The following is a 41,461-nucleotide window of genomic DNA, read 5'->3' on the forward strand; positions in this document are numbered from 1 at the left end:
TTCAGAAAGGCGCAGGCATCTTTGACGTAGTGGATGTAGTAGGTATCGCAGAGACCACATTCGCTGCACAGCTCCTTGGCTGGGCGACGACTGGTAGTCTTGAGGGCGCGAGCTTTGCGATGGGCAGAACGGTCAGTAGCAGGGGACATGACAGCTTGAGGCCAGAATTAGGCACAAATCCGGATGCCCCCTCAGGATAACGCGCAATCCATCCACTTCAGGCCGACCTAGTCAGGAGGGCGTTTGCCCCTACCAGCCCGACGTTGCCAGCGTCGCCACTCATTGGTGCTGCGTAATGCTAGCCAAAGTAATAGCAGGGCGATCAAACCGCCCTGACGAGGAGCATCCAGCGCAAAAAACACTAATGACACACACAGAACATCCTGGATAAACACAGCCCAGAGCGGCAGCCCGCGCATGCGGAAAAACCACCCGGCCACAACAACCTGCAGCACCAAAGCCAAGACGCCACCTAATAGCCCCACTAACCACAGGGGTTGCGCTGTTGCTTGCGCCACGGCCAAACCCATGATTGCGCCGACTACTGGACTCAGAACCAGTTGCACAATTTGGAGAACGCGCTGCCCCAATAAGTTTTTGGAGCCAATTAACTCGAACAGCGACCAACTGACCAAAACTCCCAACACTACTGGGGGAGGAATGTGGGATAGCAACGGCACTTGCGACCAAAGTTGATTGCCCTGCAGCAGACCAATCAATAGCAGTGGCAGGGCAACGCGCAATCCTCCTGCCGCCGCTGCAGATAGACTCGCCAGCAGTTCGACCATGAGTTGCTCTGACCGGCTGTTTTAGGGATACCTAAACCCTTTACTAAAGTTTATGCCCAGATCCTGAATAGAAGACATGATGGTTCTGACTTAACGGTTCTGAACCAGATGTGTAGGTTAAATTTGTGGCCTGAATTTCTTAAAGTCTCTTAGGACTCACTCTTTTACTGCTTAAGAATCGTGGGGAGTTGCTCCAAAATTCGCTGAGCAATAGTAGCCGGCGACTCACCTGCTAAGACCGTAATGTGCAGGTCTGCTTGTCGATAACGGTCTTGGCGTTGGTCTAAAAGTCGCTGAAGCACTGCGGCTGGATCGGGAGATTCTAATAACAGGGGCCGCGGGGTGGGGTCGTGGCGTAACCGCGATAACAGCTCTTCAATAGCAACATCTAGCCAAACGACAATGCCGTGATGCAGATAAGACCAGTTGCTAGCGTCTTGGACAATGCCACCCCCTGTTGCAACGACTAAGCGGGTATAAGTGGCTAGCTCACTGAGCACCTGCTGCTCAAGCTGCCTGAAACTAGCCTCACCTGATTCCGCAAAGATCTGCTGGACACTACGTCCACTGATCTGCTCGACCAAAGCATCTGTGTCCAAGAAGCGGTAAGACATCCGCTGAGCAAGCTCCCGTCCTACGGTGGACTTGCCTGCTCCCATCATGCCAACCAAAAACAGATTCACGCCCTGCAACATGCAGCCCAGTGTAGCGCTAGAGCCTACTGTCTTCCGCTAACCCTACAGGAATTAAGAATTCCTGATTTTTCCTCCAAAATTTCTATCGCTCAATTTAGGGGTAATGGCTGCTCAGCCTGTGGAAAACCCCCCAAAATCTGTGGATAACTTGTGGAGAATCTGTGGAAGAAGTCATCGTTCTGGGGAAAACAAGTAGTGAGTATAAATACTCTGTGGAAAAGTAGGGGTACTTTTCCACAGGTTTTCCACAGGCCTTAGAGGCTTAAAAGCCAAGCCACGGATTGAGTCCACAGGTTTTTCCACATTTTCCACAGCCCCTATTACTACTACAGTTAAAAACTTAAAAAGATTGATTTGATAGAGATCCGGAGTTGGCAGATGAACTCGATTGCCAGCTTCTAGCCCACTGAGTCAGCCAGTGGTAGGATGGGCGTCCAGAGCCAGAGCACCGCGCAGTCTTTCTAAAACCCAACCCCAGACCATGAAACTGATCTGCTCTCAAGCGGCTCTCAGCCAGAATCTCTCTCTTGTCAGCCGTGCGGTTGCTTCTCGCCCTAGCCACCCAGTCCTGGCTCATGTCCTGCTGAACGCGGACGAAGAGCGCCAAGAGGTGAGCGTAACGGCGTTTGATCTCAATCTGGGGATTCGGGTGAGCTTTGAGGCACAGGTCTTAGAGGCGGGCAGTGTGACGCTACCTGCTCGTTTGTTGAGCGATATTGTGATTAAGCTGCCTGATGTGCAGGTGGTCCTGGAGTTTGAGGAGCAAGCCTTTGCGGACGGGGACACCAATGTGTCGGTGTCCTGTGGGGCTGGTAGTTATCAGATGCGAGGGCTGAGTGCGAGTGAGTTTCCTTCGCTGCCGCTAGTGAACGAGGATAAAGAAGCGGTGGTACCGGTAGAACTGTTGCTATCGGGGCTATCGGGTTCACTATTTGCCGCCTCTAGCGACGAGACTAAGCAGGTGCTGACAGGAGTGCACGTGAGCGCTCGCGACAACTCAGTAGAATTCGCAGCAACTGATGGGCACCGTCTGGCAGTGGTGCAGACAGAACAGGTGAGTGAGGAGGGCGAAGCCCCAGCGGCTGAGCTGACCGATTTGGAAGTGACGGTCCCAGCACGGGCTCTACGGGAGTTGGAGCGGATTCTCAACGCTCAAGGCAAGGGGCTGGTCACGCTCCACTTTGATACCCGCACCTGTGTGTTTAGCCTGGGCGACCAAGAGTCTGGCCCACGGATTACATCACGATTGCTGGATGGACAATATCCCAACTACCGCCAACTGATTCCCCGCAGCTTCGAGCGCCAGATGACCGTGGAGCGCAAGGCGTTGCTGGGGGCTCTAGAGCGTATCTCAGTGCTGGCAGACCAGCGCAACAACATTGTGAAGCTCAGCATCGATGGGGCAACCCAGGAAGTAGCGCTGAGCGTTGACGCACCGGACGTGGGCTCCGGTCGAGAAGTGGTGCCGGTACAGATGTCAGGCGATGACTTAGAGATCGCCTTTAACGTCAAATATCTGGCTGAAGGGCTCAAAGCCCTGAGCAGCAACGAAATCCAAATGCAGTTGAACAGTCCAACCAGCCCTGCCGTGCTTACGCCTGTAGGTGCCCTAAAGATGACCTACCTAATCATGCCGGTCCAAATTCGCTCGGCTTAGTCCTCTGCTTAGTGATCGTCAGTTTCTTGTCTGTTGCTTAAGCCTGTGGCTTGAGAATTACCTAACTTGAGGTTGTCAGGGTGAGTTGGATACCCACCCTGAGCTAAGAGTTTCCAGACTAGTCGTTCTTGACTGATTGCTATCGCTTAGTCGATTTGCTTACTCGGTTCGCTCAGTCAATTAGTTGTTTAATCAACAACCTTAAGTCGTCCAGCACGCAGACGTTCGAAAATTCGGTTGACTTTTTGTTGCTCAGTCTCGCTCAGCATCAGTTTGTTAAGCAAGTTAGACATAAGCTTGTGCTGATCAGCGCGGCTGATTTTGCCAGAAGCCAAAATTTGTTCGATCAAACGTTCCAGGGCTGAAGTTGAATAAGTTGGATCGCTGAGGGAGTTCATAGTAAGGATGACCTGGTTCAATCGTTAAAAAGTTCTGGGAAAAATGAAGAAGATATTTCTTAAAAACAAATAGTCAAACTACTGGTGCTAAGCCTCAGCAGTTGACAGACTAGAGTCTGAAGATTGGCCGACCTTGGCTCTGGACTCGGCGTAATCATTGATGCCCGCTAGCCAACCTGCCCAAGAAAATAACGAGAAGACATGATCAGGTAGATCTACGCCGTGCTTACCGTAGTTCCAGCCGATGAGATAGGGGTCATTAGGTGCCATGATGATAGGTGCCTCTACTCTTAGGGGTCAAGAGGTGGGAATCCTTGCCGGGGTACCACCTCTGCAAACTTAAGTAAGTTTACATATCTTTACGGAATCATGGGGGTGTGGTTCTTTACCACTCCCAAAGGGTGAGTTTTGAGATACATTTGCTCTCATTTTTCGCCACTCAGCCTGAGAGCTAAGTATATGTACGGGTCTAGCCTCAAGACAACTCAACTCAGGGCAGAGTCCTCGACTCAGTGAAGGTCAGTGAGTTGGGTCAGTCCACTGACCGCCAGTGGTTCCGGCAAGCGGTCTTTGAGTGGCTACAGTGCTAGGAGGTTGGCGCAAAAAAAAGTGAATGCGCAGGCGCTCGGCGAACCGATCAACCTACGCAAACAGTTCTGATTTCGCGGTGTTTCGCGTTGACTGAATAAGCTTTGGGTAAACTCTAGGGACAGCTTTAGGTGCTGGCCTTTTTAACAGGCTGCAGACTTTGCGGCTTCCAGGTTTCGCAGGCTTTAGGCCGCTTTAGGTTCCCTTTAGAGCGCGAGTGATTACTTGTTTCTCGCTAACAGGTACTTCACGGACAGCTACTTTACAAGACGAAGGCTGAAATTAATTAAACTTAGTTAAAGGCAAGCGGCAAAGAAGTTATTTCTCTGACTTCTGACGCTTTGGTTGCTGATACTTCGCTCACTATTCACTTTATTCACTAAGGCGAAGGCGAATCTCTAATCTTTAAGCAACTGCGGCTGGATACCAGCTAAGGACAATGCTACCATTAGCGGCCCAACCATAATGCCCAGGACGCTGGTGGTCCTTGTAGAAACCAGTAATCTCCTTAGCGCTGATCAGGATACCTGCCGCTTGAGGTGTCAGCTTTAGCCGTCCTGCCTCAGCTCGGTGGATCCCGATTGCGCCCCGCTCGGTTTGAATCGCATAGCCCTGAGCACTATAAGCCAGAGTACCGAAGACTATCCGGTGGGCAACATCGGGACGAAACTGAAAAATGCTGGAGTAAGACACTAGACACCTTTGTGTTTGCTTATCGCTAGCCTATCAAGGCAACCGCGAGGTGAATTCCGTAAGATTGCGGCTTTCCCCAGCCCAATTCCCAAAAGGACCGGGGGAAACCACAGGTTTATGCAGTCTTGATAATCCCTTGACGGCTTCTGCATCCCCCAGCCCGAATACTGACCACCAATCGTTGAAGCTAGCGGTTGAAGCGAACTGGCTCCGCCTCATTCCTAGCAACCTCTCGTCTTCTCCTGGGTCTGGTGGCCTCCTCACGCTGCTGTAGGGCAGCGATACGCTGAACTCCTGCTTGATTATTCTGACGGGTATAAAGGGCTAGGGCGCGTTCTAGGGCTTTCTTGGCTTCCTCTTTACGACCCATCGCATCGAGCGTGATCGCCAGTTCGTAATGGGCCTCAGGGACCGAGAAGTTGGTGCTGATTGCCTGCTGGTAGTTGTACATCGCCTCATCGAGCTTGCCCTCCTGACGCAGCAAATTGCCTAAACGAACATAGGCAACAGTCAGATTTGGCCCGGCAGTAATAGCGTTGCGGTAGGCTTCAATGGCCTCGGGTCTGCGGTCTTGCTGCACGAAGATATCCCCTAGGCTCTTGTAAGACAGGGCATCGTGAGGATTGAGCCGAAGGGCCTGACGGTAAGCTACCGCCGCATCACTGGGGCTCTCTAGTGCCAAGAGCGCATTACCTAGACCCCGATAGTAAGCTGACTGGCGAGAATTGAGGCTAACTGCACGACGGTAGGCTGCCGCAGCGTCCGTGTAGTTGCCTTGCAACATCAGGTCATTGCCCCGGACATATTGCTGATCGGCGGCAACAGAATAGCGGGAAAGGGCTTCGTCCACAGCCTTGGCTTCCGGTTGGGGCATTGATACGAAGCAGAGGCTAGTCAGCGCCATAGAGGATGCTAGCCAGAGGAGCCAACGGCGGGGCTGATGGAGCGGGGTAGAAGGGGCTGAGTCTTTCATGAGGTACTCTAGTTCGTTACTCCAGGTTCTGACGCACACTTTCTAGTCAATTGGTCCATTTCCGGGAATCGCTTCTTTTCTAACCTTGCCATTGACTGGATGGCTACAGTGCCAAAATTGCAGACTGAGTGGCTTGGCAATTGCCGAATCAGCAGAAATCGTTACACTAAAAAACAGCCTGAACGCCTGCATTGGTTGAATTTGGGCCGCTCCTCGCTGCATGATTCCCCATCAGATTACTCTCACCAATTTTTTGAGCTACCGGCAAACCTTTCTAAGTTTTGAAGGTTTGCAGACGGCTTGTATCTGTGGTCCAAATGGGTCTGGAAAATCGTCACTGCTAGAGGCAATCACCTGGGTTCTGTGGGGAGAGAGCCGAGCCAACAGTGAAGATGATGTTATTCATACGGGTGCAACCGAAGCACGGGTTGATTTTCAATTTTTCAGCCAGGGACAACGTTGTCGGGTCATTCGTAGCAGGGTGCGGGGCTCAACCAGCATCTTAGACTTTCAAATTTCTGAAACAGAGCCAGATAGCCCAGCCGATTTTCGTCCCCTCACTGAGCGAAATCTCCGGGCAACGCAGCAGGCAATTTGCAATCACCTGCGCATGGATTACGAGACCTTTATTAACTCAGCCTATTTACGTCAAGGACGGGCTGATGAATTCACCCTCAAGCGCCCTGCTGAACGCAAACAGATTTTGGCTGAAATTCTGGGGCTGGGTCCCTACGATGAGCTTGCAGAACGGGCACGGGAGCGGGCGCGTCAGTTTCGGGCTCAGGCCAGTGTTTTAGAAGATACGCTGCGGTTGCAGGCCCAACAGGTTCAGCAGCGGGAGCGCGTTGACGCCGAACTCAAAACCTTGCAAACTCAATGTCTGGCCGCTCAGCACCAGCAACAGATTGACCGACAGCACCTGACTCAACTTCAACAGCAGCAGCACCAACGGCAGAGCTGGGAGCAACGCTTGGGCTGGGTGATTTCCCAGCAGCAGAGTCGGCACCAGGACAGCTTGCGTTTACAAAGCAACTTGGCCCAACAGCAGCAGCAGCTTCAGCGATTGACCGTCCTGCTTGCAGACGAAGTAGCGATTATGCAGGGCTACAGCCACTGCCAATCGCTGCAAGTGCAGGAAGCCAACTACAACACCAAACTCCAGCAGCAACAGCAACTCGGAGACAGTCTGGATCACTATAGTCGCCAGCTAGAGCGCTGCCGTTCCGAACTGCTGGGCGAATTGCAGGCTGAGACAACTCGGCTAGAGGCGTTAGTCCTCCAGCAGCAAGAAACGCAGGCCCTGCTACATAAAGCACCTGAGATTGAGACAGCTGTGCGGCAGTTGCAAACGGCTCGGGATCAGTTGAGCCATCTAGACCAGCTACAAACTAAAGCCGCGCCTCTACTGCAGCGTCGGGCTCAGTTACAGGTGCAACTCAATACCACAGCTGCCCGTCTCAGTGCTCGTTTAGATGAACTGGATACCCGGATCGAACAGCTGCGCTGGGCTGGGCAGCATCAGGAGAAGTTACAGACCGCTGTAGGGCAGGTGCAGGCTCGCGTTCACCACTTGGAGAAGCGCCGGATTTATCAGCAACGGGTTCAAGAGAAGGGCTTGGAACGCCGAAGTTTTTTAGAACGCCTACAGGGCGATCAGCGGGCCATTGAGCTTCAGTTGGCTCAGCTAGATGGCAAGCTCAGCCTACTGAAGGTGCCGGACGCTAGCTGCCCAGTCTGTGAGCGTCCGCTGGATGAGCCCCATTGGAACCTGGTTGGTCAGAAGCATCAGCAACAACAGCAAGAGCTTCTGGGGCAGCTTTGGGTGATTCGGGAGCAGCTAGCAGTATCCGAGCGTGAGATCCAAGTTCTACGCCGGGAGTACCGGGAACTGGAACAGGAACTGACTGCCTTGCCTTTATGCATGGAAGAGAAAGGCCGCCTACAGGAGCAACTGGAAGCCTCTCAGGTCTGCACCGAACGCTTGGCTCAATTGGAGACCGAGCGGCAACAGTTGGCCCAAAAGTTACAGCAAGGCGCACACAGTGCAGAGATTTGCCAAGAGTTGACGCTGCTTGACCAGACTCTTGACGGTCTGAATTACGATGAGCGCACCCACGCCCTGATCCGAGGACAGGTCGATCGCTGGCGTTGGGCTGAGGGCAAACAAACCGAACTAAAAGCGCAACGGCGCAAGCTCACTGATTTAGAAAGCCGCTTACCCAACCTGCAAGCCCGAGTTGCAGTTCTCCAAGCTCGCTTAGATCAAGAACAAGTTGACTCAACCCTCCAAGCCCAGATCGCTCAGCTCAAGCAGCAAATGGCTGAGCTGGGCTATGACCGAGAGCAGCACCAGCAAATTCGCGAACGTATGCGCCTAGCTCAGGATTGGCTGTTGCGCTACCAGGAGCTGATGCAAGCTCGTCAGCAATTACCCTTGCTCCAGCAGCAACTGGCACAAAACGAGCAAGCCTTGGCGGAGTTAGAGCAGGAGTTGCAAGCCTTGGCTACTCAACAGCAAGACCTGAGCCGCCAGCTAGAACAGACGCCTGATGCAACTGAGAAAATTCAAACACTAGAGCAAGCTATAGAGCAGCGTCGATTTTGCTTGGAGCGAGATCTCAGTCGTCTTGGTCAGGTGCAACAGCAACAACAGCATCTAGTTACTCAGGCAGAGCTACTGGAGCAGCAACGCCAAACTTTGACCACTGCTCAAAAACAGCAGCAGATTTATCAAGAACTGAGTAATGCATTTGGACGCAACGGGATTCAAGCCCTCATGATTGAAAATGTCCTGCCTCAATTAGAGGCAGAGGCTAACAGTATTTTGGCTCGATTGAGTGCTAGCCAGTTTCACATTCGCTTTGTCACCCAACGCTCTAGTAAACGCAAGTCAGACAACAGTAAGCTGATTGAAACGCTTGACATTGTAATCGCCGATGCCCAAGGTACGCGACCCTATGAAACCTACTCCGGGGGCGAAGCCTTTCGCATCAACTTTGCCATTCGTTTAGCCTTGTCTAAATTGCTGGCTCAACGGGCGGGAACCGCTTTGCAAACGCTAATTATCGATGAGGGATTTGGGACTCAGGATGCTGAGGGCTGCGAGCGCTTGGTCGCGGCCATTAATACGATTTCTCCTGACTTTGCCTGCATTTTGGTTATTACCCATATGCCCTTACTCAAAGAGGCTTTTGAGACTCGAATTGAGGTTAGCAAAATGCCTGAGGGTTCTCACTTGAGCTTGGTTGTTTGAAGGCCCCCTTTTAAAGAACTCCTCAGGACTCGAGCTTGCAATTGTTCTAAGAGCACTAGAGTCCTCTGGTGCTCCTGCGATAGTGAAGCTCCAGCGATTTCCCTTAGCTGCCCCAAGGCCACGGAATCCAACCCCAACCAATAAAGGCTTTGGCACTCATATACAGAGCTAGGAGCAACAGCAGGCTACGAAACAGTAGATTGACTACCGTATCAGGCAACTTAGGGAGGAGACGTGCTCCAAACTGTGCCCCGCAGAGCCCACCAATGCCCAAAGCTAAGCCATCTAGCCACAGAACATTACCGGCTAAAGCGTGTCGCCCCACTGCCCAAATTGAGATTAGGGTTACGGCTCCTAAACTGGTCCGCACCGCGTCTTTGATGCCTTCCTCTAAAAACAGCATTTGTAGGGGCACCATCACCACCCCGCCACCCACACCAAATAGACCTGACAATAACCCTGCTAGTAAACCAATGCCTTGGGTGCGATAAATACGCGGTTCAGAACTGGTTGCTTGATCTGTGGTTTGCGGGTGGCGACGCTGAAGTCTTTGCTTCAAGTTCATTAGAAAGATGGCCAACAGTTGCAAGAGGGCAAAGCTGAGTAGCAGTACACCAGGCGGTAACAAGGTGGTGATCCAAACCCCCAACTCTGTAGTCAACATTGCTGGAGGGGCTAGCAGTGCGACTCGCTCCAGGTTGAGTTGCTGCATGCGCCAATTCTGATAGGTGCCGGAAGCTGAGCTAAGCACCACTGCCACCAAACTAGAGGCTATGGCTTGTACAGGTGTGGCTCCCCATAAGGTCAGCACCGGGACCATCAACAAGCCGCCGCCAATACCAAGCAAGGCTGACAAGACGCCTACAACGGTTCCAACCAGTAATAGCCCCAGCAAAGCAGGGCTCAAAATTGCAGTTGCACCCAAAACAGTAGACTCCTGGCAAGCAATGCTTAAAGTTTCGCATCTTTATCTGCCAAGCCCATAACCTACAGATTAGGCTGTGATCAGCGATACGTAGCGCGATTCAGAGGAGCATTTTAGTGAAATTAAAAGCAGTGAAATTAAAAGCATTTTTGCTAACCACCGTACTCGCGCCGCTCACCATTTCTGGCTGGCTGGTTGTCAGTTGTTCCTCCTCTGCTCAACAGCAGCCGTTGGCGTCAGCCGCAATCCCAAACCCGGTTGCTCAAGCTCCGGCTGCTGAACCCGTGAGCCCAGACGAACCTTCGAATACGACCCTCAACGAACGCTTTTCTCTCGCTAACTCTTTGGAACGGCTCCAGCAGATTGAATCGGCACTCAAAAGTTTTCAGGCTTTGACCCAGAAGGTAGAGGGCAAGTTGCCCAAAAGGGAGCTAGCTCAGGTCGGCAATACAGATTCGGAAACTCAAAATCTAGGCTTTCATAATTGGTCTGGTGCTGTTGAAGGCACCTTGAGGAAACAAAATTACCAGCTCAAACAGCTAGAGTTTCAGCTGGCTCAAAAGCAATTCGCTTATGGAGAAATTCAACGAGCGGAGCTAGATCAAAAAGAGCGAAGCTTCAAACAAGCCGAACAGGATTTTCAGACCTTTTTAAGCTCTTTTCAAATCGCAGATTAGTTTCTAGTTGGTTAGCTCTAGTGGGTTAATTCTAGTTGAGTCTCCGTTCACTTGCCTAACAGGGCGCTGAGAGACAGAGAACCCCAGCCCAGCATAAAAGCCAGCCCACCCAAAGGCGCAACGGCCCCTAAAATCTTGGGGCTACCAAAGCTCAAGCGTACAGACTACCGCAGAAAATGAGAATGCCTGTAACGAAGGCATAGCCTGCCACTTGCACGCTCAAGCCTGGCCAACGACTCCAAGCCCAAGCAGTCACCAAGAGCGCTAAGGCGTGATACATCTGGTATCGGGCTGCAGTTTCAAATGTCGTCAGGGCTTTGGCATCCAAACGCTCCCCCAGCCAGTGGGCTCCGAAGGCTCCTGCGGCAACAGAGGATAAGGCGAATAGCCCACCCAACGCGAAGAAAAGACGGTCCACAGCCAATCTCCCATAGCAGACTACTTCTTAGCGTACCTGCAACTCAAAACTATTCTCAATACAGATTAAATAAGGTTTTGCAGCCCAATGCCGGTTTTGAGCTGTCACGCCCAAGGTCTTGGTTCTGGCCCTGTAGGCAAATCGCTCTTGTCAACGCTCCTGTAAGCGCCCCTGTTGCTTGATCTAATCAGGAAGTGTTTAGAAGCCAAAGTGTAATAAAATCGCCGCGAATTTGGCAGAAAGTCTAGACATTCGGGGAAATGCCAGCTATATAGTTGAGAATCATTGGCTATATAGTTGAAAATGTTTTGCAGTAAGCCTCCTGATTCTGATTGCGCTCTGTGGTAAATTACGCTTCTTTGATAGGGCGGCGCAAGCTGTTGCACTGGGGATTGGCAGGGGGAGCCTCGAGCGCTGGATTGGCAGCTCTCAGGCAGTTTTGGCCTGGGCAGAAGACCGCACCCCGCATCCCGCCTCTGCCCAACCTGCCTAGCGTGGCGCAGGGATGGAATCCAATGGCTTCGCTCCGAGAGTTTGATTACGGCACCCTCAAGCGCGAGAACGGGCGCACGGTGCGTGAATTCCGGATCACCGCAGGCACAACTGATATTGCGCTGAACTCAGCAGTTTCCTTCAATACCTGGAACTTCAATGGCAGAGTGCCTGGGCCAACCTTACGCGTCACACAAGGCGATCGGGTGCGAGTTCTGTTTTGGAATAATGGGGGCCATTCCCATTCGATGCACTTTCATGGCATTCATTCAGCAGCAATGGATGGCGTTAAGCCAGTGCGTCATAGTACTGCAACTGTCTACGAATTTGATGCTGAACCTTACGGGGTTCATCTCTACCATTGTCATGTTGAGCCTGTAACTCGTCATATCGGTAAAGGGCTCTACGGTATGTTCATCATCGATCCGCCGGAGGGCCGTCCTCCAGCTGACGAAATGGTCTTGACGATGGGAGCCTATGACGTTGACGAAGACCACAAAAATGAGTTTTACGCCTTCAATGGCTTACCCCATTACTACATGCGGCAGCCAATTCCGATTCAGCAAAATCAACTGATTCGGTTGTACTTGCTCAACATGATCGAGCTCGATCCGGTAGCAACCTTCCACATTCACGCGAATTTATTTCAGGTTTATCGCACAGGTCGCACGCTCATCCCCAGTGAAGAAACAGATGTGATCACGATGGGGACAGCAGAACGACATATTTTGGAATTTACCTACCGTTCGCCGGGTAAATATATGTTCCATCCTCATCAGGATTGGATCGCTGAAGCAGGTTGTATGGGCCAATTCGAAGTACTACCTGTTTAGGTTTTCTACGTCCATTTCAAGATTTACTACCTCATTAGGAGACATCCCACATGCTGCGTTCTGATGCTCAAATTAAGCGAGTGCTTGCGGTTACTTTAACTGGTTTTTTGGCCTTAGCCGGTTGTAGTAATTCTGCAGCGAAAGATGCTAGTGGGTCAGCGGCTTCCCCTCAAGCCTCTCAAGCAGTAGAGTCTACGGATATGGCTGGCATGCAGCATGGCAGCGCCCACAAAATAAATATCAATAACGCCATCTTGTCTGAGCTAGACAAGCTAGAAGCAAAGCTGGGTGTGCTAGGACTTTCCAATCAGATTCAAGCCAGCCGCCCCTACGCCACGGTTGAGGAATTAGTATCCAAAAATGTGATTAACCAGGAGCAGTTCGATCAAATCAAAGATTTGGTCACCACTGAGGACATTGAACTCACAGGTGAAGCGAAAGACGTTGACTATATGGTGAAGCTGGGCCTGATGAAAGGGCACTTGATGGTGGCTAAGGAGTTGCTTGACCTAAACCAACCCAAACAGGCTGAACCTCACATTGGTCACCCGGTTGAAGAGATTTACGTCGATGTTGAAGACCAGCTTAACGAGCGTGGTGTTAAGGAATTCAAAACAACCCTGATCAATTTCCAGGATCTAGTCAAGAGTAAGCCCAGTGATCCAGAAGTTGCGCAGACTTATAAGAGTTCGATGAGCGCAGTTGATGAAGCGATTCAGGCGTTGCCAGAAACACAGCGTCAGGATCCAAAATTTGTGCTTCAGGTGATCAATGGCCTGTTAGACACGGCTAACTCGGAATATACAGCTGCGATTGCTGACGGCAAAATTGCGGCGGCGATTGAGTATCAAGATTCCCGTGGTTTTGTGCTCTATGCTCAGCAGCTTTACAAGCTCATTGCTGACCCGATGAGCCAAAACCAGCCCGAGGCCCACAAAGCAATTGAGGCTAATCTGACTAGCTTGATTAAAGCTTGGCCTGCAGCCATCGCCCCAGCTACACCTGTTGTCAGTGCTGCTGATTTAACGAAGCAGGTCAAAGCAATCGAAACTCAGAGTGCAAAAGTAACGGCAACCCCATAAAGCTAGCTCGTAATAGCAACTGAGTAAGCGCCTGAATTTTGGTTGTTTTAGTTGTTTGATTGGATTGGTTAAACCTTAGGAAAACACCTGTGGACTTTAGTACTGCCCTCCCCACCTTTATGATTACCCTGCGTGAAGGGGTGGAAGCTGCTTTGATTGTCGGCATCGTGCTGTCCTACCTAAAAAAAGCAGGGCGTAGTCAGCTGAATGGGTGGGTCTACTTTGGCATTGCGGCGGGGATTGGTCTAAGTGCCCTCACAGGTGTTTTCTTTAATCTGCTGATTAATGGCATTAATGCTGCCGCTGGTCAGTATGGGGCTGTTATTGAGCCTTTACTGGAAGCAGGCTTTAGTGTTCTGGCAATTGCCATGCTGAGTTGGATGCTAATCTGGATGACTCAGCAGGCTCGCTTCCTAAAAAGCCAAGTTGAAGGGGCTGTAGGGGGTGCTTTGCAGACTTCAACAGGTGCTGGCTGGGGTATATTCATTCTGATTGCCGCCGCAGTTTTGCGCGAAGGCTTTGAAACTGTATTATTTATTGCCGCCAAATTTCAACAGGGGTCGGTACCTGCGGTGGGTGCAGTAGCTGGCTTACTAACAGCGACAGCAATTGGCCTACTCATTTTCAAATTTGGCATCCGTATTGATATTCGCTTGTTCTTCAAAGTGATGGGAGTTTTGCTGCTGCTGATTGTGTCTGGCTTGGTAGTCAGCACGTTGTCACATGTTGACACTGCAATGCAGGTGCTCTCTCAGTTTGATCGCCAATCAGCAGGTCTGTGCTTCTACTACGAACGCTTTACCAAGGAACACTCCTGCGTTCTAGGACCAATGGTCTGGAACTTCGCTAAGGGGCTACCAGAAGATAAATTTCCGGGCGTTGTCTTGAATGCTTTATTTGGCTACACAGACCGGCTGTATACAGTACAAGCGATGGCTTATGGTCTGTTTCTGATCACGGCAGGCATGCTCTACTGGCAAAGTCTCTCTGGTTGGGTTCTCTTGAAACCCTGGAAGTTGAGCAGTGCCGGTTTATTTGATCTCGGTGCTTGGCTAAGGCCTAACCCTACCTCTAACTTGGCTAGCTCCGATCCTGCCAAGGATGCGAGTGCCAAAGGAGGGCAAGGGCCAAGCCTGAAGTAAGCTGTGGTTCGGAGCGCTAAAAAGCACTTTTTGCGCCGCTAGCTCTTGGGCTGCTCCATCTCGGAACCTTTGCGTTAGCGTGGAGCTAGATGCCAACGGTAGCAGCCTAACTACCTTAATTGCCCTGTGTGCGACCTCCGCCTCTTCCGAGCTTGTTTGCTTCTTAGCCTTGCCCTCGCAGCCACCAGTTGTCAGGGCACAGGTGCTGGCCAAGCGCTCCAGACTGCCACTGCTGCGGATCCTCTGCTGCAATCACCTTCGCCTTCTAGTTCGCCGCCTTTGGAGGAGCCTGGGCCACTGGTGGCATCGCCCGACTCTCCTGCGCCGATCACTCAACCTTCACCTGCCTCAAGTCCCCTAGCCAGCGGAGCTGCGCCTCAACCTGGCGATCCTGGCTTTATCGGTCCTGTCCCGTCACCGGAAGCGTCGAGAACGCCTTCCGCACAGACTACATCAGAGACTGCATCAGGACCGCAGCAGTTCAGCGACCTAGGTCAGGCACCCGAGGAGTTGCGCTCGTACATCACAGACCTGGGTACTTTGGGGGTGCTCACTGGCCAAAAAGGCAGTCAATCAGACCAGTTTAGTCCCAACAAAACGATTACTCGGCGCGAGTATGCGCGCTGGCTGGTTGCTGCAAACAACCGTCTCTATGCTGAACGGCCCGGACGGCAAATCCGCTTGGGCCGTCCAGGGTCAACCCCTGCCTTCACAGATGTGCCCAGCAGCGATCCGGACTTTGGTGCCATTCAAGGCCTGGCTGAAGCGGGTCTGATTCCCAGCTCTCTCTCGGGTGACAGCACGACCGTCCAGTTCCGCCAAAGCGCTCCGCTCACTCGGGAGGACCTGGTGCTTTGGAAGGTGCCCTTGGACACGCGCCAGGTCTTACCGAGTGCCACGGTTGAGTCGGTGCAAAAGACCTGGGGTTTCCAAGATACTGAGCGCATCTCGCCCAGAGCGTTGCGAGCTTTGCTTGCCGACAATCAGGCAGGCGATCTTGCCAATGTACGACGGGCATTTGGTTACACAACGCTATTTCAGCCCAAACGCCCAGTAACGCGGGCTGAGGCAGTAGCGGTGCTCTGGTTCTTTGGCACCGAGGGCGATGGCCTATCGGCTCAGGATGCACTTCAGGCTTTGCGGCAGCAAGAACAACAGGAGCAACAAGAGCAGCAAGAACAACAAGATGCCCAAGCGCAGCCCCAATCAACGCCAAACGAGGCGCCGTAACTAAATCTCTATGACCTTGGACCACCTGTTCACAACCATTGAAGAACTGGTTCTACTGCACTCTCCCAGTGGCGTAGAATCCGAGATTGATGGGGTTTTGCTAGAGCGGTTTAAGGCTCTGGGCGTCGAAACCTGGCAGGACGATGCGGGCAATGTCATCGCCTTTTTACCTGGTCAGAGTCACGAACGAACTCTGGCGATCACCGGTCACAAAGATGAAATCGGCATGATCGTTAAGGCGATTGAGGCTAATGGTCGCTTGCAGATCCGTCGTCTCGGCGGTACCTTCCCCTGGGTCTATGGCGAAGGCGTAGTCGATATCTTGGGTGATCAGCGCTTGCTCCAGGGGGTCCTATCGTTTGGATCGCGCCACATTTCCCATGAGTCGCCGCAGAAGGTGTTTCAGGAGAACGTGCCGCTGAAATGGGAAGACACTTGGGTGGAAACCAAGCTCAGCGCGGCTGAGCTAGAAGAAGCAGGCGTGCGTCCGGGCAGTCGCGTGGTGGTAGGCAACCATCGTAAGCGCCCCTTTCGGCTCGGGGGGGCTTACATCGCCAGCTACACTCTGGACAACAAGGCTGCGGTTGCCATTCTGCTGGCGTTGGCCGAACAAATTCAATCCCCTCGCTATGATGTTTATCTCGTGGCTTCAGCTAAGGAAGAAGTCGGAGCCATTGGTGTCCTGCACTTCACCCAACGCCAGAAAATTGACGAATTGATTGCCTTGGAAGTTTGCCCCATCGCACCCGAGTATCCGGTTCAGGCGGGTGAGGCTCCGGTGTTGCTGTCTCAGGATGGCTACGGTGTGTACGATGAGCAGCTCAACCAACGCCTGCGGGAAGCCGCTCAGCAGCAGGGAGTTCCCTTGCAGTTGGCTGTGCTCAGTGGCTTTGGTAGCGATGGTTCAATCGCGATGAAAAGCGGCCATGTCGCTCGCAGCGCCTGCCTTGGTTTTCCTACTGAAAACACCCATGGTTATGAAATCGCGCATTTAGGCGCAATCAGCAACTGCATTCAGTTGCTACGAGCCTACTGTGAGGGCGAGAAATAGGCTAGGAATAAGCGTCCAGAGCCAGCTTGAGACCGGTTTGAGCGAGCCTGTCTTGGCATTTCCCTAGCTAAGGTTTCAGCCAAGGTTTAGGGTAGGCAGCCGTAAATGGTTTGGTAGATGCTGGTCAGCACGGAGAGGTGACTGGCCAGGATACAAATCGCCATCAGGCTCAAAAAACTGAGGCTACTCCAGCCCAGACAGCCCAGGTAATCAACTCTGATTGGCTGCTGATTCTGGCGTTGATTCTGAGAATTGCTGGGGAGATTATGGTTGAGAGTTGGGTTAAGCGGCTCGGTCACGAGCTACTCCTAGACCTATCATTACCGAAACTATTGTTCCTGTTTGCAGCGTCTATTGGTGGTCTGCTTCAAAATTTGTCATGGAAGCCGGAGGAACTGCCAGAATCTTGAGAAGAAACTTTAGAATGGCTTGCCAGTTTGATAGGCAATTGTAAGAAATCAGTTCGATTAAATCGTAATCACCAATGCATAAATGATGAAAATAGTAGTGATTAGAAACTGCCATTTCAATTGAGAAGACTGCACATTTATTGCAAGTAAATATGCGTTAAAACAGGTAAAACTTGCCAACAAATCTATCAAAGGGCGGTTGAACTACAAGAGAAGCTGCAATAAGCTCTGGAGTCAGCCCGTTTTGAAATTGGACTGATCCGGTGGATGACTACATTCTGAATTTACTAGTGATTGGCTTGTTGCTGTTGTCGGTCACCCTAGGATCGGGTTGGATTGCACGATTACCTTTATCTTATGCGATGATTTATTTGGTGATCGGAATCACCCTAAGTCCTTATGGTGTTGGGCTAATTGATTTACGACCCAGCGCTCAAATTCTTGAACGATTAACAGAGTTTGTTGTCATCGTTTCTCTGTTTAGCTGTGGCCTGAAGATGAACCGGCCTCTACAGCTTTGGGCTTGGAATTCTACGGCGAGACTAATTGGCTTTTTGATGCCAATTTGTATCTTCTCAGTGGCCGCTGTCGGTCACTGGCTGCTGAAGCTGGAGTGGGGGGTAGCTATACTACTGGGGGCGATCTTAGCGCCAACTGATCCTGTACTAGCATCAGAAGTTCAGATGTACGATCCCGAAGATCGGGATGAAGTGCGTTTTGGTCTGACTTCGGAAGGGGGCTTAAACGATGCCTTGGCTTTTCCCTTTGTCTACTTCGGTTTGCACTGGCTTGAAGACAGCAATTGGCAAAATTGGTTTAGACAGTGGGTCTTAATTGATTTACTTTGGGCTATTGCTGCCGGCCTTGTGATGGGAATTTTGGTGGCTCGGGGGATTGTTTGGATCGACAAAAAACTGCAAGAGCTCCGGCCCGTTGATAATCTAATGGAAGATTTCGTGGCGCTCAGCGCCATTTTAGTCACCTACTCGCTCACTGAAGTCGTCAATGGCTATGGCTTTCTGGCAGTGTTCGTTGCCGGCATGACGATTCAACGAGCCTACCATGACCCTGATAAGCAGCTTTCGCAGCTGGAATTTACTGAGCGCATTGAGAAATTGATGGAGATCGCTACCATCTTGTTGTTGGGCTCTCTGTTGCGAGTTGAGCCGATGCTGCGCTTCGGTCCGCAGGCTCTGCTCGTTGCAGGGTTATTAATCTTAGTCATTCGACCGATTGGGGCTTGGGTGAGCACCTTGGGCTACCGTTTCCATCCGGTGAAACGTTCACTATTTGGCTGGTTTGGTATCCGAGGTGTCGGTTCGCTTTACTATCTGTTTTATGCTCTAGGGAAGGGTTTGCAGGGGGAACAGGGGGAGCAGATTGCCTGGATTACCTTCACCACGATCGTGTTCTCCGTGATTGTGCATGGTACTAGTGCGACACCTTTAATGAATTGGTATCAAACTCAGTTTAAGAAGGAGAAACTGACCCCACCACCGCCTCCTGTCATGCAAGATCAGTGAGCTGGTTCACAGGCTCGTGGCCAACCAATCTATAGGGGAGAGGAGCAAACGACAGTGGGTGAACGACCAATCATTAAACCTTGGCAGCAGGTCAGTAATCGAGATTTGGTTCGTTTTCTCCTCTTGTTTGCCTGTAGCTGGGCCCTGCTCCAGATCTTGGTTTATTTCAACCATGTGATTGTGATTTTCACGGTCGCATCCATCACTGCGTTTCTGTTGAACTATCCAGTTCGGTGGCTCAAGCAGCTAATGCCTCGCGGTCTGGCTGTTGCTCTGGTGTTCTTCACAAGTCTGATTCTGATCACTGGTTTAACTGTGACCTTGGGACTAGAAGTTTTATCTCAAGGTCAGCAGTTGATTGATAGTGTGAGTAGCTTTGTCAACTCTTTAACCCCTCAAGTGGAGCGATTGGAGGGAGTTTTGCGGGTGCGTAGGATTCCCGTCAACCTAAGGGTTATTGAAGAACAGATTAGAAATCAAGTCTTAGCGGGCATTGGCTTTGGCTTGACTTTTTTGCAGGTTATTCTTGCAAACTTGGTTGATTTTATTCTAATTGCTGTTGTCACCTTTTATATGTTGCTTGATGGTCACCGGCTCTGGACACTTGTCCTCAAAGCGCTGCCACCGACCCTACGCAATCGGTTCAATCGAACGGTGCAACTTAAATTTCTAGGTTTCTTTCAGGGACAGCTAATTCTGTGCCTGTTTCTGACAACTTGCACGATGGTCGCTTTTCTAATCATGCAAGTGCCCTTTGCCCTAATCCTAGCCGTGATTGTGGCTGTTTTTGACCTGATTCCTGGCATTGGGGCAACTTTGGGTGTATTTTTAGTTTTTCTAATTTTGCTGTTGCAAAATCCTTGGCTAGCCTTTCGGGTCCTGCTACTTTGCATTGTTTTGCAACAGATTCAGGACAATTTTATCTACCCACGTGTAATGGGAACCTCTTTAAATATTAATCCTGTTGTGATCTTTTTCGCGCTGCTGGTGGGAGCTAGAGTGGCAGGATTATTAGGCGTATTTTTGGCGATCCCAATTGCTGGGGTAGTCGTCAGCATGTTTGAGATTGATGAAATGAAAGGTGAGGCTTAAGCTTTCTCTGCCTAACTGTAGTTAGGGATCAGTGTCTTTATGGAGTTTCGTCCACCGTTCTAGCTGTTTCACGCCGCTGAGAGTTCCTAGGGTCAACACGGCGCCGATCAGAGCGATTCCCCAGGCTCCTGAGCCTGCGGCTACCCCAAGTGCTGCTGAAACCCAGATCGCTGCTGCGGAAGTTAACCCTTTGACTTCTGTGCTCGGTCGGTCTGAACGCTGTTGTTGGATCACTTCTCCTGCCCCTAGAAAGCCAACACCGGTCACAATGCCCTGAATGACACGAGATAGAGCATTGTCATCGGCACTTGAACTTAGACCATCGGCATTGACCACTGGTCCAGGTGAAAACTCTAGGACGGCCAGAACGAACAGGGCTGCTCCCAGGCTGACCAGCATATGAGTGCGTAAACCTGCTGGTTTGTGCCTAGATTGCCGCTCCCAACCCACACAAGCGCCGACAGCCAAAGCAATGCCGAGGCGAGAAACAATGGTCCAGAACTCAGTGATCGTCATTCGACTAGCAGAACAACCCTTGAAAGAAGAGTATAAGGTTACCACTTGATGTCTCTTGCAGGAAGGAAGATCGGCGAAAAGTGACAACCTGTGACAGTTATAAAACTGACAACTAAAGTAGCGCTTCGGTGCTTTAATTCGAAGACATTAGTTCCATGATCACCAGCTAAAAGCTTTATCTATCCTTTCGCTTTGGGAAAGGAGCATTATGACTTCAGATGAATTTCGTTATCAACTACGGCGAGAGATTGAGCAATGGCAGGCCGAAGGGCTAATTGATACATTGCAATACCAACGGCTGAGCGAGCGCTATCAATTAGACAGCCTGGATACCTCTGCCAGTAACCGCTTCGTCACAATTTTAGTTGGGCTGGGTGGCTTACTGTTAGGGTTGGGGGTTATCACCTTCGTCGCTGCAAACTGGCAGGCTTGGCCCCGCATCTTCAAGGTTGTTCTGCTTTTGGCTGTGCTTGTGGGGGTGAATGCAACAGGCTTTTATCTGTGGCAACGTTCAAATCAATGGCGGCGCTTAGGGCAGGCTTTGTTGTTGCTCGGGGCTTTGAGCTTAGGGGCCAATTTGGCACTTATGGCGCAGATGTTTCATATCAGCGGGGAGCCATACAAACTATTCTTCGTGTGGTCCCTGGGCACTCTGGCGATGGCCTACGGTTTACGCTTTGTGCCCTTAGGCATCCTATCGCTGTTCTTAATGGCCTGGGGCTATTGGAGCGGTAGCTGGCAGTGGTCATCCTTTGGTGCTGCTCTGCCATTTGAGCTGATTCTGACGCACTTGCCAATTGTTGCTGCACTGGCCTTCGTGCCGTTCGCCTATTGGTGCCGTTCCCGCCCAGCGTTTGGCTTGGCCGCACTGCTGGTGGTTCTGTCGCTAGAGCGGAATCTGTTCATGTCTCCCCAACCCTTGGCCAGAGCAACGGTGAGTGCTGTCGCTTATGCATTGCCACCTGCACTCCTGTGGGGATACCAAGATCACCTTTGGCAACGGCTTGGGCTTAGAGTTGGGCTTAGACAGGGGCTTAGGCTTGAGCAGTCGCCAGCACCGATCCAGTTTCGTCCGTTAGCTCGTCGTTTAGCCCTGTTCTTTTTAGGCCTTGCCTTCTACGGTTTGTCTTTTCACTATGCCTGGCCTACTCAAACTGCTGAAATTGCTCGGGATGAAACCTTGCAACCGAACAATTGGGCACTACTCATAGACATCGTTGTGTTTATCAGCCTTGCCATTTTTGAGTGGCTCAAACTAGCGCAGCAAGCAGAGCAAGGTTCGCTTCGGTGGCATGGGGCGATTAGTAATAGCGCCGTGATTGGTAGCTTCATTGCCTTAGGGGCTGCCGTGCTGACCTGGCATTACGCGCTCAATCCCATTGTTCTATTTGGGGCTTTCTTCTTCAATGTGCTTCTGTTTCTGTTGGCTGGCGGCTTGATTCGGCAGGGTCTCAGTTCAGCCCAGAGATTAACTTTTTGGTCCGGTGTTTTACTGCTAGCACTGCAAGTTCTGAGCCGTTTGTTTGAGTACCAAACTGCCTTGCTGCTGAAGTCATTTGTCTTTGTGCTCTGTGGCATTGGCGTGATTGTGGCAGGTCTATGGTTTGAACGCTATCAGCGCACTCAAGCTGAGGCGGCTGTTTCGCTAACGGGAGAGTAAATTAGATGACTGCAACCACTGGAAGACCCTTGCCCGGTTGGCGGCTGTGGCTGCCTCTGGCGTTTCAGATTGTGCTAGTGGCCGCCGTTCCAGCCCAGGCAATTTATACTCAACTGCTTGGCAGAGCTGTGATTCTGCAAACTGTGCCGGTCGATCCTTATAGCTTGATGCAAGGCTATTCGGTCACCCTCAGCTATGACATTTCCAACTTAGACACGTTAAAGCGCCTACCCGGTTGGCAAGACATCCCTAAAACTGCGAATGCTATGACAAGCAGGGGTAGCCCTGAACGCGTGCCGGGCCCGGAGACAACGTTCTACATCATTTTGGAAGCACCGCCTCAGACCGGAACCCGAACCCCGCCCCAAGCTTGGAAACCGGTTGCCATTCGCTCTGAACAGCCCAAATCTTTGGCTGCTAATCAAGTTGCGCTCAAAGGGCAAGGTAACCACTGGAATGTGCTTTACGGTCTGGAAACTTATTACATTCCAGAAGAAGTGCGATTTGAGTTGAATGAAGCTCTACGCTTAGGTAGCAAACAGGCTCCGGTCGTTGAGATCAAGGTGGACAAACAGGGCCATGCCGTGCCGGTGCGACTGTGGGTGAAAAACCGCGAGTACCGATTCTAAGGGCCGCTACTGAAGGACCCTTTTAGAATACAGAATAAGAAAAATTCTGAATCCTGGTCGATTGGTGGCAACCTTTGCAAATCGTCTATCCTCCCGCAAACTATCAAACTCAAAGTGCTCGCATCTTTATCCTAGGCACGGCTTTACCGAACGGAGAGGTTCGAGTGAATGGTCAAGTTGTGTCCCGTTCAAAGGCTGGTCACTTTGCCCCTAGCTTTGCTTTGGATGTGGGCCTCAATGTATTTCGAGTGAGCTGGCAAGACATTGAGCAGGTTATTCAAATTACGCGGTTAGATGCCACGCTTGTACCTGCCAAAGCTCCAAGCCTGCTGCCTGAATCAATGGTTCCAGTGGAGCCTTTAGCCTGCTTGCCCGATGAAGTCATTTGCTTCTCCGTGATTGGGACTCCAGGGGCGCGGGTCAGAGTGTTAATTGGTGGGCAGATTGTCACTTTGGCGGAAACAGATTACCACACGCAACTGCCTGCTAATCAATCGCTACTGACCAACCAAAATCAGCCCAGGCAACTGTCTCAACCCGGTCTGTACCAGGGATGGACTCGGTTTCACAAACCGGAGCAGTTAGGCCAGCCCCGGTATCAGTTGGAGTGGCAGGAGCAGCAAATTACGCACCTAGGTCAGGCTGCGATTGAGGTTCTTGACCCAGCCCAGCTCTCGGCTGTTGCTGTTACCGCCTGGCAAGCCGATGCTCGAACGGGTCCGGGGACAGACTACGCTCGTCTGACTCCTCTACCTCAGAGAACTCAGGCTACGGTGACGGGGCGTTCTGGCAGCTGGCTGCGACTGGATTACGGCGGTTGGCTATCTGCCTCTCACGCTCAACCTCTGAGCTTGAAACTCCTGCCCTCTCCTGCCTCGGTTCGCAGTGTGGCTTGTACTGAGCGCTCTGGCTGGACGGATGTCATCTTGCCGCTCACTGTGCCAGTGCCCATAAGCGTGCGACAGGAGGCAGATCGGTTTTGGCTAACGCTGCATAACACCGTCGTCCAAACGGACCTGATTCGCCTAAGTGAACAGGGCTGGGTTCAAAGTCTGACCTGGCAGCAGCAGCCTAATCAGGTGGAATGCTGTCTGCGTCTGAAGTCCCCACAACAATGGGGCTACTGCCTGCGCTATGAGGGCTCTTCTCTGGTGCTCAGCCTGCGCCATCCGCCTGACCAAACCCCTCTGATTATGCTGGATCCGGGTCATGGCGGCGAGGCATCAGGGGCGCGAGGCCTTAATGGTTTACCTGAAAAAGATCTCACCCTCAGCCTTGCCCAACAGGTGCAGGAACGGCTGCTGGCTGCCGGATTGCGAGTCAGCCTGACCCGCCAAGCGGATGTATCTCTGTCATTGCAGGAGCGCACTCAACTGATCGAATCTCAGTTGCCAAGCCTGTGCCTGAGTTTGCATTACAACGCTCTGCCCGATGATGGCGATGCCGAGCATACTCAGGGCTTGAGTGCTTTTTGGTATCACCCTCAAAGCTTGGAGTTGGCCCGGTTTTTGTTGTGCTCATTGTTGGAGCGCCTGAACCGTCAATCACATGGTTTGTACTGGGGGAATTTTGCGCTAACTCGGCCAAGTGTTTGTCCTGCCGTACTGCTGGAATTAGGGTTTCTAATCAATCCAGAGGAGTTTGAGTGGATTGTGGAACCGCAAACCCAGACACAAGTTGCCCAAGCTTTGGCCGATGCCATTGTGCAGTGGTTACACACGGCTTAACAGACCCTGTAGCGACTCAAGCTAATGCCTCAAGCTAGCAGTCAAGACCGTTGCCGCTTGCGGTATTCCCAAGGCTTTTGGTAGTTGCGTTGCCAGACACCCAGCTTTTGTTGCTGAGCGATCTTTTGAGCTTGTTGTACGGTTGCGGCATCAGGGCAATTTTTCAAATATTGGTCGTAGACATAAGCCATGCCTGCTTGTGCCTGTTCGGCTTGAAGAAACTTCTGACCCCTTGTGAAAACCTCTGCAACCCTGCGCCCGTAGCGATCGGTGTCCATAATTTTGACCTGGACCTGGCCATCAGCCTGGTTAATCAGCATGCGCAAGTGGTCTCGTGAAGCTTTGCCCAGGGGTTGTGCCAATTCTGGCGCATCAATGCAGGCGAAGCGAACTTTTTCTGTCGTCCCCGCCCGCTCAATCCGGATGGTATCGCCATCGTGAACATCAACAACGGTCCAGCGCTGAGCATTAGCATTGCTGCAGCCTATGAGCCAGACAGCTAAGGCCAAGACCAAGACAATTAGGTTAACCAAACTACCAACTCTAAATCCCAACTTTTGCACTTGGCTTTGCTGCTCAACTCACTCCTAAATTCAATGCTAGACAAACGGATGAAAATAACAACTTCGCCGACGCGCTGGCGCCAGTTCGGTTTGGGTGATTAGTTTACAGTGAGCAATCAAACGAAGCGTAGGGTTGTACTGTTGGAGGCTCTTGGGGGCGCTAACAGCGAGACTGACAGTTTGATGGTTTCAGGTATTTAAGCCATCTTTGCCATCGCTGCCATCACTGCGACCTAGAGCTGTCCCAGCCCTGTATGGAACAAAGTCTTACTTGGAGCAGGCATGGAGCGTTTGATTTCAGCGCTGGGATTAGTTGTCTTCGTGGGAGGGGCCTATGCTTTCTCCGTGAATCGACAGGCCGTGCGCTGGCGAACGGTGCTGTGGGGAATTGCCCTACAAATTGTCTTTGCTCTTTTAATTCTTAGAACTTCGGCAGGCTTTGCTGTTTTCAAATTTCTAGGCGATCTGGTCGGTCAACTGCTCAACTTCTCCGATGCAGGAGCCCGATTTGTTTTTGGTGATGACTTTGAGCGGAACTATTTTGCTTTCAAAGTCTTGCCCACGATTATTTTCTTCTCCGCTCTGATCAGTGTGCTCTACCACTACGGAATTTTGCAGCGGGTTGTGGGTTGGGTGGCCTGGGTCATGATGCGAACGATGGGGACCTCCGGCGCAGAGTCTCTATCTTGTGCTGCCAATATCTTTATTGGTCAAACTGAAGCTCCATTGCTGATCAAGCCGTATGTTGCTCAGATGACGCAATCGGAATTGCATGCTGTCATGACCGGCGGTTTCGCCACAATTGCCGGGGGGGTGATGGCGGCTTACATCTCATTTGGAGTTCCAGCAGGGCATTTAATTGCTGCGTCCGTGATGTCTGCGCCTGCCGCTTTGGCAATCTCCAAACTGCTCTATCCCGAAACCGAAGACTCTCTGACCTCGGGCACTGTCCGTATTGATGTGAAGCGCTCGTCAGCCAACGTCATTGATGCTACGGCTACTGGAGCCTCAGATGGTCTCAAACTGGTACTAAATATTGTGGCAATGCTCATTGCCTTCCTGGCCCTATTGGCTCTGGTCAATGCTCTGTTGGGCGGGCTGGGATCTCTATTCGGTTTGCCCAACCTTTCGCTAGAACTTGTTTTCTCCTACTTGCTGGCTCCAGTGGCCTGGTTGATGGGAGTTCCCTGGGCTGACTGTGCTCAAGTAGGCATCTTATTGGGGAAGAAGACGATCCTAAACGAATTCATCGCCTACCTAGACCTCAAGACCCTAATCAATAATGCACAGGCTGGAACGGGTCCGACCATCTCCGAACGGGCCACCATTATTTCCACTTATGCGCTATGCGGCTTCTCCAACATTGGTTCTATTGGTATTCAGATTGGTGGCATAGGTGGCATCGCTCCTGAGCGTCAAGCTGATTTGGCTCGCTTGGGTGTTCGGGCGATGATCGCTGGCTCTCTGGCCTGTTTCATGACCGCAGCAATTGCAGGAATGCTTCTGTAAGCTGAGGGCTGATGCTGGGCTTATTGATTTTTCACTGCCGAGGGCAGAGCCCCTTGATCAAGGGCGACCCCATAACTGCTAGCCTGGACCGAAAGGCTCTAAATTTCTCAACTGAAGCAGTGGACTGAGTGAGCTAGCCATGAGTCGTAATCGAGACGAGAAACCTGCGTCTATCCCAATCCCATCGCCGACGACAACCCAAATTCGGCCTTGGGGAACTGTGACGCTTTTGGAAGATGGCAAGCTGTACCGAATCAACCGTATTGAAGTTAAGCCCGGCCATCAGATCAGCCCACAAATGCACCACCATCGCAGCGAACATTGGGTGGTGGTTTCCGGTACGGCCCGAGTGGTTTGTGGTGGCAAAGACACGATTGTGACCCAAAACCAATCGACCTACGTTCCGAATTGCACCCCCCACCGTCTGGAGAATCCAGGGGTGATTCCGTTGGTGATGATCGAAGTTCAGAACGGCGAATATCTGGGTGAGGACGACATTATTCGGCTTCAAGAGGGCGAAGAGGGTCAAGTCTCAGCTACATAATCCCTCCACTATTCTTGGGCTCAGCCGATAGACTCTATGCCTTCCTGGCCATTGGGCATTTGGGGAATAAAGCGTTTCCAACCGAAAAGCTGTAGAGCAATATTCCACAGATACAGCGGGTTCAGAATCACGTAACGCCGCCATAGCCGCCTGGGTTCTTGCACCAACCGGTACAGCCATTCCAACCCTGAATCCTGTAAAACCTTGGGGGCTTGGGATAGAGTTCCAGCGTGAAAGTCGAACGCAGCTCCCACCGCAAGAATCGGCATGTTCAACAGCTCTCGGTACTCGTAAGCCCAAACTTCTTGTCGGGGGCAACCTAGCCCGACAAACACCGCTTGAGCTCCTGATGCTTTAATGCGCTCGGCCAAATCCAGACGCTCAATTTCGCTCAGCCTGCGGAATTTTGAAGCTTCTGCTCCGGCAATGACTAAACCTGGAAACCGTTGTTTCAAGTTGTGGGCAAAGCGAGCGAGAACCTCGGGTCGACTCCCATAAAGATAGACCCCCAAGCCTCGTTCAGCAAAAGCCTGAGCAACCCGCAAAGTTAAAGTCGGGCCGTACACTCGGTCTGGCAACCAGTGGCGGTAGAGCCAACCCAATGCCCAGCGCACGGGTTGACCGTCCGGTACTACCCAATCTAGACCGTTTAACCGTCGCGCTTGAACTGGATCTAAAACCCCGGTCATCACCCCATGAACGGCTAAGGCACTAACGGCACAAGGCTGTTGACGTTCAGCTGCCGCCACAATGGTTGCAACTGCAAACTCATAGTCAACAGCAGCAATATTGACCCCTAGAATTGAATGCTTACCCTGATTGATCATGAGTGGCTCCAGCGTTCGAGATTGCACTCGTAGATTTCGTGCAGAATTTTGGGGATATTGTATCGAATTGACCAGTCGGGGTAGCGCAGCTGAAACTTGGACAGATCGCTGACGTACCAAATATGGTCGCCACTGCGGTTGGTCTCCGTATACGAATATTGCAATGGGCGCCCTACAATTTCCTGACAGAGTTCAATTGCTTCCAGCATTGAACAGTTGCTCTCTCTGCCACCACCGATGTTATAAACCTCGCCACTACCGGGATTCTTATAAAACTCATAGAAAGCATTGACCAAATCTGAAGAGTGAATATTATCTCGAACCTGCTTGCCCTTATAACCAAAAATCGTGTATGGCGTTCCAGTCATGGTGCACCTCATCACATAGGCTAAAAAACCGTGTAGCTGTGTGCCTGAGTGATTGGGACCGGTCAAGCAACCGCCACGAAACGAAACAGTCTTCATGCCGAAGTAACGGCCATATTCCTGAACTAAAACGTCCGCGGCCACCTTAGAAGCCCCAAACAGAGAGTGCTTGCTCTGATCGATGCTCATGTCCTCAGAAATACCTGAGACGTAGACATGAGAGGGTTCAATCTCCCAGCGCTTTTCTAGCTCAATTAAAGGTAAATCATTGGGCTTATCCCCATACACCTTGTTGGTTGAGGTAAAAATAAATGGCACTTCCGGGCAATACTCTCGTGTAGCCTGAAGCAGGTTGAGTGTGCCATTGGCATTGACCGAAAAATCCGAGAATGGATCGCCAGCAGCCCAATCATGAGAAGGCTGCGCAGCTGCATGAATCACCAGTGAAATAGATGGGCCAAAGTGTTTAAAAATATCGGCAATCTTTGAGTAGTCTCGAATATCAGTATCGTAGTGGGTGTAGGTGCTGATTTCTTGTTCTAAGCGCTTGCGGTTCCAGTCATTGGAGGCTTCTTCCCCAAAGAAAAACTGGCGCATATTATTGTCAATCCCAACAACCGTCATGCCCAGACGGCTAAAAAAACGCACGGCTTCCGAGCCAACTAGACCCGCCGAACCCGTGATAATCGCGATACTCATGGTTTACCCCCAAGCTCTACGTTCTGCTCCAACAACCCCATGCTTGTTCGCGGTGCATTTAGCTCAATCTAAGCTGCACCTGACTGATCTAATTCACTCATTTCCCTGGCAAAATATCTTCTGCGTACAGTCATAGTGCCCAGCCTGGGAAGTCTCCCATCTCTTTGCCTCTCTCAGTAGCTTTTAGTTCTAGAAGATACTGAGCCTTACTGATCAGCTCTAGAGTTCCTGCTTGACACCTTGAAAGGATTGACTGAAAAGCACTGCACTGAAAAACACGGTACTGCTAAGTAGCCGAACCAAAACTCTTACGAAACTCTTAGAGAGACTGCGTGCAAAAGCTTGTGCTTGAGGAACACTGAGGACACAATCCATGCCGCTCCCGTCCGTCTACCATGCTTCCTTCTAACCGGCAGTTTCCAGCGTCAGAGCCTAGCATCCAGGCTAGGGGGCTTGATATCCGTAGGGCCAACTTGTTTGTTCCCTGGCAGCTCTCGGGGCAAGGCTTGCGAGTAGCAGCCCTAATGTTCAGTGATATTTTCGGGTTGTCTCTGGCTTGGAAGCTAGCCGGTCACTTTAACAAATCGTTCATGCCCCCGCCCTCCGAACTGGTCTGGTGGGACTGGTTTGGTCTGCCCAGCCCGTTCTGGATTTTCGCCGCTGTAACCCTAATCCTGTTTGGCCTACAGCGGTTCTATACAGCGGGTGTAGGCTGGCGCGATTACGTGAAACAGGGACAGGTGATTAGCTCGGTTTACCTGTTCTCGCTGGTGGTCTCTTACTTCTATGACCCCAAGCTGGACGCGCCGCGTTCTTTGTTCTTCACAGCCTGGTTTAGCAGCATTGCTCTGGTCGTTGGGCTGCGTCTATTAATGAGCTTGGTGCTGCGTCAGATTCAGATTTGGCAGTTGCGTAGTGGTCAGACGGCAGTTGCCAACAGTGTGCCAGTGTTTCTGCTAGTGTCTCCAGAGCGGTTGTCCGTTTTGAGCAGTCTGCTGCATCGCCGTACAGATTGTCGTGTGGTTGGGGCAGCCCCTTCTAGCACTGCCAATACCGCCAAGACCATCCAGGCAATCTTAAACTCTGGAGCGTCTGAAGTCCTAGCCGAGCAGCTACCGGAGGTTGAGCTAGCTTCTGTTCTCTATTGGCAGTTGCGTAACGCCGGTATTCGTTTGCGATTGGTGCCAACTAGCCTGGTGATGCTGCATCGACGCGGAGCCGCAGAAGTCTTTGCAGGGTTGCCAACCGTACGCGTCGAAATGCCGGTACTGGGTGGTTTGGACTATGGCCTCAAGCGTCTTCTAGATCAACTCTGCGCATTTCTAGCGGTGATTCTACTAGCGCCGCTGTTTCTAGTGGTTGCTGTTGCAATCCGGCTCGACAGCCCAGGCTCAATCTTCTTTTGTCAGGAGCGCGTTGGCTTGAAAGGACAAAGCTTTCAGATGTGGAAGTTCCGTACCATGCTGCCAAATGCTGCCAGTCTGCAAGCTCAGCTGGAAGCCCGCAATGAGAGCGGCGATGGCGTTCTGTTCAAGATCAAAAATGACCCACGTGTTACCCGGCTGGGTCGCTTCCTGCGTCGTACCAGCCTGGATGAGCTACCTCAACTGTTCAACGTGCTGCTAGGGCAGATGAGTCTCGTAGGGCCCCGTCCTCTCCCCGTGCGCGATGTGGAGCGCTTTGAGAGCTGGCACCATACTCGCCATCAAGTTCTGCCGGGTATCACTGGTTTGTGGCAAGTCTCAGGCCGCTCCGACCTGGATGACTTTAATGATGTTGCGCGATTGGATCTGTTCTATATCGATAATTGGTCGCTCAATTTGGATCTGGACATCTTAGTGGAGACGGTGCGCATTGTCCTCTTTGGCAAAGGAGCCTACTAGCCCCCCTCTGTCCTGGAAAGGGCAATTACTGGGACTGTTAGCGGCTCTGATCGGGGTGCTATTTACCCTGGTGCCCGATAGCCATAGCAAACTGGCCAGTTGGCCCTGGGTTTTTCTATTTCAGGTTGGGCTATTCTGCCTGGCGGGTTGGGGCTTGTGGATGCTGCTGCAAGACCGTCCCTGGCGCAGGTTGGGTAGTGGTTTGGACTGGGCAGCAGGACTGTGGGCAGTTGCCTTGTTACTGTCAATGGCACTGGCAATCTACCCAGGGCAGGCCCGTTTCTATACGCTGAGCGCCTGCTGCTATCTGATTGGTCTCTATACCCTGGTGAATTGGTTAGAAACTCCCCAACGTCGCCTACAGCTTGGCATTGCTCAGGGCTATGTGCATGTGGCCTTTTTAGTCCTTAGCCTAGGCCTGTGGGGAGCCACTACCCTGCTACCGGAACTGAACCGTCTAGCTTCTCTACGTCCCTATGGCGTCGATTTGCCCTTTGATTTTGGGGTTGTTGACCTGCGCAACTGGGCACCGTTGGGGCACCAAAACTATGTCGCCGGTTACCTGATTCTGGCGCTGCCGTTGCTGGCTGCGCTGGCCGTCTTGCGATCGGGTCAGCAGCGCTGGCTGTGGTGGTCTGGCCTAGTCTTGGGCTTGGTGGTGCTCTACACGACGAGTTCCCGTGGTGGGCTATTAGGGCTAGCTCTGTTGTTGCTGTTGAGTGTTGCCCTGCTGCCCCTGTCCCAGCGCCGGCGCTGGTTGGGAGTTGGAGCAATAGCAGTTCTGCTAACTGCCTTGCTCGCCTTAAATAACCGTCTGCAGCTTCTGTTAGGTGGCTTGTTAACGGGACAGGTCCAGGGAGAGACAGCCTACCGTTTGTTGACGGCTCAAGTGGGCGCCGCTCTGGGGTTAAGGCAACCACTTACTGGTGCAGGGCCAGGGGCCGTCCTCTTGCTATTCCAGCGTTATAGACCAAGCTGGGCTGGACGAGAGGCCGAAATGGCCTATCAGCTGCACAGCACGCCAGTGCAGCTCTGGGCAGATTTGGGTCTTCTGGGCAGCGTGGCCGCCTTGATCACTCTAGTGCTCGTGTTACGAACGGTAGGTCAGCTGTGGCGGCTCACAGAAAATACAGACAAGGTTCTGGCTGGGAGTGCGCTGGGTGGTTTATTGGCCTATGTTGGCTTCAGCTTGACGGACTACCAGCTAGATCACCCGGCTCTAGCGGTGCCCTTGCTGCTCAACTTGGCGCTGTTGATTTCACTATTACCAGGACCGCCTGTTGCTGGGCGGTGGCGACGAGCCGCAGCCGGTGGTGTTAGCGTCGCGCTTCTGCTGGGTGTTGTGTGGCTTGTACCAGTCGATCGGGCTTGGCAACTGTCTTCTCAAGGTTTTGCGGCTCTGAGCGGTAGGCAGGTAGCTGCCTTTGTCCCAGCTTTGGAACAGGCCAGTGCCTTGGCTCCTTGGGAGCCCTACTATCCCTCTCAACTAGGCTGGAATCTGGTTGAGCAAGGACAGCCGGAGGCTGGTAAACGCTGGTTTGAACGAGCCGTGCAAGTGGCTCCTGATTTGGAGTTTGGTCATAGCAACCTGGCTTGGTTAAAACTATCGACAGGTGATCCAGCGGGGGCCACTCAGCACTTTAAGCGCTCAGCTCAGTTGGTACCCGCTAAGCGAGGTGTGTTCTATGGCTTAGCAATGAGCTTGCTGGCGCAGCGACGAACAGACTTGGCAGTTCGGGCTCTAACACTAGAGGTTCTGCGCGACCCTGTATTTGCCACCAGCCCGCTTTGGCAAACGCCTCTTCTCCAACCCTTGTACGCTCCAGTCACCGCTGCCTTAGACGAAGCTTGCGCAGAACTTCGGCTGGCTCAGCCGCAAGCGGAATCGTTAAAAACTTTTCTGGATCAAGTTCAACTCGGTCTTCACTGGTGGTTAGGGGAGCGGGATGTCCACAGCCAAACGGTTCAGAGTGTTGCTCCACTGATGCAGAAGGTGCTTGCGTTAGCTCAGGGACAGACGGTAGAAGTGCGAACTCCCCAAACAGCGGGTGAAGCCTTGCTGGCGGCTTGGCTGAACCCACAGGAGCGTGAGCGCTTTTTGCAACAGGCTTGGAGCCGGGCTGTTGGCCTACCGCCTAGACCAGAAGATTTAGCGCCTTTGCTGCAAGGACTGGCTGCGTCCCAAAGCTTTGATCAATGGGTCAAAGAAAAGGCTCCGATTCGCCAGTATCGTCGTGAGCGAAGTGGTTTTGGTGTGCTCAGTCGACATATCGATGGGCCAATCCCAGATGATTTTCTACAGGTAGTCGATAACGTAATCATGACAAATTACTTAAATGAGTTGTTGCCGACCTCACCCTTCTACCTACCGGAGTTGGACCGAGCTTTGCAACCTTGGCGCGATGAGTTATTGGCGAAACTCTAGATTGCAGCTTATATGAGGGCTGAACCTGTGTAACTTTTGACTAGCATAAGCTCACTCATCGGGTAGATGAGTCTACGCTTACTCTTGAAGAAACTTAGACCAACTGAGATTTTATGTAAAACCATCTGTAAGCCAGAGCAAAAGATGGATAGGAGCTTTAATAATGCAAGCGAAGCCAAGAGCACAAGGTTTGTATCAAGCAACTGGTTTTTATCCAGGCTCTGAAATTCCTTTTGTTTCAGTTGCCATGCGAACAGACCAACTTGCAACTCGTGCTCCTGAAGGGACGAGTTCGGTCTTTCGTCCTATTTTGCCGCAAATCAAACCGCGAACTCAAGTCGCTATTCTGCTGCCGGGTGAACTGCCAGTTACTCTGCCAGATGACACTATTTATGTCAATGGCATGGGTGAAGCGGACGAATACAGTATTGTAGTTGGCCACACGCCAGATTGTAGTGGTGCGACGGTTTGCTCGATTGGCTCGTTTAACGCAAAACGAGGTGGCAAGGTTTACCCGGATGAATTTGAAAAAACTGTTAGCTTAGTTCGAGGCATCACTGCTTACTTCAGTCCTTTGACCTGCGGGGCTTCTTGCTCACCTCCTAGCATCGGTTGGGAATATGAAGGTGCTTTCTATCGGATGCATCTGGAGATCGATAGCCGCAACCCAAGCCAAGATGAGGAAATCATGGTCCGGTTGGCTAACTCTGCAATTGAAATGGGGCCGCGTTAAATTATAAGCCTGTTAGTTTACATTAGGTGCTTTCACTCAAGAACCATCTGAGAATTTACTCAGATGGTTATGATCTAGCTCAAGTTGATAATTTTAGATCTAAGAAGGCAAGGCAGCTTGAGTGATAATTTTAATTCAAGCTGCAATTGCTTCCTCATAGGGTACAAAGGACCGTTTGGATGCCTGACAAACAGGACAAACCCAATCATTGGGAATAGCTTCAAACGGAGTTCCAGGAGCAATACCAGAATCCGGATCTCCAGTTACAGGATCGTAAATCATCGAGCACTGGAGACAGATCCACTTACGAGTGGCTGGGTCAGTACCAGCCACTTTAGGACTAGGGGCAACACCATCCAAAGCTTTCAACGCTTCTGTGTACTGTTGAGCGTGATGATTCTCAATATGAGTTAATAGGCCAAAGCGATGTGCCGCCTTTCGAAACATTGCGGCATGTTCGCGAGATTCCGCTTCCTGTTCTTGAAACTCAGCGGCTGCACCGCTATCTCTATCATCACGCGCCTGCTCAGCAAAACCAGGGTACATCGTAGTGTACTCGTAGGTTTCTCCCTCGATCGCTAATTCCAAACAGCGAGCTACAAGTGCTTTTTTCTGGCTTGCATCCAAGGTAGAAACATCATCAACCGCTAGTTCGGGATGAAGGAGACGAAAATGGGCGAAAGCGTGTTCTGTTTCTTGATTCGCTGTATCTCGAAACAGCTTTGCTAAGTCAGCCATTCCTAACTTACGAGCCACATCCGCAAAGAATAAATACTTGCGGTTAGCCATTGATTCGCCAGCAAAGGCATCTGCTAGATTTTTAGCAGTATTAGAGTTAGCAAGATCCACAGTTCTACTTCGTTCCAGAGAAGAGTAAGGCTATCTCAGAATAACTCCGAGTTACTAAGAAGTCAAACTTATAGTTCAGTATTAGTGCACAACTAATTCAATAAGTTCAAACCATTCTCTAAGCCTTGTAGAGAATTACTGGTTATGCAAAATTAGACCCCTTATACAGCTTGAAGCAGGGCCAGTAATTATCGATTTGTGGGGCCTAATTTACCCGTTGAGTAAGGGCCCCAGTCTTCAGCCTCTTACTTATCTTCAACCTCGTTGCCAGCCTTATCCACTTTAGGAATAAAATCAGGCCGCTCTTTGTCCTCCCATCCCGAGGGACGCTCAGAGTTGTACCAGGCAATCGAGCCAATACCAACTGCTGCCACGAAGCCAAGACCCATCACGCCCAGATAAATGGTCGGAATTTCAGCGATGAGCATTGTGTCTAGGCTCCCTTAATATTTCATCATCTTTCAGAATAAACCAAGCCCCCGTTCCTTCTACGGCAAAGAGGCATCTACTGGCCTAATCGGTTAGCCCTGAGTTGGCCTCTAAGCTGTTGAGGGAACTCAACTCTGCTTCTAGAACGCACAATAGAGAGGTTCTGACCCAAAGCGAACAGCATCATGGAAAACGTTGATTGGCAAAGTGTAACCGCAGGTGGATTGGCCGTAGCAATTCTGCTCGGCGGCATGCTGATGATGTTCTCTAACGTTTGGACAATGGATAAGAAGCAGCCCCCCAAGTGAACCAGCTCCCTTGAGCCAGCTTAGGCAGCGATCTGCTGCTCTGTGTCGTTAGGCTCCGTCGGGTCAACCACCTTCAGCGCTGGTGCTGTATCAGCTGAAGCTTGAGAACGATGGGGAAGATGAATGCCTAAGAACAAGTCATAGACAAAGCTCCAGAGAGCCTTACGGCTCTCCAAAATTCCCAAACACTGAGGAGAGCCGTGAGCCTCAAGCAACGGCTTAGCCTCGTGGTAGCCACGCTGGTAGAGATACCAGGGGATAGATGGCCAGAGGTGGTGGATCAAATGGTAGTTCTGGCCCAGGATGAGAACATTGAGAACTGCACTAGGGTAAACCCGAGCATTGCGCCAACGGTGACGCTCAACAAAGGGACGGTGGGGCAAATAGTCAAAAAATAGGCCCAGAGCGTAGCCCACAATCATCAATGGGATGCCCCAGTAGGTGATGAAGTAGTGCCACCAACCGATCTGGATGCAGGTGTAAACAGTGCCAATCAAAATGGCACGGCTGAGAAACCACTCCAGCAGCTCAAACTTGCGCCACAGACGCCGCTGGAAAAAGTACACCTCGTGGTAGAAAAAACGCGGTGCAATTAGCCAGAGAGGCCCCCCGTGGGAGACGTAATAGTCGGGGTCGTTGTCTGGGTCATTAACATGGGCATGATGCTGGATGTGCACTCGGGTAAACACCGGAAACACAAACCCCAGCATCAAAGCGGCACCGTGCCCCAAAGCTGCATTGACGATGCGGTTTGGGTGAGCCGAATTATGACAGGCATCGTGGATGACTGTCCCAGCCAGGTGCAGAGCAAGCAGATTGGTAAAGAAGACCAACCAACGCGGCCACAGCCACCAACCGTAACCCCCCACTGCTAGGCCTAGCAGGCTCAGGGATATCAGGAACATGAACAGAGTCGGATTCCAGGTCCCTGGCGGCCCTATTAATTCCTTAGAGACAGTCAGGGTCTTCCCTGCCTGCATAGAATGCTCCTCGTGTTTAAGCCTCAGGGTAGTATACGATACTTAACGAACCTTTTCGCCTTCTCAGGTCTGACGAGTGCTGGCCTGACTTATGCTAAGATGCCGTCTGCGATGGAAATCGCGGGGGAGCGTGGTGGAATGGTAGACACAAAGCACTTAAAATGCTTTGGCTCAAAAGGCCGTGAGGGTTCAAATCCCTCCGTTCCCATAACTGGTAAGCATCTGAAGCCCTAGGCTACTGACTGGGGCTGGTAGAAACTCGCCGCGAAAATCTAAGAACTGAACCAGCAATAGGTAGCCGATGCCTAAGGTTAGGGCAATAGCCCCTGTAACTACGGCAACCCATTTAGGTCGATCCATTGTGAATACTCCGTTATTGCTTTGAGCTTTCTTCTTCACTCTAGGACATCTGCTGAGCGGCACTGGCTGGTCCAGATTGCACAATAGAAGAGAAACTCAAAAGACTCGGAATCACTTGCCTCCCCATGCTTGGACGCTTTCAACAAAGTCACCTGCGCATTGAAATTAACGCCTCTGAGGAGACGCTCTCGCGCTGCTTACTGAAACCGGCTACCTTTTCCCAGTGGCTGTGGCCGCAGCAATTCTCACCCGATCTGCCTGAAACCCTGACAGCAGGCGTCATGTTTACCGACTGGCTGGGCCCTGTTGCTGTGCAGCACCGGGTCGAGGCTGCACAGACAGGACGATTACTGCTAACCCTCTGGCAGGGCATTGACGGCTTTCATGAGTGGCGTTGGGGTGAGGGCTGGGTGCAGTCTCGTCTAGAGGGCATCTCGCTATTGCCCCTTAACCTGGGACAGACCCTATCCTTAGCGCGTCTGCGGCAATATCTGGCTACGCAAGCTCAAAGCTAGTTAAGGGTCAAAGCAAAGCTCCCAAAGCCTAAAGACCTGGGAGCTTGACCTTTAGTTGAGTTCGAACGCGCCTTAGAAATTCATCTCAGCCGCTTGGACTTTCTCAACTTGCTTCTTCTTGAGGACCAGCATGAGCTGGGATACAGCGACTGAAGCGAAGAAAGCAATCAGCCACTTGACGCGATCAGGACTCTGGAGCACGATTTCAGCATCCACCTGACCAAAGCCACCCACATTGGGATTGACGGTCAAAGGAGCATCCTTCGCAACTTGAGCACCCTGGGAGACAACCAGCTCTGGACCAGCAGGAATCGTTTCTACAACTTCCTTACCTTCCGCTGTCTCGATGGTGACCTGGTAACCGCCGCCTTCGTCCTCAGAGACGGGGGTAATCGCGCTGATTGTGCCTTCAACTGGAGCAGTGAACAGGTTGTTATTGCTCTTCTCACCAGTTGGGTAGATTTGCCCACGGCCACGGTTGCCGCCCACATGAACGGCGTACTTCAAGAAGTGGACATTCTTATCTGTAGCTGGGTCAGGGGAGAGCACCGGGAAAACTAATTCCTGATACTCGTCGCCAGGTAGGGGGCCGATAAGAACGATGTTCTCTTTATCTTCCGCGTAGGGCTGATAGTAAAGTCCCTCGATCTTTTCCTTAAGTTCGGCTGGAATCCGGTCTTCTGGTGCAATTTTGAAGCCCTCTGGCAGCATGACGACTGCACCGACGTTCAGCCCAGCCTTGCTACCGTCGCTCTGTACCTGCTGACTGCCTTCCGGGTAAGGGATTTTGACGACAGCCTCAAATACCGTGTTTGGCAAGACTGACTGAGGAATTTCTACTTCGATTGGTTTTTGCGCTAGGTGGCAGTTGGCGCAAACAATCCGCCCCGTGGCTTCGCGGGGTGTTTCGTAGTTCTGTTGCGCCCAGAAGGGGTAGGCCTGGGCAGCTTGCGGAGAAATTACCCCACTGATCAAGAGCACAGCAGCAATGGCTGCTACGAACAATTTCTTCATCACAAGTTTCGGCTAGGAAGGAAGTATGAATGCTGAAGCCGCTCGGCTATGCCCACCAGGGATCTTCGCCCGTACGGAAGTCTTGCTCGGTCCAGGGGGTAAAGCTCACCTTGTTATCTTCAACAGCGGCATGGACCAGAGCCAGAGACAGAGGCGCAGGACCGCGCACAACTTTACCAGCACTGTTGTACTGGGAGCCGTGGCAGGGGCACTTAAACTTGTTCTCAGCGGCGTTCCACGGTACGACGCAGCCTAGGTGAGTGCAGACAGCATTGAGACCGTAGTCGCCGATCTCTTTGTCTTCAGTGACGACCAGATACGTAGGGTCACCCTTCAGGCCCTGAGTCAGCACACGGTCACCAGGAGCATGGCTACCCAGAAAGGCATCAACTAGAACATCCTGTCCCAGAGCGTCCTTTGCTGTAACGCCACCACCACCGCTACCACTAGAGGGAGGGATGAAATACTTAACTACTGGATATAGAGCCCCGAGTGCAGTCACGGCGACTGCGCCACCAGTCAGAGCGTTCATAAACTGACGGCGTCCCATGGTAGGAACGTCTGACTTCGGGTCCGGTAAGTTGGGAGGAGAAAAACTAGAAGCTTCTGCCATAGCCTACGCTGGGAATAAAGGGGATGAGGACGCTATTACATTTCTTGACAAACACATCATATCCAGAAGCGGGGAATGCAAATTTATACAAAATGTTAAGTTCACCGCCTGAGTCTAGTAACTACCTGGTCTTTTTACACTTGCCATGACTGGATCAGACCTGCGACAACTGCTTCTCACCAAGTGGGGTTTCTCCTACGACATTCAGTTTCGCCGCACGCAGGGCCGGATTTTTATGCAAGTGATGTGGCGTTATCAGGAGCAGGTTTCGTTCCCCCTTGATGAAGCAGATTATTTGAGTCATTTAGATCAAGTTGCCGCTTATTTGATTGCCTGGGGAGCTGTGGAACAGGTCACTCGTTTCATCCAAGAAACCAAGCAGCGTCCTCGTTTAGGTAAAGCAGTGGGCATTCCTCTAGAATTGGGTGAACGCGCCTCTGAATGGATGCTGGAGAACTTTTAAGGAGTTGTTTGGCAGGACTTCCCTAACCAAGGGAGCAAAAGTTCTTCAGACCAAATCTTCAAGAATTGATTTCATTGAGATGAGTTGCCTGAAGCAGTTTTGGGCTCCAGTTAGATCTTAAACAATTGATTGAATGTCAATGCCTTGACAATCTACAGTCAGATATATCCTCAACGCGTTAAAGTTGATGCTAATTCTTGAAGGAGCTGATCCTGCTCCTGCCTCGTCTTTTCAAGCTGCACCAGGATGCTTGCTAGCTTTTCTCTAGCCTCTTTATCAAGTGATATGGGATTCAACTCCTTCAGCTCTGAAATATTCGCTTGCGATCTTCTACTGAGGCTAGAACTGAAGAAATGCTGACCTATCTTGAAGGGAAATCCTAGGACAGAGAGCCAGATTCTCTCACTCAAGTTGGCTAGTGCTTTGCTCAATCCCCACAGCAAGAAAATTGACCCTAAAAAAATTGCTATCGTCCAAATTGAGTGGCTCATAGTCCAACCGATATGTGGATGAGACTTTGCCCACGATTGAAGGGACGCAGCCATGAAGTTCTGAGTGGGTTCAGCTAACTTCTGTAGTGGAGTTCCCGCATTTTGAAGGGCAGGTTCTAAAGCTGTTCTGGCCTTAACTGCAGTTTCACCAATATTGATGGCAGCCTGGTGAGTAACTTCGGTCACAGTGCTTGCAGCTTTGTGTGCTGTTCCATTGAAAGCAGCAACAGCTCCATTCGCAGTTTTTGAGGAAATTGTGTGTGCGTAGGTCGTAATATCGGTAGCCGTATCAATCGTTCTCTGCTTCAGCCCGCTTAATAAGTTAGACGTATTAGTCGCTATGTCAAAACTGGTATTTTGCACGCTTTGAACACCATTAGCCTATATCTCAACCAGCATCATGTAATCCACGATTGTTCCCCCAAAGTAAAACCTTGATGCTTCTAAAGTTGCTGTCAGTCTAACGAACCTCTCAGGCAAAGACCCCCCTACTTCTCAGCAGGGGGGTCTTTTTAGAAGCCTAAACTATCAGATCAAGCTCATCCGAACTTACCAGCAGTTGAGGCAATGACGAAGGCAGCGTAGGTAAAGATGTAGCCAACTGTAAAGTGAGCTAGACCAATCAAGCGGCCTTGAACGATGGACATAGCAACCGGCTTGTCCTTCCAGCGAACTAGGTTCGCTAGAGGCGTGCGCTCGTGAGCCCAAACTAGGGTCTCGATCAGCTCTTGCCAGTAGCCTCTCCAGGAGATCAGGAACATGAAGCCGGTGGCCCAAACCAGGTGCCCGAAGAGGAACATCCAAGCCCAAACTGCCAGGTTATTCATGCCGTAGGGGTTGTAGCCGTTGATCAACTGTGAGCTATTCAGCCACAGGTAATCGCGCAGCCAGCCCATGATCGTCACTGAAGACTCGTTGAACTGAGCCACATTACCTTGCCACACCGTCAGGTGCTTCCAGTGCCAGTAGAAAGTGACCCAGCCAATCGTGTTTAGCATCCAGAACGCTGCTAGGTAGAAGGAGTCCCAAGCAGAGATGTCGCAGGTGCCGCCACGGCCAGGACCGTCGCAGGGGAAGCTATAGCCGAAGTCCTTTTTGTCGGGCATCAGCTTGGAGCCGCGAGCATCCAACGCACCCTTGACCAAAATCAGAGTGGTGGTGTGCAGACCCAGAGCGATGGCATGGTGAACTAGGAAGTCGCCAGGACCAATGGTCAGGAACAGCGAGTTCTTGCCACTGTTAATCGCATCCAGCCAACCAGGCAACCAAATGTTGCCATTGTTCGGCCAAGCCGTTGAAGCCAAGCTATCCGGGTTGGACAGCAGCACGTCTAGGCCGTACAGAGCCTTGCCGTGAGAGGCCTGGATGAACTGAGCGAACACAGGCTCGATCAGAATCTGCTTCTCAGGCGTGCCAAAGGCTTGCATCACGTCGTTGTG

Annotated in this window: 43 protein-coding genes and 1 tRNA gene (1 of these 44 cut by a window edge); 22 read left to right on the forward strand and 22 right to left on the reverse strand. The window is 51.6% G+C overall.

Annotation, left to right across the window (positions count from 1 at the left end; genetic code table 11):
* The 3 genes from H6F94_RS11670 to H6F94_RS11680 all read right to left on the reverse strand — a co-directional run.
* Positions 1-149, reverse strand: partial view of a Coenzyme F420 hydrogenase/dehydrogenase, beta subunit C-terminal domain gene (locus H6F94_RS11670; RefSeq protein ID WP_190802379.1) — the 5' end (the start) only. It extends 1,054 nt beyond the left edge of the window; 149 of the gene's 1,203 nt are visible here — the first part of the coding sequence; the start codon lies at positions 147-149; its stop codon lies off the left edge, out of view.
* Positions 150-227: 78 nt separating this feature from the next.
* Positions 228-788, reverse strand: a complete 561-nt coding sequence (locus tag H6F94_RS11675) for a DUF4126 domain-containing protein (protein WP_190802380.1) — start codon at positions 786-788, stop codon at positions 228-230.
* 164 nt (positions 789-952) lie between these two features.
* Positions 953-1,471 carry a shikimate kinase gene (locus H6F94_RS11680; protein ID WP_313949271.1) on the reverse strand — a complete coding sequence of 173 codons (519 nt, stop codon included), beginning with the start codon at positions 1,469-1,471 and terminating at the stop codon, positions 953-955.
* A 493-nt stretch (positions 1,472-1,964) separates the two neighbouring features.
* Here H6F94_RS11680 and dnaN point away from each other — a divergent pair, with 493 nt between their 5' ends.
* On the forward strand, positions 1,965-3,140 hold the full coding sequence (dnaN, locus tag H6F94_RS11685; RefSeq protein ID WP_190802381.1) for a DNA polymerase III subunit beta: 1,176 nt from the start codon (positions 1,965-1,967) through the stop codon (positions 3,138-3,140).
* A gap of 188 nt (positions 3,141-3,328) precedes the next feature.
* Here the strand turns inward: dnaN and H6F94_RS11690 are convergent, their stop codons facing one another.
* The 4 genes from H6F94_RS11690 to H6F94_RS11705 form a co-directional block, all read right to left on the reverse strand.
* Positions 3,329-3,538, reverse strand: a complete 210-nt coding sequence (locus H6F94_RS11690; protein WP_190802382.1) for a hypothetical protein — start codon at positions 3,536-3,538, stop codon at positions 3,329-3,331.
* Positions 3,539-3,625: 87 nt separating this feature from the next.
* On the reverse strand, positions 3,626-3,808 hold the full coding sequence (locus H6F94_RS11695) for a hypothetical protein (protein ID WP_190802383.1): 183 nt from the start codon (positions 3,806-3,808) through the stop codon (positions 3,626-3,628).
* 723 nt (positions 3,809-4,531) lie between these two features.
* Positions 4,532-4,819, reverse strand: coding sequence for a hypothetical protein (locus H6F94_RS11700; RefSeq protein ID WP_190802384.1), 288 nt, complete (start codon positions 4,817-4,819; stop codon positions 4,532-4,534).
* A gap of 187 nt (positions 4,820-5,006) precedes the next feature.
* Positions 5,007-5,792: a tetratricopeptide repeat protein gene (locus H6F94_RS11705; protein WP_190802385.1), complete on the reverse strand. Its 786-nt coding sequence runs from the start codon at positions 5,790-5,792 to the stop codon at positions 5,007-5,009.
* A gap of 220 nt (positions 5,793-6,012) precedes the next feature.
* Between H6F94_RS11705 and H6F94_RS11710 the strand changes: the two genes are divergently transcribed.
* A complete protein-coding gene (locus H6F94_RS11710; protein WP_190802386.1) occupies positions 6,013-9,045 on the forward strand; it encodes an AAA family ATPase in 3,033 nt (1,010 codons plus the stop codon).
* Between the two features lie 103 nt (positions 9,046-9,148).
* On the opposite strand, the gene H6F94_RS11715 is transcribed toward H6F94_RS11710, so the two are convergent.
* Positions 9,149-9,970, reverse strand: a complete 822-nt coding sequence (locus H6F94_RS11715) for a sulfite exporter TauE/SafE family protein (RefSeq protein ID WP_242041107.1) — start codon at positions 9,968-9,970, stop codon at positions 9,149-9,151.
* Between the two features lie 116 nt (positions 9,971-10,086).
* On the opposite strand from H6F94_RS11715, the gene H6F94_RS11720 reads away from it, so the two are divergent.
* Complete coding sequence (locus H6F94_RS11720) at positions 10,087-10,647, forward strand: hypothetical protein (protein WP_190802387.1); 561 nt, start codon at positions 10,087-10,089, stop codon at positions 10,645-10,647.
* Between the two features lie 151 nt (positions 10,648-10,798).
* Here the strand turns inward: H6F94_RS11720 and H6F94_RS32280 are convergent, their stop codons facing one another.
* Positions 10,799-11,065, reverse strand: coding sequence for a DUF423 domain-containing protein (locus tag H6F94_RS32280; RefSeq protein WP_313949273.1), 267 nt, complete (start codon positions 11,063-11,065; stop codon positions 10,799-10,801).
* A 341-nt stretch (positions 11,066-11,406) separates the two neighbouring features.
* Between H6F94_RS32280 and H6F94_RS11730 the strand changes: the two genes are divergently transcribed.
* From H6F94_RS11730 to H6F94_RS11750, 5 genes are all read left to right on the forward strand, one after another.
* Positions 11,407-12,390 (forward strand): multicopper oxidase domain-containing protein, encoded by a 984-nt coding sequence (locus H6F94_RS11730; RefSeq protein WP_313949277.1) that lies wholly within the window; start codon positions 11,407-11,409, stop codon positions 12,388-12,390.
* Between the two features lie 50 nt (positions 12,391-12,440).
* Positions 12,441-13,472, forward strand: coding sequence for a 4-helix bundle domain-containing protein (locus tag H6F94_RS11735; protein WP_190802388.1), 1,032 nt, complete (start codon positions 12,441-12,443; stop codon positions 13,470-13,472).
* An 89-nt stretch (positions 13,473-13,561) separates the two neighbouring features.
* On the forward strand, positions 13,562-14,614 hold the full coding sequence (locus H6F94_RS11740) for an FTR1 family iron permease (protein WP_190802389.1): 1,053 nt from the start codon (positions 13,562-13,564) through the stop codon (positions 14,612-14,614).
* 126 nt (positions 14,615-14,740) lie between these two features.
* Positions 14,741-15,844: an S-layer homology domain-containing protein gene (locus tag H6F94_RS33235; RefSeq protein WP_190802390.1), complete on the forward strand. Its 1,104-nt coding sequence runs from the start codon at positions 14,741-14,743 to the stop codon at positions 15,842-15,844.
* A gap of 10 nt (positions 15,845-15,854) precedes the next feature.
* Positions 15,855-16,895, forward strand: coding sequence for a M42 family metallopeptidase (locus H6F94_RS11750; protein ID WP_190802391.1), 1,041 nt, complete (start codon positions 15,855-15,857; stop codon positions 16,893-16,895).
* 86 nt (positions 16,896-16,981) lie between these two features.
* Here the strand turns inward: H6F94_RS11750 and H6F94_RS11755 are convergent, their stop codons facing one another.
* Positions 16,982-17,194, reverse strand: coding sequence for a hypothetical protein (locus tag H6F94_RS11755; RefSeq protein ID WP_190802392.1), 213 nt, complete (start codon positions 17,192-17,194; stop codon positions 16,982-16,984).
* Positions 17,195-17,568: 374 nt separating this feature from the next.
* On the opposite strand from H6F94_RS11755, the gene H6F94_RS11760 reads away from it, so the two are divergent.
* Positions 17,569-18,828, forward strand: coding sequence for a cation:proton antiporter (locus H6F94_RS11760; protein WP_190802393.1), 1,260 nt, complete (start codon positions 17,569-17,571; stop codon positions 18,826-18,828).
* 54 nt (positions 18,829-18,882) lie between these two features.
* On the forward strand, positions 18,883-19,920 hold the full coding sequence (locus H6F94_RS11765) for an AI-2E family transporter (protein WP_190802394.1): 1,038 nt from the start codon (positions 18,883-18,885) through the stop codon (positions 19,918-19,920).
* Between the two features lie 21 nt (positions 19,921-19,941).
* Here H6F94_RS11765 and H6F94_RS11770 read toward each other — a convergent pair whose 3' ends face one another.
* Entirely contained in the window at positions 19,942-20,436 is a 495-nt protein-coding gene (locus tag H6F94_RS11770; protein WP_190802395.1) for an MgtC/SapB family protein, read from the reverse strand.
* 208 nt (positions 20,437-20,644) lie between these two features.
* Between H6F94_RS11770 and H6F94_RS11775 the strand changes: the two genes are divergently transcribed.
* From H6F94_RS11775 to H6F94_RS11785, 3 genes are all read left to right on the forward strand, one after another.
* Positions 20,645-22,096, forward strand: a complete 1,452-nt coding sequence (locus H6F94_RS11775) for a DUF2157 domain-containing protein (protein ID WP_190802396.1) — start codon at positions 20,645-20,647, stop codon at positions 22,094-22,096.
* Between the two features lie 5 nt (positions 22,097-22,101).
* Positions 22,102-22,725 carry a GDYXXLXY domain-containing protein gene (locus H6F94_RS11780; protein WP_190802397.1) on the forward strand — a complete coding sequence of 208 codons (624 nt, stop codon included), beginning with the start codon at positions 22,102-22,104 and terminating at the stop codon, positions 22,723-22,725.
* A 74-nt stretch (positions 22,726-22,799) separates the two neighbouring features.
* Complete coding sequence (locus tag H6F94_RS11785) at positions 22,800-24,452, forward strand: N-acetylmuramoyl-L-alanine amidase (RefSeq protein ID WP_190802398.1); 1,653 nt, start codon at positions 22,800-22,802, stop codon at positions 24,450-24,452.
* Positions 24,453-24,493: 41 nt separating this feature from the next.
* Here H6F94_RS11785 and H6F94_RS11790 read toward each other — a convergent pair whose 3' ends face one another.
* Complete coding sequence (locus tag H6F94_RS11790; protein WP_242041109.1) at positions 24,494-24,985, reverse strand: thermonuclease family protein; 492 nt, start codon at positions 24,983-24,985, stop codon at positions 24,494-24,496.
* A 312-nt stretch (positions 24,986-25,297) separates the two neighbouring features.
* Here H6F94_RS11790 and H6F94_RS11795 point away from each other — a divergent pair, with 312 nt between their 5' ends.
* On the forward strand, positions 25,298-26,524 hold the full coding sequence (locus H6F94_RS11795) for a NupC/NupG family nucleoside CNT transporter (protein ID WP_190802399.1): 1,227 nt from the start codon (positions 25,298-25,300) through the stop codon (positions 26,522-26,524).
* Positions 26,525-26,663: 139 nt separating this feature from the next.
* Complete coding sequence (locus H6F94_RS11800) at positions 26,664-27,068, forward strand: phosphomannose isomerase type II C-terminal cupin domain (protein ID WP_190802400.1); 405 nt, start codon at positions 26,664-26,666, stop codon at positions 27,066-27,068.
* A 20-nt stretch (positions 27,069-27,088) separates the two neighbouring features.
* Here H6F94_RS11800 and H6F94_RS11805 read toward each other — a convergent pair whose 3' ends face one another.
* Both H6F94_RS11805 and H6F94_RS11810 read right to left on the reverse strand, forming a co-directional pair.
* Positions 27,089-27,895 carry a WecB/TagA/CpsF family glycosyltransferase gene (locus H6F94_RS11805; protein ID WP_190802401.1) on the reverse strand — a complete coding sequence of 269 codons (807 nt, stop codon included), beginning with the start codon at positions 27,893-27,895 and terminating at the stop codon, positions 27,089-27,091.
* The gene (locus H6F94_RS11810; protein WP_190802402.1) at positions 27,892-28,959 is read right to left on the reverse strand and encodes an NAD-dependent epimerase/dehydratase family protein; all 1,068 of its coding nucleotides are present in this window, start codon (positions 28,957-28,959) and stop codon (positions 27,892-27,894) included. Before H6F94_RS11810 ends, H6F94_RS11805 begins: the two co-directional genes overlap by 4 nt.
* A 395-nt stretch (positions 28,960-29,354) precedes the next feature.
* Between H6F94_RS11810 and H6F94_RS11815 the strand changes: the two genes are divergently transcribed.
* The 3 genes from H6F94_RS11815 (at position 29,355) to H6F94_RS11825 (ending at position 34,000) form a co-directional block, all read left to right on the forward strand.
* Positions 29,355-30,842 carry a sugar transferase gene (locus tag H6F94_RS11815; RefSeq protein ID WP_190802403.1) on the forward strand — a complete coding sequence of 496 codons (1,488 nt, stop codon included), beginning with the start codon at positions 29,355-29,357 and terminating at the stop codon, positions 30,840-30,842.
* Positions 30,823-33,267, forward strand: a complete 2,445-nt coding sequence (locus H6F94_RS11820) for an O-antigen ligase family protein (protein ID WP_190802404.1) — start codon at positions 30,823-30,825, stop codon at positions 33,265-33,267. The genes H6F94_RS11815 and H6F94_RS11820 overlap by 20 nt, the downstream gene beginning before the upstream one ends.
* Positions 33,268-33,430: 163 nt before the next feature.
* On the forward strand, positions 33,431-34,000 hold the full coding sequence (locus tag H6F94_RS11825; RefSeq protein WP_190802405.1) for a hypothetical protein: 570 nt from the start codon (positions 33,431-33,433) through the stop codon (positions 33,998-34,000).
* 135 nt (positions 34,001-34,135) lie between these two features.
* Here H6F94_RS11825 and H6F94_RS33240 read toward each other — a convergent pair whose 3' ends face one another.
* Complete coding sequence (locus H6F94_RS33240; RefSeq protein ID WP_190802406.1) at positions 34,136-34,849, reverse strand: rubrerythrin family protein; 714 nt, start codon at positions 34,847-34,849, stop codon at positions 34,136-34,138.
* A 245-nt stretch (positions 34,850-35,094) separates the two neighbouring features.
* Positions 35,095-35,277 carry a photosystem II assembly protein Psb35 gene (gene psb35 / locus H6F94_RS11835; RefSeq protein ID WP_190802407.1) on the reverse strand — a complete coding sequence of 61 codons (183 nt, stop codon included), beginning with the start codon at positions 35,275-35,277 and terminating at the stop codon, positions 35,095-35,097.
* A 186-nt stretch (positions 35,278-35,463) separates the two neighbouring features.
* On the opposite strand from psb35, the gene H6F94_RS32940 reads away from it, so the two are divergent.
* Positions 35,464-35,586 carry a hypothetical protein gene (locus tag H6F94_RS32940; RefSeq protein WP_277878047.1) on the forward strand — a complete coding sequence of 41 codons (123 nt, stop codon included), beginning with the start codon at positions 35,464-35,466 and terminating at the stop codon, positions 35,584-35,586.
* Positions 35,587-35,606: 20 nt separating this feature from the next.
* On the opposite strand, the gene crtR is transcribed toward H6F94_RS32940, so the two are convergent.
* Positions 35,607-36,566: a beta-carotene hydroxylase gene (gene crtR, locus H6F94_RS11840; protein WP_190802408.1), complete on the reverse strand. Its 960-nt coding sequence runs from the start codon at positions 36,564-36,566 to the stop codon at positions 35,607-35,609.
* Between the two features lie 124 nt (positions 36,567-36,690).
* Here crtR and H6F94_RS11845 point away from each other — a divergent pair.
* Positions 36,691-36,774, forward strand: a tRNA-Leu gene (locus tag H6F94_RS11845).
* Here H6F94_RS11845 and H6F94_RS11850 read toward each other — a convergent pair.
* Positions 36,756-36,926 (reverse strand): hypothetical protein, encoded by a 171-nt coding sequence (locus tag H6F94_RS11850; RefSeq protein WP_190802409.1) that lies wholly within the window; start codon positions 36,924-36,926, stop codon positions 36,756-36,758. The two genes, H6F94_RS11845 and H6F94_RS11850, sit on opposite strands and share 19 nt — an antisense overlap.
* Before the next feature lie 125 nt (positions 36,927-37,051).
* Here H6F94_RS11850 and H6F94_RS11855 point away from each other — a divergent pair, with 125 nt between their 5' ends.
* Positions 37,052-37,441 (forward strand): hypothetical protein, encoded by a 390-nt coding sequence (locus tag H6F94_RS11855; protein ID WP_190802410.1) that lies wholly within the window; start codon positions 37,052-37,054, stop codon positions 37,439-37,441.
* 72 nt (positions 37,442-37,513) lie between these two features.
* Here the strand turns inward: H6F94_RS11855 and petA are convergent, their stop codons facing one another.
* Positions 37,514-38,455 (reverse strand): cytochrome f, encoded by a 942-nt coding sequence (petA, locus tag H6F94_RS11860; protein WP_190802411.1) that lies wholly within the window; start codon positions 38,453-38,455, stop codon positions 37,514-37,516.
* Between the two features lie 46 nt (positions 38,456-38,501).
* Entirely contained in the window at positions 38,502-39,068 is a 567-nt protein-coding gene (gene petC / locus H6F94_RS11865; protein ID WP_190802412.1) for a cytochrome b6-f complex iron-sulfur subunit, read from the reverse strand.
* Between the two features lie 145 nt (positions 39,069-39,213).
* Between petC and H6F94_RS11870 the strand changes: the two genes are divergently transcribed.
* A complete protein-coding gene (locus tag H6F94_RS11870; RefSeq protein WP_190802413.1) occupies positions 39,214-39,531 on the forward strand; it encodes a DUF3067 family protein in 318 nt (105 codons plus the stop codon).
* A 170-nt stretch (positions 39,532-39,701) separates the two neighbouring features.
* Here the strand turns inward: H6F94_RS11870 and H6F94_RS11875 are convergent, their stop codons facing one another.
* Together H6F94_RS11875 and H6F94_RS11880 are read right to left on the reverse strand one after the other, a co-directional pair.
* Entirely contained in the window at positions 39,702-40,385 is a 684-nt protein-coding gene (locus H6F94_RS11875) for a hypothetical protein (protein ID WP_190802464.1), read from the reverse strand.
* A 176-nt stretch (positions 40,386-40,561) separates the two neighbouring features.
* Positions 40,562-41,461 (reverse strand): photosystem I psaA/psaB family protein (locus H6F94_RS11880; RefSeq protein ID WP_524537849.1); only part of this gene is annotated, 900 nt, incomplete at its 5' end.

Source organism: Leptolyngbya sp. FACHB-261 (assembly GCF_014696065.1).
Classification (GTDB): domain Bacteria; phylum Cyanobacteriota; class Cyanobacteriia; order FACHB-261; family FACHB-261; genus FACHB-261.

What these genes read in the sequence shown, in the direction of transcription:
- H6F94_RS11675 (WP_190802380.1), bottom strand. Translation starts at nt 788, where the DNA reads ATGGTCGAACTGCTGGCGAGTCTATCTGCAGCGGCGGCAGGAGGATTG.
- dnaN (WP_190802381.1), top strand. Translation starts at nt 1,965, where the DNA reads ATGAAACTGATCTGCTCTCAAGCGGCTCTCAGCCAGAATCTCTCTCTT.
- H6F94_RS11690 (WP_190802382.1), bottom strand. Translation starts at nt 3,538, where the DNA reads ATGAACTCCCTCAGCGATCCAACTTATTCAACTTCAGCCCTGGAACGT.
- H6F94_RS11695 (WP_190802383.1), bottom strand. Translation starts at nt 3,808, where the DNA reads ATGGCACCTAATGACCCCTATCTCATCGGCTGGAACTACGGTAAGCAC.
- H6F94_RS11705 (WP_190802385.1), bottom strand. Translation starts at nt 5,792, where the DNA reads ATGAAAGACTCAGCCCCTTCTACCCCGCTCCATCAGCCCCGCCGTTGG.
- H6F94_RS11710 (WP_190802386.1), top strand. Translation starts at nt 6,013, where the DNA reads ATGATTCCCCATCAGATTACTCTCACCAATTTTTTGAGCTACCGGCAA.
- H6F94_RS11735 (WP_190802388.1), top strand. Translation starts at nt 12,441, where the DNA reads ATGCTGCGTTCTGATGCTCAAATTAAGCGAGTGCTTGCGGTTACTTTA.
- H6F94_RS11750 (WP_190802391.1), top strand. Translation starts at nt 15,855, where the DNA reads ATGACCTTGGACCACCTGTTCACAACCATTGAAGAACTGGTTCTACTG.
- H6F94_RS11770 (WP_190802395.1), bottom strand. Translation starts at nt 20,436, where the DNA reads ATGACGATCACTGAGTTCTGGACCATTGTTTCTCGCCTCGGCATTGCT.
- H6F94_RS11775 (WP_190802396.1), top strand. Translation starts at nt 20,645, where the DNA reads ATGACTTCAGATGAATTTCGTTATCAACTACGGCGAGAGATTGAGCAA.
- H6F94_RS11780 (WP_190802397.1), top strand. Translation starts at nt 22,102, where the DNA reads ATGACTGCAACCACTGGAAGACCCTTGCCCGGTTGGCGGCTGTGGCTG.
- H6F94_RS11795 (WP_190802399.1), top strand. Translation starts at nt 25,298, where the DNA reads ATGGAGCGTTTGATTTCAGCGCTGGGATTAGTTGTCTTCGTGGGAGGG.
- H6F94_RS11800 (WP_190802400.1), top strand. Translation starts at nt 26,664, where the DNA reads ATGAGTCGTAATCGAGACGAGAAACCTGCGTCTATCCCAATCCCATCG.
- H6F94_RS11805 (WP_190802401.1), bottom strand. Translation starts at nt 27,895, where the DNA reads ATGATCAATCAGGGTAAGCATTCAATTCTAGGGGTCAATATTGCTGCT.
- H6F94_RS11810 (WP_190802402.1), bottom strand. Translation starts at nt 28,959, where the DNA reads ATGAGTATCGCGATTATCACGGGTTCGGCGGGTCTAGTTGGCTCGGAA.
- H6F94_RS11815 (WP_190802403.1), top strand. Translation starts at nt 29,355, where the DNA reads ATGCTTCCTTCTAACCGGCAGTTTCCAGCGTCAGAGCCTAGCATCCAG.
- H6F94_RS11825 (WP_190802405.1), top strand. Translation starts at nt 33,431, where the DNA reads ATGCAAGCGAAGCCAAGAGCACAAGGTTTGTATCAAGCAACTGGTTTT.
- psb35 (WP_190802407.1), bottom strand. Translation starts at nt 35,277, where the DNA reads ATGCTCATCGCTGAAATTCCGACCATTTATCTGGGCGTGATGGGTCTT.
- H6F94_RS32940 (WP_277878047.1), top strand. Translation starts at nt 35,464, where the DNA reads ATGGAAAACGTTGATTGGCAAAGTGTAACCGCAGGTGGATTGGCCGTA.
- crtR (WP_190802408.1), bottom strand. Translation starts at nt 36,566, where the DNA reads ATGCAGGCAGGGAAGACCCTGACTGTCTCTAAGGAATTAATAGGGCCG.
- H6F94_RS11850 (WP_190802409.1), bottom strand. Translation starts at nt 36,926, where the DNA reads ATGGATCGACCTAAATGGGTTGCCGTAGTTACAGGGGCTATTGCCCTA.
- H6F94_RS11855 (WP_190802410.1), top strand. Translation starts at nt 37,052, where the DNA reads ATGCTTGGACGCTTTCAACAAAGTCACCTGCGCATTGAAATTAACGCC.
- petA (WP_190802411.1), bottom strand. Translation starts at nt 38,455, where the DNA reads ATGAAGAAATTGTTCGTAGCAGCCATTGCTGCTGTGCTCTTGATCAGT.
- petC (WP_190802412.1), bottom strand. Translation starts at nt 39,068, where the DNA reads ATGGCAGAAGCTTCTAGTTTTTCTCCTCCCAACTTACCGGACCCGAAG.
- H6F94_RS11870 (WP_190802413.1), top strand. Translation starts at nt 39,214, where the DNA reads ATGACTGGATCAGACCTGCGACAACTGCTTCTCACCAAGTGGGGTTTC.